Origin of the sequence: Acinetobacter sp. YH12140, from assembly GCF_013418475.1 — a bacterium.
GTDB classification, from domain to species: domain Bacteria; phylum Pseudomonadota; class Gammaproteobacteria; order Pseudomonadales; family Moraxellaceae; genus Acinetobacter; species Acinetobacter amyesii.
On record NZ_VPBZ01000008.1, the window covers coordinates 57,672 to 115,342 of the forward strand.

Here is a 57,671-nt window from a genome sequence, read left to right on the forward strand (position 1 = left end):
ACCGCGCAAAAGGTGAAGTGTCCGAGTGGCTGAAGGAGCACGCCTGGAAAGTGTGTAAACGTTTATAGCGTTTCGAGGGTTCGAATCCCTCTTTCACCGCCAAAACAGTTTTCTACGGGACTGTACCGTAGTGCGAAAGGCTTGAATCTAAAGGGTTCAAGCCTTTTTTTATGCCTATACACTACGGTGCAATCCAGTAGTATCCCGACATATTTGTCGGTACTTTTGACGGTATCTGCTCGCAGATGACTATAATAAGGAGTGAGTCAGGTTTTTCCTGAAATTTATACCGTCAAATGAGGCTCACAATTGGCTAAGCAATCCAATAAACTAACCGCTAAATCCGTTAAAAATCTAGCTTACGATCCTGATAGCAGTAATAAGCATGCTGATGGTGGCGGACTATATCTTTTTATTCATAAGAATGGCTCAAAATATTGGCGTTTGGATTATCGCCGTCCAATCAGTCAAAAACGAAATACTTTAGCTTTGGGTGTCTATGATGAAGTTACCCTAGAGAAAGCTCGTCTAAAACGTGATGAAGTAAAGCGTATGCTCGCTGATGGTATCGATCCCGCAGAGGAACGTAATCACCATCGGGATGAACTTAGAGCAAAACTTGAGAATACATTTGAGAAGTTTGCAACTGAATGGCTCAAGATTCGTGAGCTAGAGCGCAAAGTAGACCGAGAAACAATTCGTAAGCTGAACCGTGATATTTTGCCATTCATTGGCAAATTACCAGTGACCGATTTAAGCGCAGAACAGCTTGAGCGTGATGTAACGAATAGTCTTGTAGAGCGCGGTGCACTTGAATCAGCTCGTCGTGTTAAGTCGATTATGGGTATAGTTTTAAAGCTTCCATTTAAACGCCGTCTGATCACGTATAACCCAGCTTATGACATTACCTTACCCAAGCCTATTAAGGGTCATCATAATGCTGTGGTAAGCGAATCAGAGCTAAAAATATTACTGCAAAAGATTTGGCGTTATCACATTGAGAATCCTCGTGCACGCTTACGAACCGAGCTTGCATTAAAACTTTCAGCGTATATCTATCAACGACCAAATGAAGTTCGTGAATTGCTATGGGACCACGTTGATTTTGAACATCAACGCTTGTGTTTTCGCGCATCCAAAACACATCAAGAGCATATCGTTCCCCTCTCTCGTCAAGCGTTCGATATTTTGAAACAGCTCGAAGACATGCGAACAACTTCTACATTTGTTTTCCCTAGCGTGAAGTCACTGCATGAAAGCATGAGTGAAGATACGATCCGCCAAGCCCTAAATAGACTTGGTTATAAAGGTAAGCACACTGCGCATGGTTTCCGAGCAACGGCGCGCACAATCTTAGGTGAAGAACTTGAATATCGAGTCGATATTATTGAGCACCAATTGGCGCATACGGTACGTGATCCCAATGGTACAGCTTACAACCGAACTAAGTTTTTGCGCCGTAGACGTGAGTTGATGCAGTTGTGGGCGGACTATTTGGACACTTTACGTCAAGGTGGTGATGTATCAGTATTTAAACCTCAGAGTGAAGACAATATCATTGCATTTAATTTAGGAGCAAAAGCGTCGTAGCGGTTAATGCAATACATATCAATTGATGAAGTAAAAAATAAACTTAGTAGCTATAGCAAAATTTCCAATTTAGTCTCTTCAGGTGAATTGGAAATTTGCTACCGCGTAAATAATTATTTTGCCTCAGTCGATGATATTTCAGGACTCGTTCATTCGATTGAATATGGCAATCAAATATTTATTGCCGAAAATACTGAAGAATTAAAAAAAGTTATCTTAGACCCCAGAAATACTCTTTCAGTTTCTCAAACGCAACATGCTTTAAAGCTAAAGCATACAGAAAATCAGATCTTCACTGATAAAGAAAAGTATAAGGATTACCTTTATCCTGAAGAGCTGATTCACTCACCACTCTTTAAATGGCTGTTTTTAGAAAATCATCCACGCATTGAATTTTTAAGAGGACAAATAGAATCTGGAATCAAAGTTTATGAATTTCAACTATTTCCTGAATCCTATACCGATTATTCTGATTTAGAGGAAGCTCAAAAAAATTTAGATTTAACATGGGGAAGAAAAACATTTTCAAGGGATGAACTATTCATCACCACAAGCAGCTGGAATAAATATATAAGAAAACCAAAAACTTATGATGCTATGGATAGAAGAGAAGAAAATACAAAAGAGGATTTATATCAGCTTATCCTCATTCTCAAGCATATTATTATGGAAGAATCGGGTGTTAAACAAAATTTACTAAATGATCAGATTAGAGAGCTTTTAGTACGTGGTGAAACTACTTTAAATAAAGGAAAAATTAACGACATATTTCGTATAGCAAACCGCTACAAAACAACTATCATTAAAAAAAATATTATCAAAATATTCAATAAATCAAAGCCTTAAATTAAAAAAAATCTGCATTTTTTTTAAAAAATTACGAGAAAAACGGTTCTAGTTTAATAACTTTATAAACTCCTCATCACTACGAAGCCCTACCGTAATGATGAGGAGTATTCATGTCATCACTGAATCCAAACATCTACAGACGCCTACTTGAGCGTGATTATTGGCGTATGTGTCAACTCGCTACCACTAGTGAACACAAAGCTCGAATCTATAAAACCAAAGATGGTACGACCCGAACTGTAAAGGCTCGCCCATCCTCGATCGGCATCTTGCCTTTTGGTCGCTCGACCATCTACGACCTTGTACGAAAAGGTGACATGCCAGCGCCTGTCCGTTTAAGCGAACGTGTAAGTGCATGGAGAACAACCGACCTAATCAAATGGCTTGAGTCCAAATCAAGCGTATGAACGATCTAAATACAACATGGGAAGCATCGTGTGAATTGGCAAATCATTTACCCATACGAACAACCAAGCAATGGTTCGCCTATCTCATGAAAAATCCGTCTCAATACCGAAATCAGGACGGTTACAGAATCACAGTACATACAATCAATGGGGAGCGTATGTACACAAAATTCGCCCTAGTGGCATTCATAACAGCACATCGAAATGGAGATGAGCTAAAACTTAAAGGAAAGTCCAATGACTACAGTAATTACTAATACAGCTCAAATTGATGAAATGGGTAAGCTGAAAGCGGAACTGATTAAAGAAACCGTTCAAAGCTTACTCATGCGTAAAAACCAACGATTTGACCTCAGTACAGAGAAAGGTATTGATTACGCCGTAAATTGTACCTTTGATGATCTGCTACAGCAGAAAATCCAAAATGGTGAAATTCAAGTTATCGAACAAGGTAAACCAAATGGAGTAATGCAATGAAAGCATCCATTGTCTCAGTTGAACAAGTTTCCGAGTTGCTGGATGACAGTAAAATCATCATGAAAAATGGTTCAAATTCATCTACGACTTACTACCTGATCTTTCAAGGCCGGGAAGCTGTACTAATTAATACAGCATTCGAAAACTACTTCATTACACAAGGACGTTAATAATGGATACACAAAACAATGTTGAAATCATCTTAAAAGATGGTTCTACAGCTATGGCTTCGAATCACATTGACGAGTTAATTACTTCAGAAGTGGCAAACACGATTGCTCAAATTGATGACGAGTATGACTTGAGTAAACGGGCTGATATTCAGGAATTAAGCGGCATGATTGCAGATCACTTAACAATGAACACAAACATTGCTATTGATTCCAAAATTGTAATGAAAGAATTCCGGAAACAATTGAAATTCCATTAATCCCTGCACAACTACTACGCAATAAGGGGATGCTGTCGCATCCCCTTTCTCATTCCATCTACAACAAACAGCTCAGGCGAATTTGCGTGATACTTCGCCGTGTCAAAAAGGATAGACATGACAAGCTATATTCAATTCAATACATCTTTAAATTCACTCTACGTTGCTATAGCAACTTGCGAGGAATACACATCAAATCGTGAAGCAAACCTTGTATTTGATTCAATGCTAAAGGATCTTTTTGAACATTCTTCTGGAAAATATTTCACAGTCTCAGAAAAAACCAGAAAGCAAGATGAAGATGCTTTATTAAATGCCTATCAAAAAAGAGTCCAAGTCAATGCCGATGCTTGGACTCTCATTGAGGCTGAGTTTTTAAGCAATATCTCAAGTTACTGTTTTGATAAACATATGGAATTTAAAAATGAGTTACTGAAGAAAAAAGATTACACAATTAAATTTACACCTATCAAAATCAAAGCGGTCATTGATTGGTTAGACCTAACTTTTGAAGTAAATCCGAGTATCTGTAAATTTGCCTATAAACCTAATGCAAGAAGCTATATCAAAAGCTTTCTGACAGCAAAAACAGGTACAAGACATTATGTAAAACATGATGAAAGCGATATTGCTCAAAACAATCTAACATTTACTATCCGACTGCATGATATTCGAAGCAAAGATGATTTATTAAAAATTGCACACTTACTCGAAACACAATACGGCGCAGATACTTTAACTATGAAAATCTCAGGTATTGAATTATCTCTCGACTTTTACAATGTTCCCAATCGAGCCTTTTTAAGTGCCCTATACAAGTCCCTTAGGTACAGTAAAACTGCAAAAAATTTTCGTATCTATAAATTTATAAAGGATGATATTCGTAATAAATTTACGCCAGTCCCTAAATCGCCATTTGTTCTATTAAATCGATTTAATAACGATTGGTGTCTTGGTGTAAATCCTAAAGGTTCACCGCTTTGTAATCGCTTATACCCAAAGACGACTGATAGCAATAAACAATCGTTGCCGATTGATCAGCATCGACTACGTGTTGAAGTAACTTTAAATCGTGACTTTCTAGCTGATACAAACTGTTGTCTTTCCAATCTACCGAACATCATAAAATTGGGATTTAAACATCTCTCTTTTACTAAATTAGATGAACAAGCTTCTAAAGAAATGAAAGCGGACTACAGCCAAAATATTGATCATTTTGGAATGGAACAAAATTCAACAAGTGTGAATAGAAACAAACGGACTTTAACAGATGGCATCAAGACACATTCTGAATTGAATAGCCTTGTAGCAAAAGCAGCTTCCAATCTCTGCCGAAAGTTTTAAATTCGTAAAATTCACCTCAGCAATTTTGATCACGAATAAGCTTATAGCCTTGTGTTACAAGGCTTGTAGCAATTCCAAAGAAAGAACTTGCTCTAATACCTATACACTGTCTATCTATTAATAAATTACAAGAACAATGCTCAGTCGCGATGAGATCACTATAAAAAACAACAACGGCTTTTGATTACAAATGAGCGAAGTCTTAGAAATTTGAGCAATAGCCGTATGGAGACTATTCATAAAAATTGGAGTAAAAATAAAACTCTTATACTTAGTTACTTATAAAAACTTAACCACAACTTATACTTTTACTGTGAATTAATTGACCTTTACTTCTTAATACTTAATATAATCAATAATATAATAGCTACTGTTATTTTGGAAAATCACATGTATGTATTAAACAACCAACTACGTGTTGGTGATATTGTTTTAGTTCGTGGTGCTGCTAAACATAGTAAAGTTATTGCAGAAATCACTAAAGGACACTTTTCACATGCAATGATTGCACTAGAAAATGGAGTCTTTCTAGAAGCTATTACAGGTTCTGGTGTACAACGTACTAGCTCTTTAAGAATATCTTTTCAAGATAAATCTAATGTTGTTGTATTACGATGTAATTTTCCTAATGCAGAAATCGAACAACAGGTTCTTACATTTATCTCAGTAAATTCTCCTAAATATCAAGGACAAAAATATAGTTTTAATGGAGCTATTCAATCTATAAAAGCTACTATTAATGATGAAAGTTTTGATGGATATTTTTGCTCTCATTTAATTGCATCAATTTATGCGGATGCCGGTTTTCCACTTTTAGACAAATTAGTACATAAAATCACACCGAATGGTCTACTTGAATCTGTTTTTCTTAATGATATTACAAAAGAAGTTATTGTTCCTATTTCTGAAGTAGGCAGTAAAAGAGCAGAAGTAAGCAGTTTAAAATTTGATTGTATTGATGCTGGTGGCACAACACTATCTCAGGATGCTAAAAATCATCGTAAATTTCTTAATGAAACTTCTAAATATTTCCGTAGAAATGGACTTGATATACCTAACAATATTTCTGAAATACCTTTAATTTTGATGAATCAATTAGATAAAGCAAGTGTAAAAAAACTCGACTACCAAATAAGTAAAGTTTATAAAAAAGTTGGTATCAACAAACATATATCTAATAATGTTTATAGCTCCAATCACTTATCACAAATTTGTAAAGCTATGAAGGAAATTGATGAGTTTGGAGAAGCTCATGTTTTGGATTTATATCAAGATTACTCTTATCACTTCACATCAACATTATCGAAACGTTATCTGTTAATTAAGCATCAACAGCTCTTTAACAGATGTTATGAGCGCTATAATTTTAAATTCTTTGAACTACGACTCGAATACTATACGATGATGGTTAACTCTATAAATTCTCTTATAGAAGAAGCTAAAGATGTCTTAAAAAACCTTGAACAAAGTTTCCCTCAATATGTAAAAGAATTTGCGGATATAAAATATAGTATCTCTTGCTTTGTTATCGAAGATCAAAAGGATCCTGAAGTTAGGTCTGCTCTTATCTCTTCTCTAGATGCTATGAATAACTAAATTTAATATGCTGCCTAGCCCTAGGCAGCGTAATTTTAAATCAATATACTCAAACTCTATCAAATTCAGACCATTCAATTATCTTTTCCGAAAGATTTTCAGCACTATTTCCTTCTACTAGATCAATTTTTTCGTAGCCTAAACTCCAACGAAAATCTTTAATTATTTCGATTCTTTTGTCTTTATCGGCTCTAGACATGATTTCTAAATTTTCAATATCAGGAGACAACATAAATAATTTAAAATCAGTCTTCTCTTTTGTAAATTTTTTAGTAAAAGTTATATTATTTAATGCCTTAAGGCAATTGATTTCAATTTTCTCAGGTGTTGCATAGACGGAAGAAATCAAATCACCAGCTTTATTTTTACCTTTAACATTTAGAGCTATAGGTAATTCCCTATAACCGATATCCTCGTCACCTACAGGTTCAACATTATCTGAGAATATGTCAGTATAAATTTCACCAAGTTTTTCTTTGATGTATAACTTTACATCAGTATGGAACTTTGAAGTTTTAACTGTTCTAAATATTTTTCGACCTTTAACGCCACTACTATGTGGATGAGACAAGGGAACTGTTCTATACAATAAGTCTTCAATGATAGAGTCTATTGATTCTCCTTGAACAAATCCTCTTTTATCTATAGTTAACTGATTTGAAAAAGAGGTTTCATAATTTTGATTTAGAAAATCGTCAAAAAGTTCGATACAGCTTTTTATATATGAAGCATTCTCAACGCCAAAAGCACACTCTATACGTCCAAAGTCTTCAATAAATTTAGTAAAAACAATCCCATCCAAATTTACCAACACACCAATTGCTAGCTCTTCCATTGTGATTAAGTCAGGCTTAAAGCGAATATGTGACCAATTAGCTTGGATAAGCTCTTTTTGCTGGCTACTTTCTTTAAGAAATCTATTCTCAAACTTTTTAAAATTCATTTTTAATACCTGCTATGCATACTGAGCTGAAGTATCAAGCCAATGGTCACATTTTTGCTCAAGGCTACTAACTTGAATAGCCGATTCCTCTAAAAAATCTTGTAGGACTTTGCTTACTTTTTGAATTGGTTGACGAGGTAATTTTGTATCTACTTCCTCGGAATCAGTGAATTCATCAATTAAACTAAAAAGCTCTTCCTTGACTTGGTTCAAACCAATTATATGCTTTTGCTTTAATTCAGTTAATTCATTTAATAATTCTTGTTTCCAAAATAAGTCTTCACCAAATTTACTTCTATAAATTTGAGTGTACCACTTCTGACATGGTCCATTTATAATTCTAGACTGCATAATATCCCAAACAGTCCAATTATCCCCATATAGAATTCCGCCGTGATCAATAAGCGTAAAAGTTCTATTTGGTAGTTCTAATAAATTTCCTAAATTTCTATCATCATTCGCTAACCAATCATCACATAAAATCAATTCTGGAAGATGACACCATTTTTTAAGCGATTCTCGTAATTGATTGGCTAAATACTCTTTAATTTGAGGATCTTGCTGTTGAGTTATTTCAATCCGCTTATTGAGACCATTAGTATTTGTTGTAACCCATGCAATTACTTCACCTCTATACTTTTCTAGTTCAGAAGCCTCCTTCCATAATTCAGGAGTTTCTGTTTCAGAAATTTTGTATTGTAAAAAACCACCCAACTCAGGTTGTGGAAGATTTAGTGATCGGATCAGTAAAAATCCAATAGCCTCATTTAATAATGCTCTTTTTTTGTCATGTTTATAAAACTTAACAAAGGACTCTCTACAAATCCCATCCTCCCAAAGAACCTCTGCAACATGTGTACCTACACCCATACAACCATCAATAGCCGAACGGAGAAATTTTCTATAATAAGAAAACGGTAAATACTGTAAAATTTGACTCATCTCTCCCCCTAGAATATAAAACCAAGATATTGTTATTTATAAAAATAAAGTATTAGATACTCTCCTAATTTAGCACTTTTACTGTGAGTTTCATAATTACGAAAATATAATTTTTAACCCAATGACGGTACAAATGGCGGTATATTTACAGCTTTATTCTTTTATGTTTAAATATTTCATATATTTAGATATTAAACCTGACGGACTCTTTCACCGCCAGAATAAACTGCAATGCCAAGCAGAATGAAGGTCTAAATTGATAAAATTTAGGCCTTTTTTAATTTTATTGTTCTCAATATTAAATATCCCCCTAATTGATCTTCTATTTGTTTAGCTCAATAACTTCACAGTATTTAAGTCCTGATTGATGGATTTAAATCACACGTTTTTTTCCTAATGCACGACTTATGGATTTTTTATTGGCAGTAAGAAAGACACGTTTATTTACAAATACAAATTTTATATTCTAAAGACAATTACTTAAGCCTATGCTAAAAATAAATCATCCTCTCAATATAGGTGCTATTCAAAAAATTATTCATTAATTTAAACATCATAGAACTGAAACGCGATTGCGGTACTTTTAACTTGATCAACGAAAAACTTAAAAAACACCTTTCATATATCACTGCTATTCGGGAGAGAACATGAATAACAGCCAGAATTATGTTAAGCAGATCAAGAACGCCAAACGTGGTGGCTATACCCCAACCCTTGCCAAAGACATCAATAAACATAAAATTCAAAAAGCACAGCGTCTGATTGACGAATGGCGAAAGCTCGCCAATGAACTCCGCCCCCAAATGCAACTGGAGATGGCATATACACTTGAAGAATGCGCACAGGATCTAGACCAAATTTTAAGAATGAAATAGCACCCAACGTTCATCTATCCTACTTTTTCGCCCACATCTTGTGGGCGAAATATTACCTAATTTTATTTCTCTGGTTTTTAGAGCCAAACATCGGTCGAATGCTGAATAAATCAAACGTATAAATTACATTCGATTTGCTGTTTTTTAACTTGCACCACTTCAAAAAATCTGTAGAATGCATTCCACAACGCCGGCATAGCTCAGTTGGTAGAGCAACTGACTTGTAATCAGTAGGTCCACAGTTCGAATCCGTGTGCCGGCACCATTTCTTAGCCTCGCTTTTTAGTGAGGCTTTGATGTTTTTAGAGCCGCTCTTTTATGGCTTCCTCGCGTTAATCTGCACATAACGAATCAGCCCGTCTCGATACAACTTCTCACACAATTTTGCCGTCATCTTGATTTTGAATTGATCCACATAACTCAGGCTCATCTGACTTTTTTGTTCTTGAATATAATCGGCAAAACCCTGAAATACGAATTCGCTGATATCTTCAATCTGGATATTTTCGAAACCTGCCTGTTGCACTTGGTGTTGTAAATTTTGCTTTGAATTTAAATTTTTCAAATTCACATCTGCTGCTTTCAACAGACTTTGATATTTCAATCGTTGCACTGAATTTAAATTCAAAAACTCATCGGACAACATCAAATAGTGAAAAGCAAAGCGTCCCTTTAAATTCAAAACATTAACAACTGATAAAAGCAATAAATTCAAATCACTATGATACGCAGCATCAATACACAGTACGGCATCCATACAGTTTTGTGGATAAATATTTTTTAAATTCAAAAATGAATCTTGTTGTATTTTGATTTTTGAATTTAAACTTTTTTGGATTTTTTCCACACATTCGGTTTGCAATTCGACTGCGGATAAGTTTTGAATTTGAAAATGTTCCATCCAAAAAACCAAGCTCGCGCCCTGCCCACAACCAAGGTCTAAAACACGATCTGTAGATTTTAATTGAATGGATTCGGCAAGATGGAAAGCGAGTTTTTGACAGGCTGCAGGATAGGATGATTTTGCATCATCCCAATAGCCCAAATTGCTCCAAGCAAGCTCCGAATCATCTCCGAGTAGTCGACTGTTAATCGCATATTTATGGCTAGGGACGTACTGACGAATTGCTTGAAGCCATTTCATGTTAGTAACCGAGTTGAGGGGCAACCTCCACTTTAGGTTTTAAACCCACAAACGGCAATGGCGCACCAAAAATTTCTGCAATATGCATAGCAGACGTTACCGCGGACTCTAAAATCGGCAGACCATCGCAAGACCATGAGCCACAAAAGAAGACTTTACGCTCAGGCGATAAATGTCGTTGCTGTAACTCTTTATTCAGCGCCACGGTATGAGAATCCACCACTGCGCGTGTCAAACTAACCGAAGAGATCACTTTTTTAGGATCAATCGGTGTCACTGGCTGCCAAGTTTGGAACACTGGAGTTTTACCCACCAAGCTCGGCTCGATTGAGTTCAGCCACACGGTAAATTGCTGACGGGTAAATTTACGGTCCATCATATAACTTAGTACAGACCAATCTTTACGCTTCGGCGGCATCACGGTTTGATCGGTGTGAATCACCAACTGACCTTGCTCAAATTTAAATTTCTTTAAGAGCTCAATATCATCAGCAAACTGGGTTGGATCTAAAAATTCTTCCGTTTTGGTGGTTGGTGTCGCAACAACCACGCGATCGAATAGATGATGTGCTCCGGCCTCAGTTTCCACCAAGACTTTATCGTCTTGCTCGTGCACTTTGGTAATTGCCGTACCACTTTGAATATTTAAACCTTCAATCAGTTTATCAACCAACGCAGGTGTACCGCCTTGGATACGCAACAAGGCATCACCATTGGTCAATTGACGCAAGAAAATCAACAGCGGTTTCGCAGGCCATTCGCCAATCGTTTTCGGGTTACAAGTGCAAATGGTATACAACACAGGCATGACCGCACCATGCCAAAATACTTCTTCAATTTCATTTTTATTAATGAACTCGGCAAGCGTGATGTCCTGATTTTTTGATTTAAAAAATCGAGTGATCGCAGCTTTGAGTTGCAACATTCCTTTGACTAAACGCCAGCCATATTGTTGTAAGCCTTTACGGTTATTAATAATTGGGAAATTACCAATACGGCTACGACTAGTGGTCAACCACGTTTCTGTACGATCTTCAAATAGCCAACTGCATGCCATATAGGTACGGACTGGGAAAGTTTTAATCCCTAAATGGGTCGCCAAACTTAAGGTATTTTTCCAGAGGTGTGGATTCATCACACGCAAAGGGGCATCGATCAAGCCACCTTCAAACTCAGTGCTGTGGCTATCCATACCACGACCAGGCAGAGCTTCGAAAATTGTAATGTTATGCCCTGCGTCTTTAAGAATTCTTGCGGTAGCCAGCCCAGCCATGCCACTACCGATGACTGCAATTTCCAATTTTCTTTTCCATCTATAAAACACAGTTTAAAAGTATGACTGATCAGAAGTTAAAAATAGCTATTAAAAAATACCAGATTCGCACTTTTTGTATGGATTTCAGTACAGCCGTTTTTAAGTTAAATTTACAAATATTTACAGTCAAAAAGCACACAATTTAAGCTTTGTTTTTTAAACATATTTTTCTTTAAAATTTTAATTACTCTATAAAACCAAACAATTAAATTAACCATTTTTATAACTTTCGGTTTACTTTAAAGCCAAGTCTCGCTAAGATGCGCCACATAAGAAAGTGATAAATTCATCACAATTTATAAAAAGTAAAATGATATTTAAATCATGACAACTATAAATACTACAGCGCTCAATAAAAAAGCCTCTGACTATTCAGAGGCTTTTTTTTCGGCTATTTCAACGGCATGATTTTCGCTTAAGCTTCATGCGCCAGTGCAATTTCACCAAATTTTCCGTTATTGAAATCATCAAAGGCTTGAATGATTTCAGCTTTGCTATTCATCACAAATGGGCCATAACCTTGAATCGGCTCATTTAGTGGCTCACCGCTAAGTAACAGAAATTGTGTGTCCTGCAACGCTTGTAGCTGGATGGCGATATCGTCTTTGGCAAACATGACCATCGAACTGTCTTGCACTTTATGGCTTTCATTCACCACAACCTCACCCTTCAAGACCACCAAAATGGTGTTATGCCCTTCAGGTACATGTAAGGTGGTTTCATATTGAGCTTTTAACTCACCATCCCAGACATTCACTGGACTAAAGGTCTGTGCTGGCCCAAGGTGACCACCCATTTCACCGGCAATCACCCGAATATGGCCTGCACCTTCATCCATGTCTATGCGTGGAATATCTTGGCGCGTGATCGCTTGATAACGAGGCTGAGTCATTTTGTCTTTTGCCGGTAAATTCACCCACAATTGAACCATCTCAAAAAGACCACCTGCTTGAGCAAATTCAGGCGAATGAAATTCTTCATGTACCAAACCCGAACCTGCGGTCATCCATTGCACATCACCCGTTTGAATTGTGCCGCCACCACCACTTGAGTCTTTATGAGTCACTTCACCGCTGTAGGCGATAGTCACGGTTTCAAAACCACGATGTGGATGTGAACCCACGCCATGCTGTGCAGTGGTGGGATCGAACTGATAAGGTGCTGCATAATCCAAAAGCAAAAATGGGCTAATCGCCTGACCTAGACGATCATAGGAAAATAAGCTTTTGACTGGAAAACCATCGCCCACCCAGTGCATTTGCTGATTACGATAAACACCAATTACTTTTTTCATTTCTTAGCTCCTATATTCATACGATAGGATGAACATAGCGCTAATTTTAAACTTTGAAATACTTACTGACCATCATCCAGATAGCATTCTATATCTCAAATATAGAACAATAATCATTAATACAATCTAAAATTTACTCAAAAACCAGCATTGATTTGAAAAATATAGGGGTTTAAGTCATATTCAACAATAAATTATCCCAATTTTATGATTGTTTTTCTCATTTAAATCCATTCCATTATCCCATTTTTATAGCTATGCTAAATCGAGTTAACACGCAGACTTCATCTGATTCTGCGTACTTGCAAACAGGAAAGAGGACAATAAAATGGGCAAACCTTACGTTCGTCTAGACAAAGACAATGCCGCGGTACTTTTAGTTGACCATCAAACGGGTCTACTTTCATTGGTTCGCGATATTGATCCAGATAAATTTAAAAATAATGTGCTCGCACTTGCTGCAGCTGCTAAATATTTTAATCTTCCAACAATTCTCACCACCAGTTTTGAACAAGGTCCAAACGGGCCATTGGTTCCAGAACTCAAAGAAATGTTCCCTGACGCACCTTATATTGCACGACCAGGTCAAATTAATGCTTGGGATAATGAAGATTTTGTGAAAGCAGTCAAAGCAACCGGCAAAAAACAATTGATTATTGCCGGTGTAGTGACTGAGGTTTGTGTGGCATTCCCAACCTTGTCTGCTTTAGAAGAAGACTTTGACGTCTTTGTGGTGACCGATGCTTCAGGTACTTTCAACCATTTAACCCGCGACTCAGCGTGGGAACGTATGACGCAAGCGGGTGCACAGCTCATGACGTGGTTTGGTACCGCGTGTGAATTACACCGTGACTGGCGTAATGATATTGAAGGTTTAGGTGCGCTTTTCGGCAATCATATTCCAGACTACCGTAACCTCATCAACAGCTATACGCAAAATACTGAAAAGAAATAATCCTCCAGTAGTAAAAAGCGGCTTCGAGCCGCTTTTTTTATACCTGATGTATAAATTGACGTATGATAATTGGAATTGAAATAATTTTTCACTGCATAAGGTGATCCATGCATTCATTTGATGACTATTACTACTTTTACTTGGTGGTGAAACATGGCGGTTTTAGCGCTGCAAGTGAAGCATCGAATATTACAAAATCAAAATTAAGCCGACGCATTTTAGATCTTGAAGCCAAATATAATGTCACCCTTATTCAGCGTTCTACCCGACACTTTAAGGTCACGACATTAGGCCAAGAATTGTATGAAGAATGCATAAAAGTGATCGAACAAGTCGAATGTGCGCATCAGGTGCTCTTGAAGCAAAAAAGTGAACTTGAAGGCTTGGTTAAAATTAGCTGTCCACCGGTCATGATGGAACATCAAATTCGCCCTTTGTTAAATCAGTTTTTAAAAGATCATCCCAAAGTTCAGGTCGAACTCGAGCTGTCTAGCCGCCGTGTGGATGTCTTACATGACGACATTGATTTGGCGATTCGCACCAATTTTAGTAAGAATGAAGACTCGAGTATTATTGTACGTGACGTGATTAAAACCGTGCATTGCTTAGTGATTAGTCCTGAACTTTTACAAGGACGCGAGTTAAAGCATATTACCGAATTGACAGAATTTCCGAGTATCGTTTTGGGCACACAGAAAAACCGCTATCAATGGCATTTGCATCATACGGGACAGCAAGAACAGATTGAAATTGCCTTACAGCCTCGGATTAAAAGCAATGACTTAGCCGGTACTTATTATGCAGCACTCGATGGTTTAGGCATTGCAGACTTACCCTATTTAACCGTGCAAGCAGATATTGAGGCAGGTCGTTTAATTCACCTCTTCCCCGAATGGTGCTCAAATGTCGGTACGGTGCAATTGGTATATGCTTCGCGCAAAGGTCAACGCCTAGTCATGGAAAGATTAATTGACTATTTAGTCGATGGAGTTCGTGGCTATGCTCCAGAACATGATGGCTATTTAGTCTAATGATCTAAACCACAAAAAAGCCAGAACTGAGTTCTGGCTTTTTTAAATCTACGGTTGGATCACCAAATTAGATTTTACCCACAAGGTCGATCGATGGTGCAAGCGTCGCTTCACCTTCTTTCCATTTTGCAGGACATACTTCACCTGGGTGTGCATGTACATATTGAGCAGCTTTTACTTTACGCATCAATTCAGAAGCATCACGACCAATACCACCTGCATTGATTTCAACGATTTGGATTTTACCTTCAGGGTCAATTACGAAAGTACCACGGTCAGCAAGACCATCCGCTTCAATTAAAACATCAAAGTTTTTCGCAAGTGTCCAAGTTGGATCGCCAACCATTGGGTATTCGATTTTCTTAATTTCTTCAGAAGAATCGTGCCAAGCTTTATGCGTAAAGTGTGTATCAGTAGATACTGAATAAATTTCTACGCCCATTTTTTTGAATTCAGCATAGTGATCAGCAAGATCGCCTAATTCTGTTGGACATACAAAAGTAAAGTCAGCAGGATAGAAAAACACCACAGACCATTTACCGTAAAAGTCTTTTTCTGAAACTTCAATAAATTGACCGTCTTGGTAAGCGGTAGCGTTAAATGGTTTTACTTCAGTATTAATTAAACTCATTTGATATTCCTCTAACTCATTTCAGGGATTGCTTATCTGTTGAAGCTAGAATACGACTTATCAAATCATAGGTAAAACCGAACTTTTTTATAAAAACTATCGGATTTTTAGATTTATTATTTATATTAATATTAGATTTTAATCGACGCTACCAATCAATAATCTATTCGCTCAATGCTGAACACAGTACTGGCAAACATTTAGATACACATAAAAAAACCCTCAAGATTGAGGGCTTTTTTTGATGATGATCTACCGTTTTAAACGCTGTGTTTAAGGTTCATTAAAACGGTAAGTCGTCATCTAAATCTGCTGCTGCAGGAGCCGGTGTCGGTGCAGGCTGTTGTTTTGGCGCAAAACCACCTGGGTTGTTATTGCCATAGCTATTGCCTTGAGCCGGTTGGTTATTGCCATAACCGCCTTGGTTTGAGCTATTACCGTAGCCACCTTGGTTTTGGTTATTGTTATAACCACCTTGTTGATTATTAAAACGAGGCTGACCAAAATCACCGCCTTGACCTTGTTCGCCTTGTTGGCGATTATTGTCAAGCATTTGCATTTGTTCACCACGAATTTCAGTCGTGTAACGCTCTTGACCGCCTTGATCTGTCCACTGACGAGTACGTAATGAACCTTCAATATACACTTTAGAACCTTTGCGCAAATATTGCTGTGCAATTTCACCTAAGCGGTTATGTAACACAATACGGTGCCATTCTGTTTGCTCTTTACGTTCACCTGTATTTTTATCTGTCCATGAATCACTCGTTGCAATTGAGAACTGAGTGAGAGAACCACCATTTGGGAAAGTTTTTGTTTCAGGGTCACGACCCAAAGTACCAACTAAAATGACCTTATTTACACCACGCATCAGACGTATTCTTCCTATTTGTTTCTATTATTTACTTTATAAGAGTTATGGTTAAATGGCTACCTCTTTCCCTAACAAGTGCGTTAAATGTTGTCGCGCAGATTCATCCATCTGCTGCTTATCCACTTTTACATAAGCCACTTGCTGGTCAGACATCACCACAACTTCTTCAATACCACGAATTGCTAAAAGCTGAGAAGTCCATTCATCCGTTTCTTTATCTTCAGGCAAACTAAACACCATAGACGATAAATAACGCGGCTGAGCCAACCCAAAACTAATGATCAACCATAAAATGGCTAGCGCTGTCAGGATGCCCCATCCCATTGCCGTATCATTTAGCAACAGAAGTTGCCCACCAATCATACCACCAAAAAATGCCCCCAGAAACTGACTGCTGGCGTTCACCCCCATGGCAGTCGCTTTGGATTGAATTGGAGCTGCTTTCGATAACCATGACGGTAATAATGCCTCCATCACATTAAATGCGATAAAGAATAAACCTAAGCCTGTCAGCAAAATATATTTTGATTCGAAACCAAAAATTAAGATGCCCAATCCTAAAATAATGCCACCAATGGCGGTCAAGAAAATGCCGCGCATTTTGCGATATTTTTCCGCCAAAATAATACTTGGAAATGCAAAAAACAGGCTCACGACCAAAAGCGGCAAATACACCAGACCATGCGAATGCAAGGGAATATTGGCGAAGTCAATCAACTGAGACGGCACATAGATAAACATCGCTGTGAGCAGTAAATGCAATGAAAAGACTGAAACATGTAAACGATTTAGATCAGGCATTTTCAGTACTTGCTTTAACTGCGTCAGATAACCTTGTTGAAAATTTTTATGATGACGCGTTACTTTCGGTACCAATAGCAACATCGCAATCGCGGCAAGTCCCATGATGGTGGTCACCCAAAATAAACCCGAGATGCCGACTAAACCTGTGAGCCAAGGCCCAAGGCTGAACGCGACCACAAAGGACAAACCGATACTCATCCCCATCATGGCCATGGCTTTAGTACGCTGTTCTTCACGTGTGACATCGGCTAACAAAGCCATCACTACGGCAGATACAGCACCACCACCGGCAATCGCACGCCCGATAATTACGCCATAGATGCTATCGGACATCGCCGCAATTGCACCGCCTAAAGCAAACAACAGCAGCCCAATTACCACCAACGGTTTACGACTATAACGGTCTGCAATTAGACTAAACGGGATCTGTAAAATCGCTTGAGTTAAACCATAAACACCCACCGCTAAACCAATAAGTGCTGGTGTTGCCCCTGCATATTGCTGACCTGCCACAGAGAAAACAGGAATAATCATGAACAGCCCCAGCATACGTAAGGCGAAAATACTACTCAAAGCAAAAGTTGAGCGTCGTTCAAGAGCATTCATCATAGCTGGTTAAAAATTCATTAATCTTGGAATGGGATTATAGGACATTCAGCTTAAAGCGAAGCAGGATTTTTATTGATTTTAAATATCCTGATGATTGGACAAATAAAAAGCGCAGCTGATGCTGCGCTTTTTGGGAGATTTTAGGCAAATTTAAATTAGCCTAAATTTTCTTGACGCTTTTTATATTGAATTGAGGCAATCACAGCCCAAACAATAAATGCCACACCAATTAGACCCGTTACCACTTCAGGGACATGAAGACCTGTGCCACTTGCCAACATAATGAAGGCCAAAGCACCAATCGCATAATGCGCACCATGTTCAAGGAAGATATAAGCATCTAAGGTGCCTTTATCCACTAAGTAAATGGTCATTGAACGCACGAACATAGCACCAATAGCAAGACCGAGCATAATGATTACGACATCAGAGGTAATCGCAAATGCACCAATCACACCATCAAAACTGAATGAGGCATCGAGTACTTCAAGGTAAAGGAAACCACCAAAACCTGCTTTGATCACGCCCGTCGGTACGCCATTTGCGTCATGTCCAACCGCATTACCGTTTTCATCAACTTCAGGTTCACCACCCAATAAATGACTCAGTACTTGGACACCGATATACACCACGATCCCCCAGATACCTGCCATCACTACCGCTAGACGAGAGGCTTCGGCCACGTTTGCTGCCATTACCAATAACGCAATTAGGGCAATAAACACGGACATCGCAGGAACGTTTGCAAGATTGGCCAAACGGCGCTCTAGCCAACGGAACCAATGGGTATCTTTCCCTTCATCTAAGAAGAAGTTCAGGAATACCAACAATAAGAAAGCACCACCAAAGGCCGCAATTTCTGCATGATGTGCCATCAATTTTGCAGAGTATTCAATTGGATTATTCAATGCCAATTGCACCACTTCCATAGCGCCCATGTCAGCCGTTACAGCAACAATGACGATTGGGAAAATCAAACGCATACCGAATACAGCAATCACGATCCCGACGGTTAAGAAAATCATTTTCCAGAAATGATCCCAACCACGGAGTACCGATGCATTCACTACAGCGTTATCAAATGACAATGATACTTCCATCACTGCCAAAATTGCAGTAATGGTCAGTGCTGTCAGCATGGCTTGCACACCTGCATTTGGGCCATGATTCAGACCCCAATATGCAGAAATGGCAAGACACACGATCGTAAAGACGATTGAGAAACCAAAATGTTTCATCATGATAGATCGACCTATTCATTCAATAAGATTTCAAAATGAGGGAATACCCAGTTTGAAGCTAAGTTTATGGCGCAATTATGCCGCTTTTCAGGATTGAAACCAAAAATTATTCGTTACATTTTGAATAAACACTCTAAGATGGAGGCTCTCAATTACATCGCATCATGGTGTAGACCCGTCTTTCATTTTTAACGACAGGAATGTTCAATGCGTTTTTCTGAAGAAGTTTGGCAACGTAATACCGCGTTATATCAGCAGATTCTCCATCTACCGTTTAATCAGGAATTGGCTCAGGGTAGCTTAAGCCGCGATGCCTTTTGCCACTATGTCATTCAGGATGCCCATTATTTATTGGCCTATGGTCGTGCGCTTGCAGTGTGTGCAGCCAAGGCATTTGATGCCGACGATGTGATTCAGTTTTCTGAAGCGGCAAAAATTGCCATCGTGGTGGAACGCAGTCTGCACAATGACTTTATGCAAGGTTTCAACATTAGCAAAGAACAGTTTGAAAATACTCCACTGACCCTTGCCTGCCATCATTACACTTCATTTCTAACAGCGACAGCATGGTCAGAAAGTTACCCTGTGGTCCTTGCCTCACTCCTGCCTTGCTTTTGGATCTATGCTGAAGTCGGCAAAGCCATTGTCAGCCAATCTGTGCCTAATAACCCTTACCAAGCATGGATCGACACCTACTCAGGTGAAGACTTCAATACTGCTGTGCAAAACGTGATTCAAACCATTGATCGAGTGGCAGCCCGCTGTGATGCAGATACACGTGAAAAAATGCATGCCGCTTACACGAACGGCGCAAAATTAGAATGGATGTTCTGGGACAGCGCGTATCAACAGCGCACATGGCCTGTAGAATAAACCTTTGATTTAAACTGTATAAAAAATTAAGGATCTAAAATTGCTTTTAGATCCTTTTTTATACGGTTGGATTCGGTTCAAATGACCTTGCACGATCATTTCAGGCATTAGCGTTTAAAACGATACCATCCGAGGAAAATCCCCATCGCGATAATCACCAAAAAAATCGCCAAACGTGCTTCACGCAATTCACTGCGCGCTGCTTTGCGTTCCTGCATTTCTTCTGAATGAAATTGTGATTTGATCATCGGATCAAGTTGAGTAATGGCCAATAAATCTTTGGGCTTTTCACCTTTGCCTAAAATGAAATACAGCCCTTTCACCTGCATTTCATTGAGTTTACCCAGTTCAATATTCAGTTGAGTAGCTTGTGCATTATAGTCAGGCACCCAATCTTCTACGCGGGCATATACATGGGCACGACTAATATCAAAGATTGATGCATCCTGCACTTTCTTGCCAGTTTGATCTTCCAGTTGTTCACTCAAATCGGAGAATTGGGACAGTACATAGTCTTTTTTCTGTGCCAACTGTACGCCGTCAAAAGCATACTCTTGTATTTTTTGTGCAGGATTATTTTTCAACAATAAGCCTTGGGGAACGACTTTAAAGTCTAATACGGTGTTGTCAGGGACTTGGTTGGTTTGCAGCACCATATATACCACAGACCATAGCTGTTCATTTTGCCCGACCGCAGGCACGCTCACGCTATAACGCTGCTCGGCTGCAGGGTCAATAAACTGTTCAAACGCGAGGATTTGACTGTCTTCAGCCCACAGGATCTGGCTTGAAAACATGAGGCAGATGATCACCCAAAATTGTTTTAACATTATTTGCTCTTATCATGATTATTTGCTGTTCTGTCAGAATTATAATTAATTATTCAAATACTTACATTTAAAATCACACATTTAACGATTGGAAATTCATCATAATTTTAGCCAAATCTATTGTTTTATAAATGATCTAGAACCCATAAAAAATTGATCTGAATCAACACCGATATAGGCTTTTGATGCTTACTGAAAACTCTGCCATGCATAAATCAAAACAGCTGCAGCAAGCACCCAACTCAACGTTGCTACACTCAAACATGCCGTTAAGCTCATACGTGTAGCGAGCAGGTACACCATCAATAAATAAATGAAATAGGGGATGAGAGACCAGAGTCCAAACAGTGCAGTTTTTTGTAATGCGGCTGCACCCTGATCATTTGCCACAATTACATGAGCAATCAACGCAAAAGTCGGAAACAATGGAACCAAACCTGCAATATAAAACGCCTTACTTTTAGACAGCAAAGCAATTAATACCACAACAAAGGCACCCATTAAGCTTTTGAGAAATAAGGACAACATGGCATTCTATAGTTTCGAGAAAACTGCATTTTACGCCTTTTCTGCGATAGTCCTGAGATTTTCCAATGGATTGTTATGCGCATGACACAGGAGATTTAAACGATGAACTCAAAACAGTCACAGCGCTTTTATATTTATGCACCTTTACACCACAGGCTAGATGTAAAGCGCGCTTTTTGTTGCTCAGCCATGTGCTTAAACTGCGCTTGAACTTTTAAATCTTCAGCACTCATCAAATGTTGATTGTTTTCAACAATTGCCAAAACCAAATCAAACTGTTGAGGAATTTTTTCGCAAGCCAGCTGCTTTTTTTCAGCTTCTGTTTTGGCTTGACCTAATTTCGCAATATACAGATCAATTTTTTCACTTTCGGTATTCAGCGCCAAAGTTGCTTGTTCTAAGCTGTCATATTTTTGCGCTTTCGGTGTTTGGTTCGGGGTACATGCACTCAAAAACACACTACACATCAATAAACCCATCACACCTAATGTTGGATTGAGATGAAGTTGCCATTTCATGTTAAAAGTCCTAGATTGCTGATTTGCGGATGTTTTAGGGCATCGGCACAGACAGCTATATTTTGATTCGGCCATTTTTCTCACAAAGTCACGCATAAATCTAGGTTTAAATTACACTTGAACATTTTTCATGCGCTATCATATATAGGTTTTTCGATGAATATTTTAGGACCCCTTGCATGAGCCAAAGCCATATCCGTATTCGAGGCGCACGTACCCATAACTTAAAAAATGTGTCACTCGATATTCCACGCGACAAGTTTGTGGTCATTACGGGTCTTTCTGGTTCAGGGAAGTCCTCTTTGGCTTTTGATACCTTGTATGCTGAAGGTCAACGTCGCTATGTTGAATCCTTATCTGCCTATGCACGCCAATTCCTTTCACAAATGGAAAAGCCCGAAGTTGACTCGATTGAAGGCTTGAGTCCTGCGATTGCCATCGAACAAAAATCAACGAGCCACAACCCACGCTCAACAGTGGGAACAATCACCGAAATTTACGACTATTTACGTCTACTCTATGCCCGTGTCGGCACGCCGTATTGTCCTGAACATGACCTCCCGATGGTGGCTCAGACTGTGTCTGAAATGGTTGATACCGTCAAAGGTCTAGAAGAAGGTACGGCGCTTATGTTGCTTGCCCCTGTGGTCCGTGACCGTAAGGGTGAATACACCAACTTATTTGAACAATTACAAGGTCAGGGTTTTGTCCGTGCCCGTGTCGATGGTGAAGTTATTGATATCGACACACCACCCGAATTAGACAAAAAGAAAAAGCACACCATCGAAGTCGTTGTTGACCGTTTTAAAGTTCGTGATGACCTCGGTAACCGTATTGCAGAAAGCTTTGAAACGGCTTTACGCATGGGCGGCGATATTGCCATTTTGTCGTGGATGAAAGGCGAACAAGAAGATCGCGTATTTTCTGCTAAGCACTCTTGCCCTGAATGTGAACGTGCCGTTGGCGAACTTGAACCACGGCTATTTTCCTTCAATAATCCATTCGGTGCCTGCCCTGTTTGTGATGGTTTAGGCACACGCAGCCATTTTAGTGCTGACAAATTGATTCCCAATAATGAAGTTTCGATTAGCCAAGGGGCGATTCGCGGTTGGGACCGTCAACGTCCGTATTACTATAGTATGATTCAGAAAGTCGCTGATCATTTTGGTTATTCTTTAGACACACCGTGGAATGAACTCGATGCCGAGACCAAAAAGAAATTCCTTTATGGTACAGGCAAGGAAAAAGTTGACCTCAGCTATATTGATGAACGTGGTCGTTCGCACAAACGTGTGCAAGCCTTTGAAGGGATTCTACCTCACCTAGAGCGTCGCTATCGTGAAACGGAGTCGAACTATGTGCGTGAGGATTTAGCACAGTATTTATCCAATGCCGCATGTGATGCTTGCGGTGGCTCACGTCTCAATGAAATTTCACGTCATGTCCGAGTTAAAGATAAAACCATCGCGCAAATCACCAAGATGTCGATTGGCGATGCTGAAAGCTATTATCAAGACCTCAACTTAAGCGGTGCCAAAGGCGAAATTGCTGACAAGATTTTCAAAGAGATTCGTGAACGTTTGCACTTCCTAGTCTCTGTCGGTTTGAACTATTTAAGTTTATCGCGTTCGGCAGAAACACTGTCGGGTGGTGAAGCTCAGCGTATTCGTTTGGCTTCGCAAATTGGCGCGGGCCTGATGGGCGTAATGTACGTGCTGGATGAACCCTCTATTGGTTTGCATCAGCGTGATAATGACCGCCTATTGGAAACCCTAGTACGTTTGCGTGACTTAGGTAATACCGTATTAGTTGTAGAACATGATGAAGATGCGATCCGTGCCGCCGACCATATTATTGATATTGGCCCCGGTGCAGGTGTGCATGGCGGTCATGTGATTGCCGAAGGGACGTATGATGAAATTTTGGCAAATCCAGATTCATTAACTGGTCAATATCTATCAGGAAAGCTCAGTATTGATGTGCCGAAAACACGCACACAACCGCCAAAACCTGAAGAGCAAATTAAGTTAATGGGCGCTGCGGGTCATAACCTGAAAAATGTCGATTTGACTATTCCTTTAGGTGTGATGACCTGTGTGACAGGTGTATCAGGTTCAGGTAAATCGACGCTGATTAACCGGACATTATTGCCGCTTGCAGCGACTCAATTGAATGGTGCAACCACATTAACGGCTGAGAAATTTGATTCGATTGATGGCTTACAGTTCCTCGATAAAGTCGTTGATATTGACCAAAGCCCAATCGGTCGTACACCACGTTCAAACCCTGCAACATATACCGGTTTGTTCACACCTATTCGTGAACTGTTTGCGCAAACTCCTGAAGCCAAAGCACGTGGTTATGCGGCAGGTCGTTTCTCATTTAACGTGAAAGGTGGTCGCTGTGAAGCCTGCGAAGGTGACGGGATGATTAAGGTTGCAATGCATTTCTTACCTGATATGTATGTGCCTTGTGATGCCTGCCATGGCAAGCGCTATAACCGTGAAACGTTAGAAGTTGGTTATAAAGGTCGTAACATTTCTGATGTGTTAGAAATGACGGTTGAAGATGCAATGCATTTCTTCGACGCTATTCCTGTGATTCACCGTCGTTTGGAAACCTTGAACCAAGTAGGCTTGGGCTATATCCGTTTGGGTCAGTCTGCAACCACACTTTCAGGTGGTGAAGCGCAGCGTGTGAAATTGGCTCGTGAGTTGGCAAAACGTGATACAGGTAAAACCTTGTACGTGCTTGATGAACCGACGACAGGTCTACACTTCCATGATATTGCTAAATTGCTCGACATCCTGCATGAGCTACGTAATAAGGGTAATACCATCGTGGTGATTGAGCATAACTTGGATGTGATTAAAACTGCCGATTGGATTGTGGATTTAGGTCCTGAAGGTGGTGCTGGCGGCGGTATGATTATTGCCGAAGGTACGCCAGAGCAAGTGGCTAAGAATAAAGTGTCGCATACAGCGAAGTTCTTAAAGCCGATGTTGAAATAAGATTCTCTTTCCTTTAAGTGCATGATAAAACGGTGATTCATTCACCGTTTTTTATTTATATGACTTTATTAGAGATAATTGATACAGCCGTAAAAATTGGTTTAGGAGCACTGATAACTGGCGTAATTACCTACTTAAATCAAAAGGCAAATATTTCAGCATCAGTAGCAAAAGATAACCTTCTATATAATCGTAATTTATTGACCAATATTTCCAAAGATCTCGAGGAAATAAATCATCTCGTTTTAAAAATTTGGGCATTTTTTGAATTTGAAACAAAACAATCTCAACTAGCTCTTAATGAGATTTCAGATAGACTTTAACCTCTAAGACACGCACTTTTTAATGACTTTAATTTGCTTAGCAAAAATGAAGGTTTAATTCTTTTACATGGATATATTGAACAATAAGAAAAGCTAAGAATTTATGGCGAATTACTCGGAAAATTTAACGCTTATACACTTTGTAAAAATGGAGCTATCAATGTTGAAACAACTGCTCAATATAGATTTAAAATTTTAGAGGCTAAAAAATTACTTTATACGAGCTTAAACAAAGCCATTTCTACATAAATTCTTGTTCTTCACAATATTCAATCACATGACGGCGACATGGATGTCGCCTGTTTGAGTGGGGCAGCACGGATGTGCCCTCAGCCAAACAAAAGCATTTTGCTTACTTTTGTGCTTTCAAAAGTAAGATAAATCCTACGCAATGGAAGCTAAAACCTAATGCAAAGCGAGGACGTGCCAACTCAAAATTCAAAATTCAAAATTCAAAATTCAAAATTCAAAATTCAAAATTCAAAAAATTAACGTAAATAATGAAACACACCCAACTTATCCAACACATCCAACGTCAACTGCTTACGCTCCGCCACATCATCCCCTGCAGCCATCTGCAAATTCAAACTAAACGCCGTGATCTTGCCATGACCATCATCTACCCAACCGGTATACCACCCAACTTGCGGCTCTACATCCATACCCCAACCACTCTTGGCATATAACTTCGCATCTCCACGGCTTTCAATATAAAGCATGTCTTTGACCTGCTTTTGTACCGTAACATCAAACGGTAATTTCTCTGTCGCAAGCTGATACGCAAATTTGACTTCTTGTTCAGGCGTAATCTTTAACGGCCCTACCAACCAAAAATTATCCACCTGTTTGCCAATATTGGCATTGCCAAAACCGACCCGTTTGACTTCTTGTTGCATTAGCGCCAAGCCTATTCGCCTTGCCAGTTCCTGATATACAGGAACTGCAGATGCTTGCATCGCTTCACCCAAAGTCAGGTCTTTTTCCCATGAGGGGAAAGCACGTTTTTCACCTTTCCATTTAAAAACTTCAGTGGTTGTCGCCTTCTCATGCTGCAAACCAATTAAAGCATTTAACATTTTAAAGGTAGATGCAGGAATGTATTCAGTGTGGGCGCGCTGTAAGTCATTGCCATAATGACTTAAACGCGGACCATCAAATGTGACAAATACTGCCTGTGTTTGTGCTTGATTAAATAAAGACGGAATCTCTCTCACCCGTGAATTTACTAAATTGGCTTGAGCCGTTTGTTTTAAGTGTTGAGATGAATCCAACATGCCTTCATTTGTTGTACATGCTGACAAACTCAGGACAGTCATCAACGATAGATATATTTTTTTCATTGCACTATTTTTATGGCGTTTAAAGTCCACAGTATAAGATGAAGTTCAAACCTGAATTGTGTACTTTTCAACAGTCTTGTATCTGTTGCAAACTTAGCATATCGACTATTTATTTTTAAACAAAACATCCTTATGATGACGCCTATCGTGAACTCAACAACGAATAATTTTTAACTTTTTAAAATATAAAAGCATACTAACAATGAATAAATTTATCTTAAGTTTCAGTCTCTTATTATGTCCAATATATAGCTTTGCCGATGGCTATCTAAACGAATACATGGTGCTGTTTGTCTCACAAGAAGACCCCGATCTTAGCCCATGGAAAGATAAGCCGCAGTGTAAAGCCCTCAGCACCCCGACTTCACACAAAGGGATCTATGAAAATCAATATGTCTATGCCAATGGCAATGCCCTAACCACCATCTTTCTGAGCAACAGCAAAATTAAAAATGGTGAATGTGAACATCTCATTCACTTTCCAGATGGTATTCAAGGCTCAGGCGTATTTGAAAGTTTCTTCCCCAACGGCAAACCCCGTAGCCGCATTTCCTATAAAAATGGGGAGTACGAGGGCAAACTTGAGTTTTGGTTTGCCAATGGGATAAAAGAGCAAGAAAGTAGCATCATCAATGGTGAATCTCAGGGGGATTACAAAATTTGGCATCCAAATGGGCAACTGGCTTTTTCTCAAAATTATAAAAATGGTCTCGAAAATGGCCTGCGCCAACGCTGGTATAGCGATGGTAAACCGTGGACCTATGCCAATTTTCAAAACAATAAATTGATTGGCGAGCTGAAAATGTGGTTTGAAAACGGCAAACTAGAACGCCAAGGTTATTATCGTAATGGCGTTCGTCATAACAGTTATAAAATTTGGTATGACAATGGGCAACCTGAAGCGGTGCTTCAGTACGATTTAGGCAAAATTACCCAAGCCCAGTGTTGGAATGAAGATGGTAGTCAAATGAACCAACAAGCCTGCAATAAATTATATAAAGATGAAGATTAATTCATTTGTCTAGCTAACTTTATGAATCTGCCAAGCTGCGTTTAGACTGAAACACGATCACGCCCCGCAGCTTTGGCTTTAAAAACAATGCTTGGTCTGCTCGCTCTAATAAATCGATCCAGTTTTCGGCCCCCACTGCCACTCCAATACTCACCGTCACAATGAGATCGGCTTCGTCCTCTGCCAAATTAAAATTCACATTCTGAATATCGTGCCGTATAGTTTCGGCAATGTGTTGGGCTTTGAGCATATTAATCCCCTCGATCAGGACTAAAAACTCATCTCCTCCATATCGCACCACCAAGTCGGATGAACGAATATGTTTTCGTAATTGATTGGCAACATGTTGAATCACCAAATCGCCGACAATATGCCCATAGCGATCATTCACCTATTTAAAGTGATCAATATCAATCACGATCAGTGCTGTATGTAAAAAGCCTGAATTTTGGCTGTCGCGAAATTTAATATATTCATCTAAGGCAAAACGATTGGCGACATTGGTGAGTGAGTCAGTATTGGCAATATGTTTAAGCTGAAATTCAAAGGCATCACGCTGTTCCAACATGTTTTCAATATGCTGAATGGCATCAAATAAACTGAGATAACCTACTTTGGCAGGTTCAATCACGCCTTGATCCATTTGTCGGTGCCGAGCCAGTTTAAATAACTGATTACGAGCACGAATTAAAGGTTCAAACACCCATTTCTTGGCATAGAACATCGTTAATAATGCAGTCAGTAATGACACGAGCGAGACAAAAAGCGTGAAAATCAATTTATTTCGCGCTTCACGTTGTTCATCCGCAGCTACTTTGAGACTGTAATCTAAAATATAACTTTGCAATTCCACCACTGTGACAAATTTATTGACCATTGCATCAGTGAGCTGGGTGCCATCCATGTGATAACGCTGATGTTGAAGACTTTTTTGAGTCAAACCATCAATAATTGGCAAACCTTTATCTAAAAATTCCGTCCTTACCGCATGATGTAACTGTTTAAACTCGGGAGTTTTGTCATGTTCAGACTGCACGACATTGATCAATTCCCATAGATAGCGTGTTTGACGCTGGGTTTGTAAACTCCGCGCTAAATTTTGCTCTGGAATTTCCTGTTGAAATGATACCGCAGCCATAATATTTGATGCGACTCTTCCCGCCTGATCACGTAATTCTGCCAGTAATAAAATCAGCGTGTAATAATTCGATACACGAGTATCTTTACCATGAGAATGATTGACCAATTTCTGCATGGCAATATAGCTTTGATCCCAAGCTTGGAACATCGCCAAAATGGCATGATCCAATTTTTTAGCTTCACGCTGTTGTGTCGGCAGCGCAATATATTGATCGACCGTTTTGCGACCCTGCAACAAATATGGATATAAATTGGACTCTAACTGCTGGGCGATCGGTGCAAAGCCCGTTTCTTTTAAAACTTTCAGTGTATCTTGATATTGCCGATCAACGCCTTGACGATATTCAGCCAACTCAATAATTTTTTGCTCGCGCTGTTCACCTTGACTCGACATTGCACTGTTAGCTGGCGCACGTTCACGGGAAATTTGGTTGGTTAAATCTGCCCCCATTTTCAGCATCTGAATTTCTTTCAGCGCTTCGGCACTTTTGAGGTAATGTTGATTGCTGCTCCCAATCAATGGAACACTGATAAATACGATAGACAAGACGATTACTAGCATCGCAAGTTGCAAGCGCTTACTAATATGCTCTGTTCGTAATGTTTCCATCTATTTTATGCCCCACACTTGTTGCATACCCCAACCCACTTCTCAACTAAACGCGGGAATATTTAAATTAATGACCAATAATTTATTAATTTGTAAAGTGAACATTTATAGCTCTAAATTCTATATAAATGTGCTTAATCTGTCACATTTTTATCACTTTAGAACGAGATAATTTGCTAAAAAACAGCAGCATATTTCAAAGCGAAATATTTTTTATTAACTTGTTTAAATAAATATTTACAATTGCAATAAATTGGTGCAGAATGCACCGTATTAGGGCACACTAGGTTTCTTCCTCAGCAGAATATTTTAGTTTCCCGAAAATTTTGGCTAAAAAATCCTGATTTTCCTTGAAAATCAGGATTTTTTTTGTCTATATCACTTTAATTGAAAGATAAATAGAATTATTAACGCACCATAAAAGTGCATTTATTTCTACAAGATATTTGCTCTATATTTTATCTTTAATATAAAGTTGCATTTTTGAATAAAAAAAAGCCCAACCTTGGGGAAAGCTGGGCGAATAAAAAACAATAATGGAGAATCAGGGTCAAAGTCACACTTTTAAACCGTGTGACGACTCGATTGGCAAATTATGAATCAAATTAAACCTGATGTAAAGCCAAGTATTTCACTAGGATATTAAAAATATCACAAAGACACATATTTAAGTGACATATCCCTCAAACTTAAAACAAAAATGTCTATTTAATATACAAATAAGTGGTTTTAGCCCAACAATTCAGCAGTCAAAGTCCCGATTTATTACCTCAAATGCGTGAAAAGCGTTAGAATTTACCCACTACCATAAATGTTATTTTGAATTAAAATAACAATAATAATTGTTATTTTAGATTGAAAAGTTGTGTATTTTTTCAAGTGTATTTTTTTAATTAAGAATTTAATCAAACTTACTTAATTGTTCTCAATGATTTTTTTTCAGTGACTTATTAGTTAGAGTAAAAACTGAATTTCTTATTATGAAATAAAGATCTGAGTCAGAGACTGAATAATAACCTTTAGGATCATTGACTTAATATATTGTTACAATACAATGCTCAATGTTTAATCCATTTGTAACAACTGGTAGAAAATCATGAAAAAACTCGGTTTAGCCACTGCTTTATTATTAGCCATGACCGGTGCTCAAGCTTACCAATTTGAAGTTCAAGGCCAAGCAGAATACATCGACACAACTACAAATGACAAAGATTTCATTGGTGGTGTTCAAGGTACTTACTACTTCAAAAATGTTGACTCTACAAAAGGCCCTTTAGCAGAAGCTGCATTCTTAAACCAAGCTTCTAACGTAGCTGTTGCTTACAACTACGGCGAAGTTGGTTCACAAGGTGTTGACGTAATTGCTCATAACTTTGGTGCTAAAGCTGAAGCATATGTTCCAACTAAAGTTGTTCCTGTATATGCAAGCGCGTCTTACAGCCACACTATCCTTGACAGCAAAAATGCAAACAACACTGATGACAACGGCGACCGTTATGCATTAGAAGTTGGTGCGCTTCCAACTCAAAACTTCTTAGTTGCTGTTGGTTACACTAGCGTTGCTGACCAAGCTGCTGTTGACGCGTTCAACGTTATGGGTAACGGTGTTGCTAAAGCTGTTGCTGAAGCTGCGACTATCGATCAAGACCAAGACGCTATCACTGCACGTGCTAAATATGTTGGCGCAATCGACGACACTAACATGGCAATTGGTTTCGAATCAGGCATCATCTACGGTGATGACACTGCTTACCAATTCAAAACTGATCTTTTCGTAACTCCTAAATTAAGCGTTGGTGCTTCTTACGCTGAATCTAGCTTTGCTGGTACTCCAGACTCAGCTTGGGGCGCGAACGTAAACTACTTTATCACTCCTGCTGTTGCAGTTGGTGCTAGCTATGTAAATGCTAACTATGAAGCAGCTAAAGCGACTGAAACAAGCTTTATCGGCGACACTCAAACTGTTGGCGTAAATGCTAAATTCCGTTTCTAATTCATATTAGATACTGAATACCAAAAAGGACGCATTTGCGTCCTTTTTTATTCTGCCATTATTTGTCTTTAGGCTCATGGCGTTCCGGTAAATGGGCAATATATTGCAATGCTATTAAACGTGAAACGATGAGAGCCAAATACATCACCCCACAGAACATTTGAAGCATCGCCAACACCCGTGCAGGCGCGCTCACTGGCATGAGATCTGACAAGCCCGTGGCAGACTGCAAACTAAAACTTAAAAATAATAAATCTAACCACGACTGCATACCCGGCTCTGCAGGATTCACAAAACTATCCGGATAAATCAGCTGACAAATACTATAGAGAAAAGCAAAACCCCATGCGATGAGGGTAAATACTGCCCCTGCTGCAAAAAGTTCATCTTTGGTTAAATAACGATCGGCAAACATATAGCGTAATAAGCCATAGGCTGCACTAAAATATGCGCATGCTTCAAAACCATGCGCAATAATTTGAATATTGGGATGATTTACACCGAGCATAATCAAAGTAGAAAACAATACGGCGCAGCCAACAAAACTCAGTCCTAGAATCGTAAACATTGGAGTTTGGCGAATCACTTTGGCAATGATCAATAGTACCGACACCCCAAGTACCCAAATCAGCGCACGAAAAGACAGACTTTCTCGGGTAATCGCGGTTAAAACCAAGATCAGAAACTGCACCAGTAACAGCCATGCTGAGGGTAAAAGTCTAAAGCTTTTCCAAAAATCTACAAAACCTTGCATTATTTTCAATCTCTATATTTTTTTCATGCGCTGAAATGATCGATCTGAAGCATCATCAACTGATTGATTTTAAATTAGCACGAAGTGAGTTTTTTTTAATGCAAAAATTTGTTGATCTTAATCTAAAAAAGCATCCATATGAGCACTGTTCTAGCTGGGTTTCTTATTACCAAAGAGGTTCAAAAAACCTACTGTAAGTTTCAGTTTTCAGGCACATATTCAAAGGAATCTCCTACGTGGTAGATTTCATTATGAAAAAACATTTCGTATTTGCACCCCTCTGTCTGCTCATGCTCTCTGCCTGTACACAAAACAGTCCGCTCCTCAAAGGCCATGAAAATTATGTGGGGACTTGGCAAAACAACCACAGTGAATTAGTGATCAAATCGTCGGGCGAAGTGACGTATTACCATCAAGAACATACTGAAAAAAGTATTGCCAACCAAATCTTCAGTGGTGCTGAACAGTCGCGAATAAAAGCCCATTTGAGCAGTTTTGGTGATCAGAGCTTTAGCATCGGTCAGGATAATTTCTCTCAACAATTCACCATTCAGCGCTCGCCTTATCAAGATGATCAAGGCCATTGGAAAATGTCGATCAATGGAGAAAATTATACACGCAAATAGGACAGAGATTTGTCTACAAACCTCTGCGTCATATCATTCACTAAATATAAAAAAAGCCCCTTATTAGGGGCTTTTTAGGCGATTCAGATTAGTGATCTGAAGCACCAGAGATACCAATACCAGTTTGTGAACGTACATACTGTGCATCGAATGCTTTACGCTCAGCTTGTGCTTGTGCTGAATTATCAGTCACAGAGAACAACCAGCAGCAGATGAATGCCAATGGCATTGCAAAGATAGCAGGACCATTGAATGGGTTAATTGGTGTTTCAGAGATTGCGAATGTATCTACCCAAACTGCTTTAGACAATACAATTAGAATCACGGCAGTTGCTAGACCAACCACACCACCAATCACCGCACCACGCGTCGTTAAACCTTTCCAGAACATCGACAATACAAGCACTGGGAAGTTTGCACATGCAGCTACAGAGAATGCAAGACCGACCATGAATGCAACGTTTTGTTTCTCGAACAAGATACCTAAAATCATTGCGAAGATCGCAAGACCTAAAGTCGCGATTTTAGACATACGAAGTTCAGATTCAGGTGTAGTTTGACCTTTCTTGAATACGTTTGCATACAAGTCATGTGAAATTGCTGAAGCACCAGACAACGTTAGACCTGCAACTACTGCAAGAATTGTTGCGAATGCTACCGCTGAAATAAAGCCCATGAACAAGTCACCGCCCAATGCATCAGACAAGTGAACCGCTGCCATGTTGTTACCACCAACAAGTTCTAACTTGCCAGTTACCGCCATTTTCGCTACATCAAGAAATTGTGGGTTGTTCGATACATAAAGGATCGCACCAAAACCGATGATGAAAGTTAATAGGTAGAAGTAACCAATAAAACCTGTAGCAACAACTACTGATTTACGTGCTTCTTTTGCATCTTTTACAGTAAAGAAACGCATCAAAATGTGTGGAAGACCTGCTGTACCGAACATCAATGCAAGACCTAGAGAGATCGCATCAATTGGGTTGGCTGCAAGTTTACCTGGACCCATAATGTTTGCAGCTTCAGCTAAAGATACGTCATGTACTTTAGAGAAAACTTGAATCGATTGAGTGAACATTTCAGAGAAGCTGAAGCCCACGCCTTTCATGACCATGAATGCCATGAAGCTTGCGCCAGAAAGTAGCATCACTGCTTTAATGATCTGTACCCAAGTTGTTGCCAACATACCACCGAAGATTACATAAGCCATCATCAGTAGACCAACGATCACAACCGCAATGTTGTAGTTCAAACCGAATAGCAGTTTAATCAACTGACCTGCACCCACCATCTGTGCAATCAGGTAGAACGCTACAACCACAAGCGAGCTTACTGCTGCAAGGGTACGGACAGGTTTCTCAGCTAGACGGAATGACACCACGTCAGATAAGTTGAACTTACCTAAGTTACGCAGACGCTCAGCCACCAAGAACAATACGATTGGCCAACCCACCATAAAGCCCAATGAATACAGCAAGCCGTCAAAGCCTGAACTGAATACCATTGCGGAAATACCGAGGAACGATGCTGCTGACATATAGTCACCGGCAATCGCTAAACCATTTTGGAAACCCGAAATACCACCACCCGCTGTATAGAAGTCAGCTGTGTTGGTGGTTTGCTTCGCTGCCCATTTGGTAATAAACAAAGTCAAGCCAACAAAAATTGCGAACATGATAATCGCATGCCAGTTGGTCGCTTGTTGCTGTGCTTCACCTAAATCTGGTCCAGCCATTGCCATGCTTGACATGAGCAGAGCAGGAGCCGCTAATACTATTGCTTTCAATGAATTCCATTTCATCTTAGTGCGGTCCTTTTTCTTGAGTAATTGCTTCTACTTCACGCATTGCTTCTGCGTTTAATGCATCCAACTTGTTGTTTGCAATATACGAATAAACACCACACAGTAAGAATGACAATACGATAATGCTTAGACCTAATGGCATACCAATCGTGGTCACACCACCACTCACGGATTGCATCAAGAACTCTTTGTTATAGCCCACAAGGAGCATAAAGCCGACATAGACCACCAACATGATGATCGTCAAAGTCCAGCTCAACTTACTTTTACGGCTGACCATTTCCTTAAATTTTGGATTCTGTAGAATTTGTTCTACCTGTCTCTCATCCATAATATTCTCCTTACGCCGAACCTTGGCGCGCAATTTTCTAATTCGAATTATTTCGAAGCTAAACTTACCAATGTTCCTTATCTCTTGTAATTTAGACTTTGGTCGTTAAATTTTGAGCAATAACCTTCCTAAGCCTATGGATGCGTTATCATTAAGCGAGAATTAATATGCTGCAGGCTCTATGAATAGTTGGCTTATCGTCGGGGTATTGGCCCTTTACATCGCATTACTCTTTGTATGTGCATTCTTTGGTGAAAAGCATGCCAGCAGGCTCAGTACTCGCGGCAGAATGCTTCTCTTTAGTCTAACTTTAGGGGTGTATTGTTCATCTTGGACATTTTATGGCGCAACGGGTGCCGCCGTTCGTGAGGGCATTATTTTCCTACCAATATATCTGGGACCGCTGCTATTTGTTGCGCTCGGCTATGATATTTGGCGACGTTTAGGGCGTGTCCGTCAGCATCATGCCATTTCATCGATTGCCGACTTTGTAGCAGCACGATATGGTAAAAGTGGCCCCTTAGCTTCACTGGTCACGATCCTTGCCGTGATTGCCATTATTCCCTATTTAGCCTTGCAGCTACGTGCGATTGCCCTAAGTGCAACGGTCATTTTAGAACCGACCGCTGGTCTGACAGGTACCACCAATAGTGTGCTGTTTTTGACCGGTGTATTGGCGATTTTGGCGATGATGTTTGGGACACGACAGATTGCCAATACTGAACAGCACGGCGGCTTAATGTTGGCTGTGGCATTTGAGTCTTTCGTCAAGCTGTTTGCACTACTTGCAGTCGCATTTTTCTTTGTTTTTGAATCACCTGAAAACATGGCGCAAATCAGCCATGACATTAGCAGTACATTTAAAGATGTCCAGCTCAAAGGTGTGCCAGAAAGCTTTTGGATTCAAACATTATTGGCTGCTTTAGCGATTATTTGTCTACCACGTCAGTTCCATGTCGCGGTGGTTGAACTGCGAGATGAAAAGCATATTCGTGGTGCTCGTCGTTGGTTTGCCATTTATCTGATTTTAACCATTATCGCGATCATCCCGATTGCCAGTTGGGCGCTGCATGCAGCACCTGCCTACTTGGCAATCCCCGATGTTGCTGTGCTCTCACTGCCTTTAAGTTATAACCAAGACTGGTTGACTTTACTTGCCTTTCTCGGTGGGTTTTCAGCTTCGACAGGTATGCTGTTGGTGTCTTCAGTGGCTTTGTCGATTATGCTCAGTAATGACTTGATCATGCCTGCACTGTGGCGTACACGCTTATTGTCACGTCATGACAAACGCCTACCACTCGTACTGAAATTCACACGTCGTGTGTGTATTTTAGCGGTCATGTTATTGGGCTTCTTGTTCTTCCATTTCTTCAATGACATTGACCAATTATCGGTATTTGGCCTATTGGCCTTCAGTGCTGTGGCTCAGTTTGCACCGGCGCTAATTGGTGGTTTGTATTGGCGTGGCGGAAGCAAGCAAGGTGTATATGCGGGTCTGTTGGTCGGTTTTGGCATGTGGGCTTATACCCTGTTATTACCAACCGTATTGCGTAGCCTACCTGAACAATTTAAAACATTTACCGAAAATCTTTTAAGTCAGGGTCCGCTAGGCTTGAGTTGGTTACGTCCTGAAGCACTGTTAGGGTTTGAATCTTTCGATCCACTTACCCATGGCGTAGTTTGGGCACTCGGTTTAAATATCACCCTCTATATTTGGATTTCCCGCGTCTTCCGTCCAAGTGTTGCCGAGCAAATTCAGGCCGAAAGTTTCTTTTATTATGAAACCAAGCCCCTTCCTGCTCAAAGTACATCGAATGACATCAGTTATATTCACCATGATGTGGCGCGTCTAAAAGTAGGTGATTTGATTACCTTGGCAAAACGCATTACCGGTGAAGGTCCAACCATGCGTGCCTTCAACCAGTTCTGTGCACAAAACAATGTCGTTTTAAATGAAAATAGCAGCGCCAACGGTATGTGGTGGCGTTTTACCGAACAGTATCTTGCAGGCACCATCGGTGCGGCATCCGCCCGTACCTTACTCACCACAGCCATGGTTAATAATGGTTTAGCACTCGGTCAGGTCGCCAATATTCTTGACCAAGCCTCACAGTGGCAGCGCTTTAACCAAAACCTGATCATGACCATGATCGACCATATGACTCAAGGTGTGTCCGTGGTTGATGAAAATATGTGTTTGGTGGCATGGAACAATCAATACCTCAAACTGTTTGATTATCCAAAAGACATTGTCTACGTCGGTTGCCCAATTTCAGACTTGATTCGTTATAACGCTGAACGCGGCGAATGTGGTCCCGGTTCAGTCGAGGAACATGTGCGTAAACGCATGCATTGGATGCAAGTCGGCAGCGCACACGAATTTGAACGGATTCGTAAAGATGGTCGTGTGATTCAGATGCGCGGCAACCCAATCGAAGGCGGTGGTTTCGTCACGACCTTTGCCGATATTACCGCATTCCGTGAAAATGAAGCCTTGCTTGAAGGGCGTGTACAAGACCGTACCCAACAGTTGGCAGACGCCCTGTCTGAACAACAATTGGCACGTGAGCAAGCCGATAAAGCCAATATGTCGAAAAGCCGCTTTATTGCTGCTGCAAGCCATGACTTATTGCAACCGATGCATGCTGCGCGTCTGTTTAGTACCGCCCTCGAGCAAAGCGTACAAAATGACGATGATCGTAAAACGCTTCAGCAACTTGATCGTGCGCTGCATGGTGCGGAAAGTATGCTCTCTGCCCTCTTGGACATTGCTCGACTCGAAGGCGGAACGATCCAACCGAAACGTCAGCCTTATCCACTACATGACTTACTCAGCGATCTTGAACTGCAATTTAAATCGATTGCAGCACAGCGTAATATCAAACTGACCGTACATGATGCTCAGTTCTGGATTGACACCGACCCACAGTGGATTCGTCGTATTATTCAAAACTTCGTCAGCAATGCCTTACGCTATACAGCGCGTGGTCGTGTTGTGGTGGGTGTGCTACGTTCAGCACGTCCGGGGCATATTCGTATTGGCGTTTGGGATACAGGTCCTGGGATCGCGGAAGAACAGCGCATTAAGTTGTTCCAAGAGTTCGAACGCTGTGGACACACCTCTCCATGGGGCGAACAGGGTCTAGGTTTAGGTTTAGCCATCGTGCAACGGATGACCAGCCTACTCGACTATCCTGTGCATGTGTTCTCAGAACTTGGTCATGGTTCGTGCTTTATAATTGAAGTGCCGGTGGTCGCTGCGCCAAAAGTGGTCGCTGCACCGACCCAAGCGGTTCCGCTGAAAACCAAAGCCTATAAGATTCTGTGCTTAGACAATGATGAAACCATTTTGGAAGGGATGTCGACCTTACTGACCAAATGGGGCTATCAAGTCTTTAAGGCCACTGAACCTGAACAGGCCATGGAGTTAATTCAACAAGAAAATATTCAAGTTTGGTTGGTTGACCAACACTTAAATAATAATAAGATCGGTCTCGACTTTATTTTAGATAACCGTCAGGAAAATGTCCCTGTGGCGCTGATTACCGCAGATTCTGATCCTGAATTACCGCAACGTCTAAAAGAGTTAAACATCGTCTTACTGAAAAAACCGTTGAAACCGGCTTCACTCCGTTCATGGTTATCTGGTTTGAAGATTTCAAATCAGTAGCGCTGTTACAGGACATCGCTCTGTGAAAAGTAGCCCATTTCATTCACATGAAATGGGCTTTTGTTTACCTTACTTTTACTTAAACTTACCTAACTGGCAAAAAAATTTGTCTCAGCGGCAAGATCATTCAAAATAGCCCCGATATTTCGTCTATTTATTAGCCATAAATATCAAATTTAGATTGCCTATGGCAAAAGATATCGAATGCATGAGTGAACACTTGTACACTTAGTTACAATTAAAAATCTATTTGATTTAAAAAAGATTTTTACAAGCAAAAATAAAAACTAAAACTTTAGTCTTATATTTAGCTGCCGCCGTTCGTTTTAAAAATATTCATAAGAAGTTGATCAGTTTCAAGCCAATTCAAGAAGCGTCATAACTCAACACTTGAGAAGCTGATCTCCCCCGCATATTAGGAGTGATCTTGTGAATATTTCAGAAACAATGCCGCATGGTTTTGATCAAAATCTACAGTTTCATCGTCAGTATGGTGCCAATGCCATTTTGCCAGAGATCGACTGGCGTCAATTATTTAAGTTCAGCAAATTAAGTGATGTGCAAGTCGAAGCGTTGGAAACACTCTATCGCAGTGCCGTTCCTCTTGCGTTACAGGTATTTGACGAACTGAATTTTGATGTCTTTGCACCGAATGCTTACAAACCCCAAGGCCTTGGCTTATTCGATCGACTGGCAGAACAAGAAGATCTACTGCTGCAAAATTTAGAAGCAGAATCCAATAGCTTAGGTTTGGACACCCGTCATCAGATTTGGAGCATGCTACTGCGTGGTGGTGCGGTTTTGGTATTTAAAGCGTGGCTTGGTAAAGTCAAAACCGACCAAAACCAGCTGGATAAAACACAGTTTGATGAATTATCCGATTTACTGTTTATTAAAACAGCACCATTTGAATTGGCTCAACGTTTAAATGTCGATGCCAACTCCAAGCAAGACCATATCTTCCTGATGTATGACAATGATGTCTATCTGGACCGTTTTAACAGTTTAGAGACTGCAGCTCTATTTGTGGATTTGGGCGTTTATGATGCGGCTTTCCTGAGTTTACGTGATGACCGTGTCGCGGATTATCTCAAAGCGCGCGGCTATGTGACCGATGAACAAATTGATGAATTGCAATGTGCGCTCAACCCTTTGTACTGTACGGATTTGACGCCTAAGCAAGACTATATTGCTTAAGTTGAAGTGGTTTGTTTAAGTCATTGTTAAGTTGCATTGCTCTATTGCTTTTAAACCACATGTAAAGGCCTAACAGCATTTACAACGAAATGATCTAGCGCCAGCATTAGTGCTTAAACAGAAAAAAAAGACCTCCATCTTGGAGGTCTTTTTTATGGAAAAAATCCTTAGATTTTCTTTTCTTCAATATTCAGTGCATTAATTGCCAATACAGCTTGGGTTCGGTTTTGTACGCCCAACTTACGGAAAATTGCCGTCACATGTGCTTTGATGGTTGCTTCAGACACATCCAACTCATAGGCAATTTGCTTATTCAACAAACCTTCTGCCACCATCATTAACACACGGAATTGTTGCGGTGTTAAAGACTGAATACGTTCTGCCAATGCTGTTTCATCTGCAGCACGTGGGTCAAAGTTCATGTTGGCAGGTAAATTTGGTGGTAACCAAATCTCGCCTTCTAAGACTTGACGAATCGCTTCACCAATGTGGCTTGGATGTGCAGATTTTGGAATATAACCCATCGCACCATGTGCAATCGCACGTTGGATAATCGACGCTTCTTCATGCGCAGAGACCACAATGATTGGAATCGATGGATATTGTGCGCGAATATGTACCAAGGCAGAAAAGCCTGAAGCACCCGGCAAGTTTAAATCCAATAACACAAGATCAGGCTCAGGGCCATTTTCAAGACGTTCATAGCATTCATTGACTGCTGCAGTCTCATGAATTTGCGCCTGAGGCAAACTATAACGAACCGCCTGAATTAAAGCATGACGAAACAGCGGGTGATCATCAACGATTAAAATATTCATAAGCAACGTGAGAGATCTTGTGCACAATGCCCCTATTCTAACCACACATGCTATGTGAAGGATATGCAAGAACTTATTTTTTTGCATTTAAAATGTAGATTTTTCGCTTAAAATGCGTCTTTTTTCGCATTTTCTATAAATCTTTAAATCTAATCATATTTTCATATAAATTTTATCAACACAGTAAAAATGCTTATATCTAAGCATTATATGTTGAAATATCAACAGTTTAAAATTTGAAATTTCACGAATCTTCTGGTTTTTCCAACATATCTAAAAATCAGATAACTTTTCTGATTTTCGTTATTTTACAGTGATCCACCCATCGGGATTAATAAAAGGCATTCCGAGAAACCACACTTTTAGGTTTAAAAAATGTCTCAAGTTAATCTACAAAAACCCCTGAATATTGTTGCTGTGTCAGGTGGTCTAAACAATCCATCTAAAACTGAAGCTTTGGTACAAGCCATTGTTGATGAACTCGGTGATGCAACTCCAATCAATGTGCATTTTATTAAGTTTAGTGAAATTGGCAATTTATTAGGTGGCGCGATTTACCGTAACCAATTGCCACAACGTGTACAAGATGACCTTGCTGCCGTTGAAGCTGCTGATGCACTGATTGTTGGAACGCCAGTTTACCGTGCTTCATTTACAGGCCTGTTTAAACACTTTTTTGACTTTGTCGAACAAACTGCATTGGTCGATGTACCTGTCTTGCTTGCAGCTTCGGGTGGTTCTGAACGCCATGCCTTAGTGCTTGAACATCAACTGCGTCCATTGTTCAGTTTCTTCCAAGCGCAAACATTACCGATTGGGGTCTATGCAACAGATCGTGATTTCACCCCTGAATACACCATTCATAGTGAATTACTCCGTGACCGCATTACTTTAGCTGTAGCACGTGCGCTGCCGATTTTGGAATGGGCTCCAGCCAAAGGTCAGCGTGCTGAAGTGGTGAAAGCCAAGTCTCAACAAGCCAACCAAAACTTGGGCATTAATAAGCAAATCGAGCAAGAAGAAGTTCTTCCTTCTGCAGCTGTTCCAAGTTTGGATGCTGCTGAAGCTCGACTGCATAGTAAAAAGCCAAAAACGCAAGTGGCCTAAACACCACAGCATAACAATTCGATCCCGAGGGTTTGCAAAATGTCAGTACAAGAAAAAAACATTACATTTGCGTATTGGGTACCAAACGTCAGTGGTGGTTTGGTGGTCAGTAATATTGAACAGCGTACCGATTGGAGCTATGACTATAACGTGCGTTTGGCACAAGCTGCAGAAAAAAGTGGCTTTGATTATGCGCTGACTCAAATTCGTTTTACCGCAGGTTATAACGCGGAAAATCAACACGAATCGGTTAGTTTCAGTCATGGTATTTTGGCCAAAACTGAAAAGCTCAAAGTCATTGCCGCGATTTTACCCGGCCCTTGGAAACCGGCTCTGGCTGCGAAACAATTGGCGACCATCGATCATCTCACCAATGGCCGTATTGCGATTAATGTCGTGAGTGGTTGGTTCCGTGGTGAGTTTGATGCGATTGGAGAAGAATGGCCCGAGCATGATCAACGCTATGCGCGTTCTGAAGAGTTCATTCGTAGCCTAAAAGGCGTGTGGACACAGGATAACTTTAGTTTTGATGGTAAATACTATCAATTTAAAGACTACACCCTATCTCCAAAACCGGTGCAAAAACCGCATATTGAAATCTTCCAAGGTGGCAGTTCACGTGCAGCACGTGACATGGCATCCCGTGTTTCCGATTGGTACTTCACCAACGGCAATACCCCTGCTGAGTTGAAAAAGCAGATCGACGATATTCGTGAAAAAGCCAAAGCCAACAACCATCAGGTCAAAATCGGGGTCAATGCCTTCATTATTGCCCGAGATACGGAGGAAGAAGCCCAAGCGGTGCTTCAAGCTATTATCGACAATGCCAATACCGAAGCGGTCAATGCCTTTGGCGATGCAACTCGTGAAGCAGGTGCATCCACCAAAGAAGGCGAAGGAAACTGGGCAAAATCTACTTTTGAAGATTTGGTTCAATATAACGACGGCTTTAAAACCAATCTGATTGGCACACCACAACAAATTGCAGAACGTATTGTGGAACTCAAAAGTGTAGGCGTCGATTTGGTTCTCTCAGGTTTTCTCCACTTCATTGAAGAAGTGGAATACTTTGGCGAAAAAGTGTTGCCACTGATTCGTGAACTGGAAGCTCAACAGCAGCAAGTTGTGCAGGCTAAATCAGCATAATTGTTGATGCAGTCACAGCTCATAAAATCAGCATAATAATCACAACCGGCTCACTTCACTTTCCTCCCCTAAGGCTCGGCTTAGGGGATTTTTTATCTTCCGTCCTATTTAAAGACATGCTCTGTTTCTACAAAACGAACGGATCTGTAGACAAAGAAAAAGCCCGACATCCTGTCGGGCTTTTTCTATATGGATACTTAAGCATGACTCCTGTCTTGCTTCACAGTCCTGATGGTGAACACTTTGTTATTGTTTTATGTTCCGGAACGTCCTGTTCCTGTATGAGTTCATCTTAGGTAAAATTTAAAAGTGCGCCTAGCGTCAAAAACTTCGTTGCTTGTACGCTTAAGCTGACAGGATTGTGCGCAATCGGTTAACTTAAACCATAGATATTATATGGTTTTTTATAAAAATCGATATTTTTTAGATGGTTTTATCACCAATATACACCTCGTAATTCCTGTGATATTTCCAACAAAACAAGAGGCAATAAACATGCAACTGGTTTGGTTTCGACAAGATTTAAGACGACATGACCATAGCGCACTGTGGCAGGCGACACAGTCTGGTCCAACGATTGCCTTTATTGCGCTTTCCCCTGAACAATGGGCAAGACATGATGATGCCCTCATTAAAATCCATCGCTATCTTGCCCAGCTGGAACTTTTGCGACAGCAATTGGCTGAGCTAAATATTCCACTGATTATTCAGCATATTCCCCATTGGTCAGACATCGCCACTGAGCTATTAACCCTATGTACTCAGCTCAATATACACACTGTTCATGCACATATTGAACATGGTGTGAATGAACTTAAACGAGACCGCGAAGTACAACAGTTATTAGAACAGCAGCACATCTCTGTTGAGCTGTACCATGACCGCACCCTGTTTCCTGTTGGCAGTATTCGCAATCAATCTGGACATCCTTATCAAGTTTTCGGTGCATTTAAGAAAAATTGCTACGAAAAATTAAGCATCAGTCTGCCTACTTGTTATCCCGCTATTGAAGCCCAAGCGGCCCTCGAACCGCATTCGCTGTGGCAAAATCAATTTGATTTAAGTCCTTTTTATCCCACATCGCTGTTAGCTACTCAAATCGAGCTTTGGCCGATTGGAGAAGATCACGCACTACAGTGCTTAGATGAATTTATTGAACAACATCTGCATCGTTATGCTGATGATCGGGACTTTCCTGCGCTCAATGGAACCAGTCGAATTGGCATGTATTTAAACTTGGGCATCTTGTCTATTCGCCAATGTCTGCAAGCCCTGTTTCGTGAACAAGGCGGCTATTTCCAGATCGACCACAGAGGACAACAAACTTGGCTCGATGAGCTGCTTTGGCGTGAATTTTACCAGCACATTTTATTTGACTACCCGCAAGTTTCTCAGCACCAGCCGTTTCAAACCAAAACCTTAAAAATAAAATGGCGCCATGCACCACAAGACTTTGCTGCGTGGCAATACGGCCAGACGGGCATTCCGATCGTCGATGCAGGGATGCGTCAACTACTGGCTACGGGTTGGATGCATAATCGGGTGCGGATGATTTGTGCCATGTTCCTCAGTAAGAATCTACTGATCGATTGGCGGTTGGGGGAACAATGGTTTATGCAGCACCTTGTCGATGGCGACTTAGCGGCCAATAATGGCGGTTGGCAATGGTGCGCCTCGACGGGTACAGATGCTGTACCTTATTTTCGGATTTTTAACCCGATCAGCCAATCTCAGAAATTTGATCCGAACGGGGATTATTTACGTCAATGGCTACCTGAACTGGCAGATTTGGATGCCAAACAAATTCACCAACCCTTTGCCAAAAATCCTCAACTGGAATTGAATTACCCTCAACCGATCGTCGATATAAAGCAGTCTCGCCTAACGGCAATTGAAACATTCCGAGCATTGTAGATATTGCCAAGATCGAACTGTTAGAGATCAAAACACTGTACTGAAATGGTCACTGTAAAGCATAGCCGAGCGTTCGTTTTGTCCCTACAATACAGAAAACGCAAATCATTTTAGAGACGCTCCCATGTATACAGGCATCGTGCAAGGTTTAGAAAAAGTCTTAGACATTCGTCAAGGCAATGGCTTCACAACCTTAGTGATTTCAAATCATCAGAATTTTTTTCATGATGTCTTTATCGGGGCAAGTGTGGCGATTAATGGCGTGTGTTTAACGGCCACACATATTGATTTGGCAGCTAACCAAGTACATTTTGATGTCTCAGATTTGACCAATCAACTCACCACGCTGAAAGCTCTCAAGGTTGGTAATGAGGTCAATGTCGAACGCTCAGCCAAAGTTGGCGCAGAAAATGGTGGTCATAATCTGTATGGTCATATCGAAGGTACAGCCATAATCAAAAACTTAGAGCATCGCGGGGAAACCTTTCATCTCGATATTCACATTCCAGCAGGCAATATTAAATATTTCTTTCTCAAAGGTTTTATTGGGCTCAATGGTTGTAGTTTGACTGTGAACCGTGTTGATCGTGCCAATAGTGAAATTTCAATCGATCTTATTCCTGAAACACTGCGCCTCACTACATGGAAAGATGTCCAAGTCGGTGATGCCGTGAATTATGAGATTGATCAAACAACGCGAACCTTAGTCGATACCTTAGAAAATATTCATCAGCGTTAAATCGACTGACAGCACATTGCAAAAAAGCCTCCAAAACGGAGGCTTTTTATTGGCTCATGTGCAATATACGTTTAAGAATAAAAACTTGGATCTGGCACTTTCGCTGTGAGCACCCATTCACCGACCTCCTGATATTTATAATCAATCGGATCGTGTAAGGTCTGGGTACGTACATTGCGCCAGAAGCGATCTAAATTCAGTTTGGCTGTTGTGGCACGTGCGCCCATCACTTGGAAAATATTTTGCGTAATGTACAGCGAGCTATTGGTGGCTGCAATTTTGGCTGTTGCAATCGCAATAGAGACTTCTCCACGTTGTTCCGCCGTTAAAGCTTCACCAATCTCCCAAGCCCATTGCAAACGCTGAACCGCTTTATCTGCCAATAAACGTACACTTTCTAATTGCACATAAAACTCAGCAAAATGCTTTTGAATGAAAGGGTCATTCACTGCATTTTCAGCCAGTGATTTTGACCACGCCTTTTGGTTTTGAACCGTCTGTTTTGCTGTTTCAAAAGCCCCTTCTGCCACCCCTAAAAACATATGCACAAAGATCAACTGTGCAATCAACGGACGCAAGCTTGAATACGGCGTACTCAAAGGTCCTGGGTTCAGTAGTAATTCATCTTTGGAAATTTTTACCTGTTCAAAATGGCTACTTCCACTGTCGGTTTGACGTTGTCCCATATTGTCCCAATCGCCGAGAAAACTGACGCCTTCACGTGCTGTAGGAATCACCCCGATCAATAATTTTCCATCTTCATTGAAGCCAGAACACAGCAAAATGTCTGAATCCATGGAACCCGAACAAAAACTTTTATCGCCATGAAACACATATTCATGTTCAGACAGTTGCGTCGCTGTAGTACGGCGGTCTAAAGGGTTTAGGGTGTTGCCCCAAAATAAATGCTCACGTGCAGTCTGTTCAAACCACGGGCCATATTGCTCTGGCTGCGCGAACAACTGTACCGTTGCAATCAATAAATGATGGAAACCATAAACATGCGCCAATGAGCTATCCACTTGAGCAATGGTTTGAATGGTTTTAAAAATCGTCAGCCAATCTGCACCCTGTCCACCGTATTGCTGTCCAATGGACAATGCAAGTAAACCACTTTGACGAATCAAATCACGTTCAGCTTTGGGATTTCCCCCCTGCTTATCACGCTGAGCAGCCGTCGTGGCAAATTCTGCCGCCAGTTTTTGGGCAATATCGATCGGATCTTGAGTCAATGGAATTGAAGCATTCATATGTCTGTCTGATTATTCTGTTACCGTTTTAGCTTAACAAAGTAGATGTATTCAGCTTATCTCAATGCCTGCAGTCTATATCTGTAAAATCTATATCTCATGAAATCTAAGTCACCAAGATTCAGGCGACTTATAATTTGATCATTTTATACGTCGTATTTAGGATGGATAAAATGCATCATGAACGTCCCTTCATCCTAATCAACTTTTATAGGAGAAAGGACGTTCATTATTGCTTTAATAATCCTTCATATAAACCATAGTGAACTTTCATCAGAACGTGATCACTCACGCTCAAATGGTTTTTATGACTTCGGATAAACCGTAGCAATCAAATGTTCAACCACTTGAGGTTCTGCCAAGGTCGAGGTATCACCTAAAGAGTCCAACTCATTAGCCGCAATTTTTCTTAAAATACGGCGCATGATTTTACCAGAACGGGTTTTCGGTAAGGCCGGCGCCCAATGCAATGCATCTGGCGTTGCCACTGGTCCAAGGATTTTGCGTACCCAAGCCACCAGTTCCTGACGTAACTCATCCGTCTCAGCTGTCCCTGCTTGTAGGGTGACAAAGGCGCAAATCCCCTGTCCTTTAATATCATGTGGCATACCCACCACCGCAGACTCTGCCACAGCATCATGTGCAACCAGCGCACTTTCAATTTCAGCCGTTCCCAATCGATGCCCTGAAACGTTCAAGACGTCATCCACACGACCTGTAATCCAATAGTAGCCAGACTCGTCACGACGTGCGCCATCACCTGTAAAATACGTCCCCGGATAAGTGGAGAAATAGGCCTCAATAAAGCGCTCAGGATCACCCCAAATGGTTCGCATTTGTCCCGGCCAAGAATCCTTAATCACCAAGTTACCTTCTACAGCGCCTTCAAGCTCATTGCCTTCAGCATCGACAATCGCAGGTTGTACACCAAAGAATGGACGCGTCGCTGAACCCGGTTTTAAATCGGTTGCTCCCGGCAATGGCGTAATCATGAAACCACCCGTCTCTGTTTGCCACCATGTATCCACCACTGGGCAGCGGCTTTCACCTACCACGGTGTAGTACCAATTCCATGCCTCTGGGTTAATCGGTTCACCCACCGAACCTAGTAAACGCAGACTACTGCGGTCACTTTCTCGGACAAAGGCATCCCCTTCTCGCATCATGGCGCGAATTGCAGTCGGTGCCGTATATAAAATAGTGACGTTGTGTTTATCAACAATATGTCCCGTACGTGCCCAACTTGGATATTGCGGCACCCCTTCAAACATCACGGTCGTGGTGCCATTCGACAATGGCCCATACAACACATAAGAGTGTCCCGTAATCCAACCAACATCGGCAGTACACCAAAACACATCATCTTGTTTTAAGTCAAAAACTTCACGGAAAGTACAATTCACATAGGTTAAATAGCCGCCTGTGGTATGCAATACACCTTTCGGTTTTCCAGTTGAACCTGATGTATACAAAATAAACAGCGGGTCCTCGGCATTCATAGGTTCAGGTGGACAAATATCATTGACCGACATGATTTCCATGTGATACCACAGGTCACGATCTGCTTTCATTTCGATCGGGTTACCTGTACGGTGTACCACAATGACATTTTGAACCGAAGATGTCCCTTCGATGTCGAGTGCAAGATCGACATTTTCTTTGAGTGGAATGGGCTTGCCACCACGCATCCCACAATCCGCAGTAATCACGACTTTCGCCTGACTGTCATCGATACGACTTGCCAATGAGTCTGGTGAGAACCCGCCAAAAACCACGCAATGTACTGCACCAATTCGGGTACAGGCCAACATCGCAATTGCCGCTTCGGGCACCATTGGCATATACAACACCACACGGTCGCCTTTGCCCACGCCATGTTTTTTCAGCACATTGGCAAAACGGCAGGTTTCATCATGCAGTTCTTCAAAAGAAATGATTTTATGCCGTGAAGGATGATCACCTTCCCAAATAATGGCCGGTTTATGTGGATGTTCTTTTAAATGTCGATCGAGACAGTTGGCACTGACATTCAGTTCACCATCAGCAAACCACTCGATCTTAAAATCATCTTGCTTAAAATTTGTATTTTTAACTTGGGTAAACGGTTTGATCCAATCGATCTTTTGCGCTTGCTCCGCCCAAAACTCATCTGGTTGTTCAATCGATTTTTGATAACGCTCAAAGTACTCCGACTCGTTGATGCGTGCGGTTTTTTTGAAACTTTCAGGTACTGGATAGATCTCTTTCATATTGTATTTTCCTTGATCTGATTCATCTCATCACGAGATGCCATGCCACATTTCTACTTTTATAATTCCTGCATCACAGCAGTATGACGATTAATTTTTAATCGCAGCAATCATGCTTTGGTCGTATTATTCTTTCCTATTTAAAGCACATCTATAAGCAAAATTTCAACAAAAACATGTTTTAATTCAGTATCTGACCAGTTCAATTAAACCTATACTGCAAAGGTAATTTTACTCAGCACTCCGCTTTTTCATTCTTTCATATACGTTGAGTTGATCCGATCATGAACACCAATGACTCTTCTTTCTTTTCCCGTCAGACGACCACTACATCGGATAATCCCCTGAAACCTGATGGACGTTTTGGTCGACTGAGCATGATTGGTTGGTATGGCTTTCTCAATATCATCAGCTTTTTTGCCATAATCGCTTTAAGCCTTGCCGTGGGTATTTTTAACATCAATACCATGGCGTTAAATGAGCAATTTGTTGGCATATTCACCGGGGTATCTGGCCTCGCCTATTTGGCAATTATTATTCTCTATATCTATTTCTATTGTGTCTTTGTCGTCCGTCGACTGCATGACCTCAATAAAGCCGGTTGGTTGCTACTGCTTTTATTTATCCCCGTGATCAATCTATTCTTTATCCTGTATTTATTATTGGCCTCAGGCACACCGACCGTAAATCAATACGGCGCGCCACGCCCTGCTGCCGTTTGGGAAAAAATTCTGGCATGGTTGATGATTTTAATCAGTGTCTTGTCGCTCTTGGCTACAGGTAGCATCACCTCGTATATGATGGGTAGCGGTGAAATTGAATCGCCGACAGAAATCATTCAACAAGGTACTGAATATTTCTAAGCCACTGACCGAATCTGAGCCTGTCTGAATTTTGATACATCTGTTCGCAAGCCTGTAAATGAGGGTTATTTTCGCCACTAATTTCAGGCAAAATAGCGAAAAACCGGAACATTTGGAAAACTCGTGGCTGAAAAAGAAAATGCCCTGAGTGATGTCACTCAAGGCACGACTCAACTTTTGCAAGAGGCAACAGAAAAAACCGCACAAACCGTGCTGGAACATACCTCTAAATATAATGACGCATACTCAACGATCGATAAATTTGTCGATGGATTTTGGGAACGCCTGCCATATATTTGTATCGCATTAATTGTTTTTACGATCTTCTATCTACTGTCTAAACTCTTTAGATTCTTTGTTCGTAAAGCGCTCACTGACCGTTCTTACTCAAAACAAAATCTAGTTTTGGTCCTGAACCGTGTCGGTAGCTCAGCCATTATGTTCTTCGGTTTCCTAATTGCAATGGTCATTGCGATCCCAGGTTTCACACCGGGTCAGCTCATGAGTGCATTGGGGATTGGTTCGGTCGCAATCGGTTTCGCGTTTAAAGATATTTTCCAGAACTTACTGTCGGGTATTTTGATTCTCCTCGGTGAACCATTCAAAATCGGTGACGACATTATTGTGTCAGGCATGGAAGGTACGGTTGAAGATATTCAGATCCGTGCAACCTTCCTACGTTCTCCAGATGGTCGTCGTATCGTGATTCCAAACGCGACGGTTTACACCAGTGCGGTAACGGTGAATACCGCTTATCAGCGTCGTCGTTGTGAATTTGTGGTGGGTATTGGTTATGAAGATGACATTCAAAAAGCTAAAAATATTGTTTTGGCTATTTTGGACAAAGACCCAACCATCTTGAGCCAACCTGCGTTTACCGTAAACGTGAATGCTTTGGCTGATTTCTCAGTCAATCTGAATGTCCGTTGGTGGGTAGATACCACAGAAACCACCACTGCGAACTCGATCAGTGAAGTGCAAGAACACGTTATCCAAGCATTCAATCAAAATGGTATTTCAATTCCTTACCCTGTACAGGAAGTGAAAGTTTACCGTGGTGATCAAGCTGAGACAGAAGCGTCAACAGCTAAATAATCGCCCTAAAACGTACGGAATCACAGTTTCTGTCCGGATAATTCGGTTGCCTAAGCTGACTGCTTGGCAACCGTTTTTTATGAGCAAATCGACCTCATAAGGGATAAATCCACCTTCAGGTCCAATGATGATCGTACATCCATGTTGAATCCCTGTAGGCATCACATCTTCGACATAAGGATGCGCCACATAAGCCGGATAGTCCGAGGAGATCATGCTCGGTAAAACATCCTCTACAAAGGGTTTAAAGCGTTTATACAATTCAATTTTGGGCGCAATGGTGTCACCTGCCTGCTCCAAACCCAACGTCACATAGTGATCGAGCTGCTGTAAAAATGGTGTCTGCCAATAGCTTTTATCCACGCGATAACTGTGCAGCAAAATGATTTTTTCTACACCTAAAGTGACGGCATCCATGATCAGACGGCGTAACACTTTCGGACGAGGCATCGCCACAATTAAAGTCACCGGATGCTTTGCAGGTACTTCTTCTTCTTGTAAAGCTTTAAGTTGAATGCAGTGATCCGCCATACTGACGATTTGGGTTAAATAGCGTTTTCCTTCCCGAATACCGACTTTGAGTGTATCGCCCACCTGTATATTCACATGGTTTTTTAAATGCTCAATTTGGCGTTTGGCACTGATACTCCATAGCTCAGATTCAGTTTGACGTGGGTCAAGCAGGACGATGTTCATAAAAAATTCTCTTACCCAGCTCAATTGGATACACGAAAACGTCATCCACAACGATTCAAGGCAACACTCAATAGAATCACTCGAGTTTCAGCGATTATTTGTTAGACATAAAAATTCGACGCGTTTTGTCGTGAGCTGCATTGCACCGCAAGATGGCTTCCATGCGAAGCTTAGCATCTCATTTTACCGAATGAGAAACAACGTTTCGTAAGAGTACCTCCAGCCGAAGGCTAAGCCCTTTCTTCAAACCTTAGATGTAAGGCTCCGCCAAGCCTATTCATTCATCTATTTGAAGCATCAACCAATTTAAATCATAGTTGAAAAATCAAAGGTACTGATCAATCACCTGAATATGCTTTTGCAGCGACCCAGTATTCTTTTGCATAATCAGCTGAGCTGCATCATTTAAAGCCTGAGCTTTCGCAGTATTTTGAATGATGTCAACCAATGCACTGGCCGCCTGCTCGAAATCCCGCACAACCACAACCGCATGGGCCGCTACAAATTCATCCACAATGGTTTGAAAATTAAAATAATGCTGACCTAATACTGTCGGGACATGTAACGTAATGGGCTCCAAAATATTATGCCCACCACCAGGTTCATTTAAAGACCCGCCGACAAAGCACGCCTGACTCAGTGCCAGCCAAAGCCATAATTCACCCATACTATCTGCTAAATACACTTGTGTATCAGGCAAAATGGTTTGATTAAGGCTGCGGCGCTGGGTATTTAAATTTAGTTTTTGCGCTTCTACAAAAACGTCATCAAAGCGTTCAGGATGACGTGGTACGACGATACATAACACCTCAGGCTGTTGTTGCAAAATCGGCTGCAGTGCCGCGAGCAGTTTTTGTTCTTCGGGTGCATGCGTACTGGCAATGGTGATGATTTTACGCCCTTGCAAAGCCCAATCTTTTCGTAACTGCGCTGCTTGTTGCACAAAGCTATCGGGCGCATGAATATCAAATTTGATACTTCCCACGACCTGACTGGTATGCGGGTTTGCACCCAACTCAATAAATCGCGCTAAAGTTGCCTGATCTTGCGCCAATAATTGTTTCAAACTCTTTAGCATCGGCTGCGTCAAACTCGGGACTTTGCCATAACCCTTCGCAGATTTTTCAGATAATCTGGCATTAATCAATAAACACGGAACGTTGGCCTGATCGGCTTCAATCATCAAATTTGGCCAGAGTTCAGTTTCGACCAGAGCCAACATTTTCGGTTGATATTTTTCGATAAAACGACGGACTAATTTTTTTTGATCTGCCGGCAAATACACGGCCTGAAACAGTGATTCATACGGTGCTTTTAAAAATAATTGTTTCGCACGCGCTTGTCCGGTTTTGGTGGTATTGGTGACTAAGACCGGATGACCTGCTTTGAGATAATGTTCAATCAGCGGCTGTGCAGCGTTGGTTTCTCCGACGGAAACTACATGAAACCAAATTGCATTGCGGTTTTTAACCGGCTGAAATGGCCCAAAGCGCTCAAGACACTCTTGCTGATATAGTTGGAGATCTTCAGCACGTTTTTTGATGCGCCATTGATATAGCGGCTTAATCAGCGCCAAAGCTGCGTTATACCAAAAAGGAGTAGTCAAATTATTACGCTCAAAAACGGTTTGAATCGGCAGAATATATCAGAGCATTATCCACATGTTAATGGATAATGCGTATTCAAGTGTCGATTAATAGGTTGAACGACCTGAACCAAATTTATTTTTCATGCTTGGATAATCAATATAGCCTTCGGCAACATCTGTTCCAATCATGTTTTCCAACTGCAATTCATTCAATGCAGCATTCGCTAGCAAACGTTCAAACAAATCTGGATTGGCAATATAAGCTTTACCAAAAGACACCGCATCGGCTTTACCTGAGGCCAATAAATCTACAGCATCTTCACGGCTTAAACGCATATTGGCAATATATGGCACACCATTTGAGCGCTGTTTCAGATAATCACTGATACTGTCATCCGCTAGATATTCACGGGTAAAGAAAAATGCAATCTTCCTCTGCCCCAACTGCTCTAAAGCATAGCCAAAGGTTTCACGTGGATCATGATCGCCCATGTCGTGTTCATCACCACGCGGTGCAAGATGCACACCTACACGACCTGCCCCCCACACTTCAATCAGCGCATCCACCACTTCAAGCAATAAACGTGCGCGGTTTTCGACAGAACCACCATACTCATCTTCACGTAGGTTGGTTTTGCTTTGTAGGAATTGATCGATCAAATAACCATTGGCCGCATGCAATTCCACACCATCAAACCCCGCTTCTTTGGCTTTAATTGCAGACTGTTTGTATTGTTCTACAATGCTTTTGATTTCTGCAATCTCTAATGGACGTGGCACGACATATTCGCGTTTTGGGCGAAGCAGACTGACATAACCCGCCTGTTGTACCGCACTGGCAGAAACTGGTGTATCACCATTCAAAAGATCGGGATGTGAGACACGTCCGACATGCCACAATTGTGCCACAATTAAACCTTGCTGTTCATGTACGGCTTGGGTCACCAATTTCCAGCCCTGAACTTGAGCATCGGTAAATAAACCCGGCGTCTGCAAATAGCCATTAGCTGCTTCTGAAATGACTGTTGCTTCTGAAATGATTAATCCAGCACTTGCACGCTGTGCATAATATTCAGCCATCATCGGCGTTGGAACACGGTCAATGGTTGCACGACTACGGGTTAGTGGCGCCATTACAACGCGATTTTTGAGGTGTAAATCACCCAAAATGAGAGGAGTATTAAGTTCAGCCATATATGTCTCGCCTGACACTTCAAATGCGAAAAATGATTTAAAGTGAGTTCTGCAGATAATCAATATATTGCTGAATGAGTTCTTCATTGCGTGAAAAATACGACCATTGACCATATTTCTCGGCTTGAATTAAGCCCGCCTGTTGTAACACAGACAAATGATTAGACATCGTAGACTGCGAAACATTACCGAGTTTTTCGATATTGCCAGCGCATACACCACGATTAAAGCCGCCACATTGTTCTTCTGACAAAAACTGTTCAGGTGTTTTCAACCATTCCAAGATTTGACGTCGAGTCGGATTGGCAAGTGCTTTAAAAATTAAATCAATATCCATAATTTAAACGGGTTTAATTAAATAAAAATTTGGACAACAAAGTTCTATTCAGCATCTTGAATACACTATATCGTATTTTTTCGATTTTTATATCGATTTTTTTAGATATATTGATCAAGAACAGATAGAACTTTGTTTTCTATATAAATTTAAATTACAAACCTTGTTTGAGGCTAGCTTCAATAAACTTATCTAAATCACCATCAAGTACTGCGCCGGTGTTTGAACTTTCCACACTGGTACGTAAGTCTTTAATACGCGAGTCATCTAAAACGTATGAGCGAATTTGGCTGCCCCAACCGATATCTGACTTGGTATCTTCCAACGCTTGTGCCGCATCATTACGTTTTTGCATTTCAAGTTCGTACAATTTTGCACGTAGCTGTTTCCATGCATGGTCACGGTTGGCGTGCTGTGAACGTTGGTTCTGACAAGCCACCACAATCCCTGTTGGAGCGTGAGTTAAACGTACCGCAGAGTCTGTTTTGTTAATGTGCTGACCACCCGCACCAGATGCACGATAGGTATCAGTGCGTACATCAGCTGGATTGATTTCAATTTCAATATTGTCATCAATTTCAGGCGATACAAAAACCGCTGAGAATGAAGTATGACGACGGTTACCCGAGTCAAAAGGTGACTTACGGACTAAACGATGTACACCAGATTCTGTACGTAACCAACCATATGCATACTCACCTTCTACACGGATGGTTGCAGACTTGATCCCTGCCACATCACCATCAGACTCTTCCATCACTTCTGCTTTAAAGCCATGACGTTCAATCCAACGTAGATACATACGCAGTAACATGGATGCCCAATCCTGTGCTTCAGTACCACCAGAACCTGCTTGGATTTCGACATAGCATGGGTTCGGGTCCATCGGATTACTGAACATACGACGGAATTCTAATTTCGCAAGTTCTGCTTCCGCTGAAGTTAACTCTGCTTGCACATCCGCAAGTAAGCTTTCTTCTTCTGCTTCAACCGCAAGATCCAACATCGCTTGGGCATCTTCTAGTTGAGTTGAAAGCCCTTCGAGCACGTTAATGACGTTTTCGAGTTCACCTTTTTCTTTTGCCATTGCTTGCGCACGGCTTTGATCATTCCAAATTGCTGGGTCTTCCAGCTCACGTAGAACCTCTTCTAAACGCTCTTTTTTCAGATCGTAGTCAAAGATACCCCCGTAATGTTTGACCACGGTCGTTTAAGTCTTTTAGCTGTAATAGATACGGATTAATTTCCACGTGAATTACTCTCAATCAAAAAATTTGGCTTAAATAGCCGCCTATTATATCACAGAGCATTTGCACAGTTTCAGCCAGATTGATCATCCAAATCATTGACTTTAATGTACATAATATGAACAATACGCTCGCATTACTATTTATTACATTTTTTTTACAACAATAATGTTTCGAGGGTTTTATGAAAAAGACATTACTTGCACTAGGGTTAGCTGTTATCACTTCATCAACTTTTGCTTATGATGGTCAAGTTGATGGCGGTTTTACTTATACAGATTGGGACAATGACATCGTAGATTCAAACGGATTGTTCAACTTACAAGGCACGTTATATTTAGACTCAGTAAACCCTAAAAATGGCCCATTAAACGAAGCTGCATTTTTAGGCCATAACAGCAATATTTATGCTAAATATAGCTATCAATATTTAGATACAAAAACAGTTGATGTATCAGATTATTTTCCTGTTTCAGGTCCGCTTGCAGGCAAAGCAGAATATGACAGCCACCATATTTCATTAGGTGCTGAATACTTCTTTGAACAATTCTACTTTAATGGTGAATTAGGCTACAAAGAAGAAAAAGCTGAAGTAAAAGTTGCTGGCATTTCAGCAAGCGAGGACTATGATTCAACAACATACCGCGCATTAGTAGGTTATTTACCTGTCTCTAACCTTTTACTTGCTGTTGGTATTGATGGCTATCAAGGCGACAATGATGAAGACGAAGACAACCGTTTTGCTGTTAAAGCAAAATATGTTGCGCCTTTGAACAATGGTCAATACATCAACCTAGAGGCAGATGGCGCTTTTGGCGACGTTGATTCTGCAACGATTGGTGCAGACTACTACTTCGACCAAGCTTTTAGCATTGGTGCATCTTACAACATCGAAGATGATGGTGATGAAGACACGGATTACTTCGCTATCCGTTCAAAATACTTCCTTAACCCGAACCTAGCAATCGGTGGTCAAGTTGGTTTTGGTGATGACGTTCAAGCGTTCAACATCAATGCAACTTTACGTTTCTAATTTCGTTTGAATTAGGAATGTGCATTAAAAAAGCACCTCAAATTTGAGGTGCTTTTTTCTTTTCGATGTAATATTTACTTTAAAAAAAGTCCAGTTGTTGACCAAATAATCTACAAATTCATAATATCTACACAGTTTTAATAAAACAAAACATTAATAATAATTATATATTTTTCAATATTTTAAATAATTAAAATTACATAAAATTACCGAATACACAGTTCTGCAACTTTGCAGCGATTGACCATCTTTAAAAATTCTCTAGACTAAAACTTGTAACAAAAAATGTATTAAATTTAGCCAAACAATTTAGAGGGGTAGTTTCCATGAAAAAACTCGCAATTGCTTCAGCACTTCTTTCTGCACTTGCTATTACAGGTACAGCTCATGCTTATCAAGCAGAAGTGGGCGCTTCAGCTGGTTACATCGACCCAGATAATGGAAGCTCTGGCAGTGAATTTGGTGTAAACGGTACTTATTA

53 protein-coding genes and 2 tRNA genes (1 of these 55 only partly in view) are annotated in these 57,671 nt (G+C 40.7%); 29 read left to right on the forward strand and 26 right to left on the reverse strand.

Features of this window, described 5'->3' with window-relative positions:
• Positions 1–11: 11 nt before the first annotated feature.
• The 9 genes from FTU75_RS12755 (at position 12) to FTU75_RS12795 (ending at position 6,693) form a co-directional block, all read left to right on the forward strand.
• Positions 12–102, forward strand: a tRNA-Ser gene (locus FTU75_RS12755).
• 207 nt (positions 103–309) lie between these two features.
• Positions 310–1,590: an integrase arm-type DNA-binding domain-containing protein gene (locus FTU75_RS12760; RefSeq protein WP_180116118.1), complete on the forward strand. Its 1,281-nt coding sequence runs from the start codon at positions 310–312 to the stop codon at positions 1,588–1,590.
• Positions 1,591–1,596: 6 nt separating this feature from the next.
• Positions 1,597–2,436, forward strand: coding sequence for a hypothetical protein (locus FTU75_RS12765; protein ID WP_180116119.1), 840 nt, complete (start codon positions 1,597–1,599; stop codon positions 2,434–2,436).
• Positions 2,437–2,549: 113 nt separating this feature from the next.
• On the forward strand, positions 2,550–2,846 hold the full coding sequence (locus tag FTU75_RS12770) for an AlpA family transcriptional regulator (RefSeq protein ID WP_180116120.1): 297 nt from the start codon (positions 2,550–2,552) through the stop codon (positions 2,844–2,846).
• A 237-nt stretch (positions 2,847–3,083) separates the two neighbouring features.
• Positions 3,084–3,323 carry a hypothetical protein gene (locus FTU75_RS12775; RefSeq protein ID WP_180116121.1) on the forward strand — a complete coding sequence of 80 codons (240 nt, stop codon included), beginning with the start codon at positions 3,084–3,086 and terminating at the stop codon, positions 3,321–3,323.
• Positions 3,320–3,493 carry a hypothetical protein gene (locus FTU75_RS12780; protein ID WP_180116122.1) on the forward strand — a complete coding sequence of 58 codons (174 nt, stop codon included), beginning with the start codon at positions 3,320–3,322 and terminating at the stop codon, positions 3,491–3,493. Before FTU75_RS12775 ends, FTU75_RS12780 begins: the two co-directional genes overlap by 4 nt.
• Positions 3,494–3,495: 2 nt before the next feature.
• On the forward strand, positions 3,496–3,753 hold the full coding sequence (locus FTU75_RS12785) for a hypothetical protein (protein WP_180116123.1): 258 nt from the start codon (positions 3,496–3,498) through the stop codon (positions 3,751–3,753).
• Between the two features lie 117 nt (positions 3,754–3,870).
• Positions 3,871–5,097, forward strand: coding sequence for a hypothetical protein (locus FTU75_RS12790; protein ID WP_180116124.1), 1,227 nt, complete (start codon positions 3,871–3,873; stop codon positions 5,095–5,097).
• 390 nt (positions 5,098–5,487) lie between these two features.
• Positions 5,488–6,693, forward strand: coding sequence for a hypothetical protein (locus FTU75_RS12795; protein WP_180116125.1), 1,206 nt, complete (start codon positions 5,488–5,490; stop codon positions 6,691–6,693).
• Positions 6,694–6,742: 49 nt separating this feature from the next.
• Here the strand turns inward: FTU75_RS12795 and FTU75_RS12800 are convergent, their stop codons facing one another.
• Positions 6,743–7,636 carry a hypothetical protein gene (locus tag FTU75_RS12800; RefSeq protein ID WP_180116126.1) on the reverse strand — a complete coding sequence of 298 codons (894 nt, stop codon included), beginning with the start codon at positions 7,634–7,636 and terminating at the stop codon, positions 6,743–6,745.
• 12 nt (positions 7,637–7,648) lie between these two features.
• Positions 7,649–8,578, reverse strand: coding sequence for a hypothetical protein (locus tag FTU75_RS12805; protein ID WP_180116127.1), 930 nt, complete (start codon positions 8,576–8,578; stop codon positions 7,649–7,651).
• A 647-nt stretch (positions 8,579–9,225) separates the two neighbouring features.
• On the opposite strand from FTU75_RS12805, the gene FTU75_RS12810 reads away from it, so the two are divergent.
• Entirely contained in the window at positions 9,226–9,453 is a 228-nt protein-coding gene (locus FTU75_RS12810) for a hypothetical protein (protein WP_078190515.1), read from the forward strand.
• A 189-nt stretch (positions 9,454–9,642) separates the two neighbouring features.
• Positions 9,643–9,718 (forward strand) — tRNA-Thr (locus tag FTU75_RS12815).
• A gap of 51 nt (positions 9,719–9,769) precedes the next feature.
• Here FTU75_RS12815 and FTU75_RS12820 read toward each other — a convergent pair.
• The 3 genes from FTU75_RS12820 to FTU75_RS12830 all read right to left on the reverse strand — a co-directional run bounded on the left by FTU75_RS12820 (position 9,770) and on the right by FTU75_RS12830 (position 13,206).
• The gene (locus tag FTU75_RS12820) at positions 9,770–10,597 is read right to left on the reverse strand and encodes a cyclopropane-fatty-acyl-phospholipid synthase family protein (protein ID WP_180116128.1); all 828 of its coding nucleotides are present in this window, start codon (positions 10,595–10,597) and stop codon (positions 9,770–9,772) included.
• Between the two features lies 1 nt (position 10,598).
• A complete protein-coding gene (locus FTU75_RS12825; protein ID WP_180035457.1) occupies positions 10,599–11,897 on the reverse strand; it encodes an FAD-dependent oxidoreductase in 1,299 nt (432 codons plus the stop codon).
• Positions 11,898–12,327: 430 nt separating this feature from the next.
• Positions 12,328–13,206 carry a pirin family protein gene (locus FTU75_RS12830; protein ID WP_078190517.1) on the reverse strand — a complete coding sequence of 293 codons (879 nt, stop codon included), beginning with the start codon at positions 13,204–13,206 and terminating at the stop codon, positions 12,328–12,330.
• 328 nt (positions 13,207–13,534) lie between these two features.
• Between FTU75_RS12830 and ycaC the strand changes: the two genes are divergently transcribed.
• The gene (gene ycaC, locus FTU75_RS12835; protein WP_078193174.1) at positions 13,535–14,161 is read left to right on the forward strand and encodes an isochorismate family cysteine hydrolase YcaC; all 627 of its coding nucleotides are present in this window, start codon (positions 13,535–13,537) and stop codon (positions 14,159–14,161) included.
• Between the two features lie 107 nt (positions 14,162–14,268).
• Entirely contained in the window at positions 14,269–15,192 is a 924-nt protein-coding gene (locus FTU75_RS12840; protein WP_180025069.1) for a LysR substrate-binding domain-containing protein, read from the forward strand.
• A 67-nt stretch (positions 15,193–15,259) separates the two neighbouring features.
• Here FTU75_RS12840 and ahpC read toward each other — a convergent pair whose 3' ends face one another.
• The 4 genes from ahpC to FTU75_RS12860 form a co-directional block, all read right to left on the reverse strand.
• Positions 15,260–15,823, reverse strand: coding sequence for an alkyl hydroperoxide reductase subunit C (gene ahpC / locus FTU75_RS12845; RefSeq protein WP_078190520.1), 564 nt, complete (start codon positions 15,821–15,823; stop codon positions 15,260–15,262).
• A 283-nt stretch (positions 15,824–16,106) separates the two neighbouring features.
• Positions 16,107–16,694, reverse strand: coding sequence for a single-stranded DNA-binding protein (gene ssb / locus FTU75_RS12850; protein WP_078193176.1), 588 nt, complete (start codon positions 16,692–16,694; stop codon positions 16,107–16,109).
• A 51-nt stretch (positions 16,695–16,745) separates the two neighbouring features.
• Positions 16,746–18,110, reverse strand: coding sequence for an MFS transporter (locus FTU75_RS12855; protein WP_180035455.1), 1,365 nt, complete (start codon positions 18,108–18,110; stop codon positions 16,746–16,748).
• A 155-nt stretch (positions 18,111–18,265) separates the two neighbouring features.
• Positions 18,266–19,351 carry a DUF475 domain-containing protein gene (locus FTU75_RS12860; protein ID WP_180035454.1) on the reverse strand — a complete coding sequence of 362 codons (1,086 nt, stop codon included), beginning with the start codon at positions 19,349–19,351 and terminating at the stop codon, positions 18,266–18,268.
• Between the two features lie 207 nt (positions 19,352–19,558).
• Between FTU75_RS12860 and tenA the strand changes: the two genes are divergently transcribed.
• Positions 19,559–20,224, forward strand: a complete 666-nt coding sequence (gene tenA / locus FTU75_RS12865) for a thiaminase II (protein ID WP_078193179.1) — start codon at positions 19,559–19,561, stop codon at positions 20,222–20,224.
• A 107-nt stretch (positions 20,225–20,331) separates the two neighbouring features.
• Here the strand turns inward: tenA and FTU75_RS12870 are convergent, their stop codons facing one another.
• From FTU75_RS12870 to FTU75_RS12880, 3 genes are all read right to left on the reverse strand, one after another.
• Positions 20,332–21,054 (reverse strand): hypothetical protein, encoded by a 723-nt coding sequence (locus tag FTU75_RS12870; RefSeq protein ID WP_180116129.1) that lies wholly within the window; start codon positions 21,052–21,054, stop codon positions 20,332–20,334.
• A 189-nt stretch (positions 21,055–21,243) separates the two neighbouring features.
• Entirely contained in the window at positions 21,244–21,582 is a 339-nt protein-coding gene (locus FTU75_RS12875; RefSeq protein ID WP_078190528.1) for a GlpM family protein, read from the reverse strand.
• Between the two features lie 134 nt (positions 21,583–21,716).
• Positions 21,717–22,100, reverse strand: coding sequence for a hypothetical protein (locus FTU75_RS12880; protein WP_257221437.1), 384 nt, complete (start codon positions 22,098–22,100; stop codon positions 21,717–21,719).
• A gap of 179 nt (positions 22,101–22,279) precedes the next feature.
• Between FTU75_RS12880 and uvrA the strand changes: the two genes are divergently transcribed.
• On the forward strand, positions 22,280–25,111 hold the full coding sequence (uvrA, locus tag FTU75_RS12885; protein WP_111884493.1) for an excinuclease ABC subunit UvrA: 2,832 nt from the start codon (positions 22,280–22,282) through the stop codon (positions 25,109–25,111).
• A gap of 59 nt (positions 25,112–25,170) precedes the next feature.
• Complete coding sequence (locus FTU75_RS12890) at positions 25,171–25,434, forward strand: hypothetical protein (protein WP_180116130.1); 264 nt, start codon at positions 25,171–25,173, stop codon at positions 25,432–25,434.
• 488 nt (positions 25,435–25,922) lie between these two features.
• On the opposite strand, the gene blaOXA is transcribed toward FTU75_RS12890, so the two are convergent.
• Positions 25,923–26,774 (reverse strand): class D beta-lactamase, encoded by an 852-nt coding sequence (blaOXA, locus tag FTU75_RS12895; RefSeq protein ID WP_180116131.1) that lies wholly within the window; start codon positions 26,772–26,774, stop codon positions 25,923–25,925.
• A gap of 202 nt (positions 26,775–26,976) precedes the next feature.
• On the opposite strand from blaOXA, the gene FTU75_RS12900 reads away from it, so the two are divergent.
• Positions 26,977–27,786, forward strand: coding sequence for a toxin-antitoxin system YwqK family antitoxin (locus FTU75_RS12900; RefSeq protein WP_180116132.1), 810 nt, complete (start codon positions 26,977–26,979; stop codon positions 27,784–27,786).
• A gap of 19 nt (positions 27,787–27,805) precedes the next feature.
• On the opposite strand, the gene FTU75_RS18690 is transcribed toward FTU75_RS12900, so the two are convergent.
• Both FTU75_RS18690 and FTU75_RS12905 read right to left on the reverse strand, forming a co-directional pair.
• Positions 27,806–28,177 carry a GGDEF domain-containing protein gene (locus FTU75_RS18690; RefSeq protein WP_373685873.1) on the reverse strand — a complete coding sequence of 124 codons (372 nt, stop codon included), beginning with the start codon at positions 28,175–28,177 and terminating at the stop codon, positions 27,806–27,808.
• A complete protein-coding gene (locus FTU75_RS12905) occupies positions 28,178–29,536 on the reverse strand; it encodes a GGDEF domain-containing protein (RefSeq protein ID WP_373685874.1) in 1,359 nt (452 codons plus the stop codon). It abuts the gene before it with no gap.
• 1,096 nt (positions 29,537–30,632) lie between these two features.
• Here FTU75_RS12905 and omp33-36 point away from each other — a divergent pair.
• Positions 30,633–31,529 carry a porin Omp33-36 gene (gene omp33-36, locus FTU75_RS12910; RefSeq protein WP_180116133.1) on the forward strand — a complete coding sequence of 299 codons (897 nt, stop codon included), beginning with the start codon at positions 30,633–30,635 and terminating at the stop codon, positions 31,527–31,529.
• A 58-nt stretch (positions 31,530–31,587) separates the two neighbouring features.
• On the opposite strand, the gene FTU75_RS12915 is transcribed toward omp33-36, so the two are convergent.
• Positions 31,588–32,283, reverse strand: coding sequence for an ion channel (locus FTU75_RS12915; RefSeq protein WP_180008803.1), 696 nt, complete (start codon positions 32,281–32,283; stop codon positions 31,588–31,590).
• Positions 32,284–32,534: 251 nt separating this feature from the next.
• On the opposite strand from FTU75_RS12915, the gene FTU75_RS12920 reads away from it, so the two are divergent.
• Positions 32,535–32,909 (forward strand): hypothetical protein, encoded by a 375-nt coding sequence (locus FTU75_RS12920; protein WP_180116134.1) that lies wholly within the window; start codon positions 32,535–32,537, stop codon positions 32,907–32,909.
• Positions 32,910–32,997: 88 nt separating this feature from the next.
• On the opposite strand, the gene FTU75_RS12925 is transcribed toward FTU75_RS12920, so the two are convergent.
• Together FTU75_RS12925 and FTU75_RS12930 are read right to left on the reverse strand one after the other, a co-directional pair.
• Positions 32,998–34,713, reverse strand: coding sequence for a cation acetate symporter (locus FTU75_RS12925; protein ID WP_111884487.1), 1,716 nt, complete (start codon positions 34,711–34,713; stop codon positions 32,998–33,000).
• A gap of 1 nt (position 34,714) precedes the next feature.
• Positions 34,715–35,047, reverse strand: a complete 333-nt coding sequence (locus FTU75_RS12930; RefSeq protein WP_078193192.1) for a DUF485 domain-containing protein — start codon at positions 35,045–35,047, stop codon at positions 34,715–34,717.
• Between the two features lie 181 nt (positions 35,048–35,228).
• Here FTU75_RS12930 and FTU75_RS12935 point away from each other — a divergent pair, with 181 nt between their 5' ends.
• Both FTU75_RS12935 and FTU75_RS12940 read left to right on the forward strand, forming a co-directional pair.
• A complete protein-coding gene (locus tag FTU75_RS12935; RefSeq protein ID WP_180116135.1) occupies positions 35,229–38,717 on the forward strand; it encodes a PAS domain-containing hybrid sensor histidine kinase/response regulator in 3,489 nt (1,162 codons plus the stop codon).
• A gap of 429 nt (positions 38,718–39,146) precedes the next feature.
• Positions 39,147–39,914 (forward strand): hypothetical protein, encoded by a 768-nt coding sequence (locus FTU75_RS12940; RefSeq protein WP_180078599.1) that lies wholly within the window; start codon positions 39,147–39,149, stop codon positions 39,912–39,914.
• Between the two features lie 167 nt (positions 39,915–40,081).
• Here the strand turns inward: FTU75_RS12940 and FTU75_RS12945 are convergent, their stop codons facing one another.
• A complete protein-coding gene (locus FTU75_RS12945; RefSeq protein WP_078190543.1) occupies positions 40,082–40,732 on the reverse strand; it encodes a response regulator transcription factor in 651 nt (216 codons plus the stop codon).
• Positions 40,733–41,107: 375 nt separating this feature from the next.
• On the opposite strand from FTU75_RS12945, the gene msuE reads away from it, so the two are divergent.
• The 4 genes from msuE to FTU75_RS12965 all read left to right on the forward strand — a co-directional run bounded on the left by msuE (position 41,108) and on the right by FTU75_RS12965 (position 45,638).
• The gene (gene msuE, locus FTU75_RS12950; protein ID WP_078190544.1) at positions 41,108–41,839 is read left to right on the forward strand and encodes an FMN reductase; all 732 of its coding nucleotides are present in this window, start codon (positions 41,108–41,110) and stop codon (positions 41,837–41,839) included.
• Between the two features lie 39 nt (positions 41,840–41,878).
• On the forward strand, positions 41,879–42,985 hold the full coding sequence (gene sfnG / locus FTU75_RS12955; RefSeq protein WP_180116136.1) for a dimethylsulfone monooxygenase SfnG: 1,107 nt from the start codon (positions 41,879–41,881) through the stop codon (positions 42,983–42,985).
• A 495-nt stretch (positions 42,986–43,480) separates the two neighbouring features.
• Positions 43,481–44,899: a deoxyribodipyrimidine photo-lyase gene (locus FTU75_RS12960; protein ID WP_180116137.1), complete on the forward strand. Its 1,419-nt coding sequence runs from the start codon at positions 43,481–43,483 to the stop codon at positions 44,897–44,899.
• A gap of 124 nt (positions 44,900–45,023) precedes the next feature.
• Positions 45,024–45,638, forward strand: coding sequence for a riboflavin synthase subunit alpha (locus FTU75_RS12965; RefSeq protein ID WP_180116138.1), 615 nt, complete (start codon positions 45,024–45,026; stop codon positions 45,636–45,638).
• A 71-nt stretch (positions 45,639–45,709) separates the two neighbouring features.
• Here FTU75_RS12965 and FTU75_RS12970 read toward each other — a convergent pair whose 3' ends face one another.
• Together FTU75_RS12970 and acs are read right to left on the reverse strand one after the other, a co-directional pair.
• On the reverse strand, positions 45,710–46,888 hold the full coding sequence (locus FTU75_RS12970) for an acyl-CoA dehydrogenase family protein (RefSeq protein WP_180116139.1): 1,179 nt from the start codon (positions 46,886–46,888) through the stop codon (positions 45,710–45,712).
• Positions 46,889–47,193: 305 nt separating this feature from the next.
• On the reverse strand, positions 47,194–49,137 hold the full coding sequence (gene acs / locus FTU75_RS12975; RefSeq protein WP_111884479.1) for an acetate--CoA ligase: 1,944 nt from the start codon (positions 49,135–49,137) through the stop codon (positions 47,194–47,196).
• A gap of 284 nt (positions 49,138–49,421) precedes the next feature.
• Here acs and FTU75_RS12980 point away from each other — a divergent pair, with 284 nt between their 5' ends.
• A complete protein-coding gene (locus FTU75_RS12980; protein WP_078193199.1) occupies positions 49,422–50,000 on the forward strand; it encodes a DUF805 domain-containing protein in 579 nt (192 codons plus the stop codon).
• A gap of 123 nt (positions 50,001–50,123) precedes the next feature.
• Positions 50,124–51,095 carry a mechanosensitive ion channel family protein gene (locus FTU75_RS12985; protein WP_078193200.1) on the forward strand — a complete coding sequence of 324 codons (972 nt, stop codon included), beginning with the start codon at positions 50,124–50,126 and terminating at the stop codon, positions 51,093–51,095.
• Here the strand turns inward: FTU75_RS12985 and FTU75_RS12990 are convergent.
• The 5 genes from FTU75_RS12990 to prfB form a co-directional block, all read right to left on the reverse strand.
• The gene (locus FTU75_RS12990; protein ID WP_180116140.1) at positions 51,081–51,791 is read right to left on the reverse strand and encodes a 16S rRNA (uracil(1498)-N(3))-methyltransferase; all 711 of its coding nucleotides are present in this window, start codon (positions 51,789–51,791) and stop codon (positions 51,081–51,083) included. The two genes, FTU75_RS12985 and FTU75_RS12990, sit on opposite strands and share 15 nt — an antisense overlap.
• Positions 51,792–52,116: 325 nt before the next feature.
• Complete coding sequence (locus FTU75_RS12995; protein WP_180116141.1) at positions 52,117–53,397, reverse strand: 3-deoxy-D-manno-octulosonic acid transferase; 1,281 nt, start codon at positions 53,395–53,397, stop codon at positions 52,117–52,119.
• Positions 53,398–53,484: 87 nt separating this feature from the next.
• Positions 53,485–54,573, reverse strand: coding sequence for an alkene reductase (locus tag FTU75_RS13000; RefSeq protein WP_111884475.1), 1,089 nt, complete (start codon positions 54,571–54,573; stop codon positions 53,485–53,487).
• Positions 54,574–54,610: 37 nt separating this feature from the next.
• Positions 54,611–54,910, reverse strand: a complete 300-nt coding sequence (locus FTU75_RS13005) for a helix-turn-helix transcriptional regulator (RefSeq protein ID WP_078190555.1) — start codon at positions 54,908–54,910, stop codon at positions 54,611–54,613.
• 154 nt (positions 54,911–55,064) lie between these two features.
• Positions 55,065–56,160, reverse strand: a protein-coding gene (prfB, locus tag FTU75_RS13010; RefSeq protein WP_111884474.1) for a peptide chain release factor 2 whose coding sequence is annotated in 2 segments (ribosomal slippage) — positions 55,065–56,087 and positions 56,089–56,160 — 1,095 coding nt in all. Because the reading frame shifts where the segments join, the coding sequence is not laid out codon by codon here.
• Between the two features lie 181 nt (positions 56,161–56,341).
• Between prfB and FTU75_RS13015 the strand changes: the two genes are divergently transcribed.
• A complete protein-coding gene (locus FTU75_RS13015; protein WP_180116142.1) occupies positions 56,342–57,190 on the forward strand; it encodes a putative porin in 849 nt (282 codons plus the stop codon).
• Positions 57,191–57,516: 326 nt separating this feature from the next.
• Positions 57,517–57,671: the 5' end (the start) of a putative porin gene (locus tag FTU75_RS13020; protein WP_180035434.1), read on the forward strand. The gene runs 622 nt beyond the window's last position; the window shows 155 of its 777 coding nt (coding positions 1–155); it begins with the start codon at positions 57,517–57,519; its stop codon lies beyond the right edge, outside the window.

Coding starts and splice junctions, on each gene's coding strand:
- FTU75_RS12765 (WP_180116119.1), top strand. CDS start 1,597: ATGCAATACATATCAATTGATGAAGTAAAAAATAAACTTAGTAGCTAT.
- FTU75_RS12770 (WP_180116120.1), top strand. CDS start 2,550: ATGTCATCACTGAATCCAAACATCTACAGACGCCTACTTGAGCGTGAT.
- FTU75_RS12775 (WP_180116121.1), top strand. CDS start 3,084: ATGACTACAGTAATTACTAATACAGCTCAAATTGATGAAATGGGTAAG.
- FTU75_RS12780 (WP_180116122.1), top strand. CDS start 3,320: ATGAAAGCATCCATTGTCTCAGTTGAACAAGTTTCCGAGTTGCTGGAT.
- FTU75_RS12785 (WP_180116123.1), top strand. CDS start 3,496: ATGGATACACAAAACAATGTTGAAATCATCTTAAAAGATGGTTCTACA.
- FTU75_RS12790 (WP_180116124.1), top strand. CDS start 3,871: ATGACAAGCTATATTCAATTCAATACATCTTTAAATTCACTCTACGTT.
- FTU75_RS12795 (WP_180116125.1), top strand. CDS start 5,488: ATGTATGTATTAAACAACCAACTACGTGTTGGTGATATTGTTTTAGTT.
- FTU75_RS12800 (WP_180116126.1), bottom strand. CDS start 7,636: ATGAATTTTAAAAAGTTTGAGAATAGATTTCTTAAAGAAAGTAGCCAG.
- FTU75_RS12805 (WP_180116127.1), bottom strand. CDS start 8,578: ATGAGTCAAATTTTACAGTATTTACCGTTTTCTTATTATAGAAAATTT.
- FTU75_RS12810 (WP_078190515.1), top strand. CDS start 9,226: ATGAATAACAGCCAGAATTATGTTAAGCAGATCAAGAACGCCAAACGT.
- FTU75_RS12820 (WP_180116128.1), bottom strand. CDS start 10,597: ATGAAATGGCTTCAAGCAATTCGTCAGTACGTCCCTAGCCATAAATAT.
- FTU75_RS12830 (WP_078190517.1), bottom strand. CDS start 13,206: ATGAAAAAAGTAATTGGTGTTTATCGTAATCAGCAAATGCACTGGGTG.
- ycaC (WP_078193174.1), top strand. CDS start 13,535: ATGGGCAAACCTTACGTTCGTCTAGACAAAGACAATGCCGCGGTACTT.
- FTU75_RS12840 (WP_180025069.1), top strand. CDS start 14,269: ATGCATTCATTTGATGACTATTACTACTTTTACTTGGTGGTGAAACAT.
- ahpC (WP_078190520.1), bottom strand. CDS start 15,823: ATGAGTTTAATTAATACTGAAGTAAAACCATTTAACGCTACCGCTTAC.
- ssb (WP_078193176.1), bottom strand. CDS start 16,694: ATGCGTGGTGTAAATAAGGTCATTTTAGTTGGTACTTTGGGTCGTGAC.
- FTU75_RS12855 (WP_180035455.1), bottom strand. CDS start 18,110: ATGATGAATGCTCTTGAACGACGCTCAACTTTTGCTTTGAGTAGTATT.
- FTU75_RS12860 (WP_180035454.1), bottom strand. CDS start 19,351: ATGATGAAACATTTTGGTTTCTCAATCGTCTTTACGATCGTGTGTCTT.
- tenA (WP_078193179.1), top strand. CDS start 19,559: ATGCGTTTTTCTGAAGAAGTTTGGCAACGTAATACCGCGTTATATCAG.
- FTU75_RS12870 (WP_180116129.1), bottom strand. CDS start 21,054: ATGTTAAAACAATTTTGGGTGATCATCTGCCTCATGTTTTCAAGCCAG.
- FTU75_RS12875 (WP_078190528.1), bottom strand. CDS start 21,582: ATGTTGTCCTTATTTCTCAAAAGCTTAATGGGTGCCTTTGTTGTGGTA.
- FTU75_RS12880 (WP_257221437.1), bottom strand. CDS start 22,100: ATGAAATGGCAACTTCATCTCAATCCAACATTAGGTGTGATGGGTTTA.
- uvrA (WP_111884493.1), top strand. CDS start 22,280: ATGAGCCAAAGCCATATCCGTATTCGAGGCGCACGTACCCATAACTTA.
- FTU75_RS12890 (WP_180116130.1), top strand. CDS start 25,171: ATGACTTTATTAGAGATAATTGATACAGCCGTAAAAATTGGTTTAGGA.
- blaOXA (WP_180116131.1), bottom strand. CDS start 26,774: ATGAAAAAAATATATCTATCGTTGATGACTGTCCTGAGTTTGTCAGCA.
- FTU75_RS12900 (WP_180116132.1), top strand. CDS start 26,977: ATGAATAAATTTATCTTAAGTTTCAGTCTCTTATTATGTCCAATATAT.
- FTU75_RS12905 (WP_373685874.1), bottom strand. CDS start 29,536: ATGGAAACATTACGAACAGAGCATATTAGTAAGCGCTTGCAACTTGCG.
- omp33-36 (WP_180116133.1), top strand. CDS start 30,633: ATGAAAAAACTCGGTTTAGCCACTGCTTTATTATTAGCCATGACCGGT.
- FTU75_RS12915 (WP_180008803.1), bottom strand. CDS start 32,283: ATGCAAGGTTTTGTAGATTTTTGGAAAAGCTTTAGACTTTTACCCTCA.
- FTU75_RS12920 (WP_180116134.1), top strand. CDS start 32,535: ATGAAAAAACATTTCGTATTTGCACCCCTCTGTCTGCTCATGCTCTCT.
- FTU75_RS12925 (WP_111884487.1), bottom strand. CDS start 34,713: ATGAAATGGAATTCATTGAAAGCAATAGTATTAGCGGCTCCTGCTCTG.
- FTU75_RS12930 (WP_078193192.1), bottom strand. CDS start 35,047: ATGGATGAGAGACAGGTAGAACAAATTCTACAGAATCCAAAATTTAAG.
- FTU75_RS12935 (WP_180116135.1), top strand. CDS start 35,229: ATGAATAGTTGGCTTATCGTCGGGGTATTGGCCCTTTACATCGCATTA.
- FTU75_RS12945 (WP_078190543.1), bottom strand. CDS start 40,732: ATGAATATTTTAATCGTTGATGATCACCCGCTGTTTCGTCATGCTTTA.
- msuE (WP_078190544.1), top strand. CDS start 41,108: ATGTCTCAAGTTAATCTACAAAAACCCCTGAATATTGTTGCTGTGTCA.
- sfnG (WP_180116136.1), top strand. CDS start 41,879: ATGTCAGTACAAGAAAAAAACATTACATTTGCGTATTGGGTACCAAAC.
- FTU75_RS12960 (WP_180116137.1), top strand. CDS start 43,481: ATGCAACTGGTTTGGTTTCGACAAGATTTAAGACGACATGACCATAGC.
- FTU75_RS12965 (WP_180116138.1), top strand. CDS start 45,024: ATGTATACAGGCATCGTGCAAGGTTTAGAAAAAGTCTTAGACATTCGT.
- FTU75_RS12970 (WP_180116139.1), bottom strand. CDS start 46,888: ATGAATGCTTCAATTCCATTGACTCAAGATCCGATCGATATTGCCCAA.
- acs (WP_111884479.1), bottom strand. CDS start 49,137: ATGAAAGAGATCTATCCAGTACCTGAAAGTTTCAAAAAAACCGCACGC.
- FTU75_RS12980 (WP_078193199.1), top strand. CDS start 49,422: ATGAACACCAATGACTCTTCTTTCTTTTCCCGTCAGACGACCACTACA.
- FTU75_RS12990 (WP_180116140.1), bottom strand. CDS start 51,791: ATGAACATCGTCCTGCTTGACCCACGTCAAACTGAATCTGAGCTATGG.
- FTU75_RS13000 (WP_111884475.1), bottom strand. CDS start 54,573: ATGGCTGAACTTAATACTCCTCTCATTTTGGGTGATTTACACCTCAAA.
- FTU75_RS13005 (WP_078190555.1), bottom strand. CDS start 54,910: ATGGATATTGATTTAATTTTTAAAGCACTTGCCAATCCGACTCGACGT.
- FTU75_RS13015 (WP_180116142.1), top strand. CDS start 56,342: ATGAAAAAGACATTACTTGCACTAGGGTTAGCTGTTATCACTTCATCA.